The organism is uncultured Oceanisphaera sp., assembly GCF_947495715.1.
Classification (GTDB): Bacteria; Pseudomonadota; Gammaproteobacteria; order Enterobacterales; family Aeromonadaceae; genus Oceanimonas; species Oceanimonas sediminis.
In genome coordinates this window covers 230,687-285,809 of sequence record NZ_CANLZU010000001.1, presented here as the reverse complement: position 1 = coordinate 285,809, position 55,123 = coordinate 230,687, and the positions used below count along the sequence as shown (strand labels likewise).

Annotated in this window: 59 protein-coding genes (2 of these 59 cut by a window edge); 35 read left to right on the top strand and 24 right to left on the bottom strand. The window is 59.2% G+C overall.

The genetic code is table 11. The annotated features are described in order from the left end of the window. Positions 1 to 372, bottom strand: partial view of a hypothetical protein gene (locus Q0753_RS01330; protein WP_298716051.1) — the 5' portion only. It extends 264 nt beyond the left edge of the window; the window shows 372 of its 636 coding nt (coding positions 1–372); the start codon lies at positions 370 to 372; its stop codon lies off the left edge, out of view. Between the two features lie 17 nt (positions 373 to 389). Between Q0753_RS01330 and serB the strand changes: the two genes are divergently transcribed. Further along, a complete protein-coding gene (gene serB / locus Q0753_RS01325; RefSeq protein ID WP_298716073.1) occupies positions 390 to 1,367 on the top strand; it encodes a phosphoserine phosphatase SerB in 978 nt (325 codons plus the stop codon). Here serB and Q0753_RS01320 read toward each other — a convergent pair. Next, positions 1,318 to 3,594: a PilZ domain-containing protein gene (locus Q0753_RS01320; protein WP_298716049.1), complete on the bottom strand. Its 2,277-nt coding sequence runs from the start codon at positions 3,592 to 3,594 to the stop codon at positions 1,318 to 1,320. The two genes, serB and Q0753_RS01320, sit on opposite strands and share 50 nt — an antisense overlap. Positions 3,595 to 3,665: 71 nt before the next feature. On the opposite strand from Q0753_RS01320, the gene radA reads away from it, so the two are divergent. Next, positions 3,666 to 5,039, top strand: a complete 1,374-nt coding sequence (gene radA / locus Q0753_RS01315) for a DNA repair protein RadA (RefSeq protein ID WP_298716047.1) — start codon at positions 3,666 to 3,668, stop codon at positions 5,037 to 5,039. A gap of 7 nt (positions 5,040 to 5,046) precedes the next feature. On the opposite strand, the gene Q0753_RS01310 is transcribed toward radA, so the two are convergent. Continuing rightward, positions 5,047 to 5,418: a PilZ domain-containing protein gene (locus tag Q0753_RS01310; protein WP_298716044.1), complete on the bottom strand. Its 372-nt coding sequence runs from the start codon at positions 5,416 to 5,418 to the stop codon at positions 5,047 to 5,049. A gap of 12 nt (positions 5,419 to 5,430) precedes the next feature. Beyond that, the gene (gene rsd / locus Q0753_RS01305; RefSeq protein ID WP_298716043.1) at positions 5,431 to 5,904 is read right to left on the bottom strand and encodes a sigma D regulator; all 474 of its coding nucleotides are present in this window, start codon (positions 5,902 to 5,904) and stop codon (positions 5,431 to 5,433) included. 200 nt (positions 5,905 to 6,104) lie between these two features. On the opposite strand from rsd, the gene hemE reads away from it, so the two are divergent. Beyond that, the gene (hemE, locus tag Q0753_RS01300) at positions 6,105 to 7,172 is read left to right on the top strand and encodes a uroporphyrinogen decarboxylase (protein WP_298716041.1); all 1,068 of its coding nucleotides are present in this window, start codon (positions 6,105 to 6,107) and stop codon (positions 7,170 to 7,172) included. A 148-nt stretch (positions 7,173 to 7,320) separates the two neighbouring features. Here the strand turns inward: hemE and mepM are convergent, their stop codons facing one another. Together mepM and znuA are read right to left on the bottom strand one after the other, a co-directional pair. After that, entirely contained in the window at positions 7,321 to 8,667 is a 1,347-nt protein-coding gene (gene mepM / locus Q0753_RS01295; RefSeq protein WP_298716039.1) for a murein DD-endopeptidase MepM, read from the bottom strand. A gap of 185 nt (positions 8,668 to 8,852) precedes the next feature. Beyond that, positions 8,853 to 9,857, bottom strand: coding sequence for a zinc ABC transporter substrate-binding protein ZnuA (gene znuA / locus Q0753_RS01290; protein WP_298716037.1), 1,005 nt, complete (start codon positions 9,855 to 9,857; stop codon positions 8,853 to 8,855). An 85-nt stretch (positions 9,858 to 9,942) separates the two neighbouring features. Between znuA and znuC the strand changes: the two genes are divergently transcribed. Then, a complete protein-coding gene (gene znuC / locus Q0753_RS01285; RefSeq protein ID WP_298716034.1) occupies positions 9,943 to 10,680 on the top strand; it encodes a zinc ABC transporter ATP-binding protein ZnuC in 738 nt (245 codons plus the stop codon). After that, the gene (gene znuB / locus Q0753_RS01280; protein ID WP_298716032.1) at positions 10,670 to 11,458 is read left to right on the top strand and encodes a zinc ABC transporter permease subunit ZnuB; all 789 of its coding nucleotides are present in this window, start codon (positions 10,670 to 10,672) and stop codon (positions 11,456 to 11,458) included. The genes znuC and znuB overlap by 11 nt, the downstream gene beginning before the upstream one ends. 338 nt (positions 11,459 to 11,796) lie before the next feature. On the opposite strand, the gene Q0753_RS01275 is transcribed toward znuB, so the two are convergent. Both Q0753_RS01275 and Q0753_RS01270 read right to left on the bottom strand, forming a co-directional pair. Continuing rightward, a complete protein-coding gene (locus Q0753_RS01275; RefSeq protein WP_298716030.1) occupies positions 11,797 to 12,384 on the bottom strand; it encodes a uracil-DNA glycosylase family protein in 588 nt (195 codons plus the stop codon). Beyond that, positions 12,384 to 13,328, bottom strand: coding sequence for a D-2-hydroxyacid dehydrogenase (locus tag Q0753_RS01270; RefSeq protein ID WP_298716028.1), 945 nt, complete (start codon positions 13,326 to 13,328; stop codon positions 12,384 to 12,386). Before Q0753_RS01270 ends, Q0753_RS01275 begins: the two co-directional genes overlap by 1 nt. A gap of 155 nt (positions 13,329 to 13,483) precedes the next feature. On the opposite strand from Q0753_RS01270, the gene Q0753_RS01265 reads away from it, so the two are divergent. Further along, the gene (locus tag Q0753_RS01265; protein ID WP_298716026.1) at positions 13,484 to 14,062 is read left to right on the top strand and encodes a YjaG family protein; all 579 of its coding nucleotides are present in this window, start codon (positions 13,484 to 13,486) and stop codon (positions 14,060 to 14,062) included. Between the two features lie 150 nt (positions 14,063 to 14,212). Here the strand turns inward: Q0753_RS01265 and Q0753_RS01260 are convergent, their stop codons facing one another. Then, the gene (locus tag Q0753_RS01260; RefSeq protein ID WP_298716024.1) at positions 14,213 to 14,686 is read right to left on the bottom strand and encodes a MarR family winged helix-turn-helix transcriptional regulator; all 474 of its coding nucleotides are present in this window, start codon (positions 14,684 to 14,686) and stop codon (positions 14,213 to 14,215) included. 156 nt (positions 14,687 to 14,842) lie between these two features. Between Q0753_RS01260 and hutC the strand changes: the two genes are divergently transcribed. After that, positions 14,843 to 15,550 carry a histidine utilization repressor gene (hutC, locus tag Q0753_RS01255; RefSeq protein WP_298716022.1) on the top strand — a complete coding sequence of 236 codons (708 nt, stop codon included), beginning with the start codon at positions 14,843 to 14,845 and terminating at the stop codon, positions 15,548 to 15,550. Positions 15,551 to 15,657: 107 nt separating this feature from the next. Here hutC and Q0753_RS01250 read toward each other — a convergent pair whose 3' ends face one another. Both Q0753_RS01250 and Q0753_RS01245 read right to left on the bottom strand, forming a co-directional pair. After that, positions 15,658 to 16,194 (bottom strand): YaeQ family protein, encoded by a 537-nt coding sequence (locus Q0753_RS01250; protein WP_298716020.1) that lies wholly within the window; start codon positions 16,192 to 16,194, stop codon positions 15,658 to 15,660. Between the two features lie 294 nt (positions 16,195 to 16,488). After that, a complete protein-coding gene (locus Q0753_RS01245) occupies positions 16,489 to 17,799 on the bottom strand; it encodes a YjiH family protein (protein ID WP_298716018.1) in 1,311 nt (436 codons plus the stop codon). Between the two features lie 201 nt (positions 17,800 to 18,000). Here Q0753_RS01245 and hutI point away from each other — a divergent pair, with 201 nt between their 5' ends. From hutI to Q0753_RS01165, 16 genes are all read left to right on the top strand, one after another. Next, on the top strand, positions 18,001 to 19,209 hold the full coding sequence (gene hutI / locus Q0753_RS01240) for an imidazolonepropionase (protein ID WP_298716016.1): 1,209 nt from the start codon (positions 18,001 to 18,003) through the stop codon (positions 19,207 to 19,209). Next, a complete protein-coding gene (gene hutG / locus Q0753_RS01235) occupies positions 19,206 to 20,147 on the top strand; it encodes a formimidoylglutamase (RefSeq protein ID WP_298716014.1) in 942 nt (313 codons plus the stop codon). Before hutI ends, hutG begins: the two co-directional genes overlap by 4 nt. A gap of 42 nt (positions 20,148 to 20,189) precedes the next feature. Continuing rightward, positions 20,190 to 21,872: a urocanate hydratase gene (hutU, locus tag Q0753_RS01230; RefSeq protein ID WP_298716072.1), complete on the top strand. Its 1,683-nt coding sequence runs from the start codon at positions 20,190 to 20,192 to the stop codon at positions 21,870 to 21,872. A gap of 4 nt (positions 21,873 to 21,876) precedes the next feature. After that, positions 21,877 to 23,409, top strand: coding sequence for a histidine ammonia-lyase (gene hutH / locus Q0753_RS01225; RefSeq protein WP_298716011.1), 1,533 nt, complete (start codon positions 21,877 to 21,879; stop codon positions 23,407 to 23,409). Positions 23,410 to 23,604: 195 nt separating this feature from the next. Continuing rightward, a complete protein-coding gene (atpD, locus tag Q0753_RS01220) occupies positions 23,605 to 25,071 on the top strand; it encodes a F0F1 ATP synthase subunit beta (RefSeq protein WP_367179483.1) in 1,467 nt (488 codons plus the stop codon). After that, complete coding sequence (locus Q0753_RS01215) at positions 25,061 to 25,450, top strand: F0F1 ATP synthase subunit epsilon (protein ID WP_298716007.1); 390 nt, start codon at positions 25,061 to 25,063, stop codon at positions 25,448 to 25,450. Before atpD ends, Q0753_RS01215 begins: the two co-directional genes overlap by 11 nt. Then, complete coding sequence (locus tag Q0753_RS01210) at positions 25,443 to 25,766, top strand: AtpZ/AtpI family protein (protein WP_298716005.1); 324 nt, start codon at positions 25,443 to 25,445, stop codon at positions 25,764 to 25,766. The genes Q0753_RS01215 and Q0753_RS01210 overlap by 8 nt, the downstream gene beginning before the upstream one ends. Next, positions 25,759 to 26,085: an ATP synthase subunit I gene (locus Q0753_RS01205; protein ID WP_298716003.1), complete on the top strand. Its 327-nt coding sequence runs from the start codon at positions 25,759 to 25,761 to the stop codon at positions 26,083 to 26,085. Before Q0753_RS01210 ends, Q0753_RS01205 begins: the two co-directional genes overlap by 8 nt. Continuing rightward, entirely contained in the window at positions 26,075 to 26,776 is a 702-nt protein-coding gene (locus Q0753_RS01200) for a F0F1 ATP synthase subunit A (protein ID WP_298716001.1), read from the top strand. Before Q0753_RS01205 ends, Q0753_RS01200 begins: the two co-directional genes overlap by 11 nt. 28 nt (positions 26,777 to 26,804) lie before the next feature. Beyond that, the gene (locus tag Q0753_RS01195; RefSeq protein WP_298715999.1) at positions 26,805 to 27,086 is read left to right on the top strand and encodes a F0F1 ATP synthase subunit C; all 282 of its coding nucleotides are present in this window, start codon (positions 26,805 to 26,807) and stop codon (positions 27,084 to 27,086) included. A 3-nt stretch (positions 27,087 to 27,089) separates the two neighbouring features. Continuing rightward, positions 27,090 to 27,905: a F0F1 ATP synthase subunit delta gene (locus Q0753_RS01190; RefSeq protein ID WP_298715997.1), complete on the top strand. Its 816-nt coding sequence runs from the start codon at positions 27,090 to 27,092 to the stop codon at positions 27,903 to 27,905. After that, positions 27,902 to 29,458 carry an alternate F1F0 ATPase, F1 subunit alpha gene (locus Q0753_RS01185; protein WP_298715995.1) on the top strand — a complete coding sequence of 519 codons (1,557 nt, stop codon included), beginning with the start codon at positions 27,902 to 27,904 and terminating at the stop codon, positions 29,456 to 29,458. The genes Q0753_RS01190 and Q0753_RS01185 overlap by 4 nt, the downstream gene beginning before the upstream one ends. Then, positions 29,451 to 30,341 carry a F0F1 ATP synthase subunit gamma gene (locus Q0753_RS01180; RefSeq protein WP_298715993.1) on the top strand — a complete coding sequence of 297 codons (891 nt, stop codon included), beginning with the start codon at positions 29,451 to 29,453 and terminating at the stop codon, positions 30,339 to 30,341. The genes Q0753_RS01185 and Q0753_RS01180 overlap by 8 nt, the downstream gene beginning before the upstream one ends. A 160-nt stretch (positions 30,342 to 30,501) precedes the next feature. Continuing rightward, complete coding sequence (locus Q0753_RS01175) at positions 30,502 to 32,604, top strand: TonB-dependent siderophore receptor (RefSeq protein WP_298715990.1); 2,103 nt, start codon at positions 30,502 to 30,504, stop codon at positions 32,602 to 32,604. 104 nt (positions 32,605 to 32,708) lie between these two features. Further along, on the top strand, positions 32,709 to 33,383 hold the full coding sequence (locus Q0753_RS01170; RefSeq protein ID WP_298715988.1) for a metal-dependent hydrolase: 675 nt from the start codon (positions 32,709 to 32,711) through the stop codon (positions 33,381 to 33,383). Between the two features lie 100 nt (positions 33,384 to 33,483). Continuing rightward, positions 33,484 to 34,587 carry a phosphoribosylaminoimidazolesuccinocarboxamide synthase gene (locus Q0753_RS01165; RefSeq protein WP_298715986.1) on the top strand — a complete coding sequence of 368 codons (1,104 nt, stop codon included), beginning with the start codon at positions 33,484 to 33,486 and terminating at the stop codon, positions 34,585 to 34,587. 204 nt (positions 34,588 to 34,791) lie between these two features. On the opposite strand, the gene crp is transcribed toward Q0753_RS01165, so the two are convergent. Then, the gene (gene crp, locus Q0753_RS01160) at positions 34,792 to 35,430 is read right to left on the bottom strand and encodes a cAMP-activated global transcriptional regulator CRP (protein ID WP_298715984.1); all 639 of its coding nucleotides are present in this window, start codon (positions 35,428 to 35,430) and stop codon (positions 34,792 to 34,794) included. A gap of 181 nt (positions 35,431 to 35,611) precedes the next feature. Here crp and Q0753_RS01155 point away from each other — a divergent pair, with 181 nt between their 5' ends. Beyond that, complete coding sequence (locus Q0753_RS01155; protein ID WP_298715983.1) at positions 35,612 to 36,016, top strand: OsmC family protein; 405 nt, start codon at positions 35,612 to 35,614, stop codon at positions 36,014 to 36,016. Between the two features lie 76 nt (positions 36,017 to 36,092). On the opposite strand, the gene Q0753_RS01150 is transcribed toward Q0753_RS01155, so the two are convergent. The 3 genes from Q0753_RS01150 to Q0753_RS01140 are packed head-to-tail and all read right to left on the bottom strand — an operon-like array spanning position 36,093 to position 38,222. Then, complete coding sequence (locus tag Q0753_RS01150; protein ID WP_298715981.1) at positions 36,093 to 36,962, bottom strand: phosphoribulokinase; 870 nt, start codon at positions 36,960 to 36,962, stop codon at positions 36,093 to 36,095. Positions 36,963 to 37,020: 58 nt separating this feature from the next. Continuing rightward, a complete protein-coding gene (locus Q0753_RS01145) occupies positions 37,021 to 37,245 on the bottom strand; it encodes a YheU family protein (RefSeq protein WP_298715979.1) in 225 nt (74 codons plus the stop codon). Beyond that, positions 37,242 to 38,222, bottom strand: a complete 981-nt coding sequence (locus Q0753_RS01140) for a hydrolase (protein WP_298715977.1) — start codon at positions 38,220 to 38,222, stop codon at positions 37,242 to 37,244. Before Q0753_RS01140 ends, Q0753_RS01145 begins: the two co-directional genes overlap by 4 nt. 156 nt (positions 38,223 to 38,378) lie before the next feature. Between Q0753_RS01140 and Q0753_RS01135 the strand changes: the two genes are divergently transcribed. Next, a complete protein-coding gene (locus Q0753_RS01135) occupies positions 38,379 to 38,972 on the top strand; it encodes a LysE family translocator (protein ID WP_298715975.1) in 594 nt (197 codons plus the stop codon). A gap of 85 nt (positions 38,973 to 39,057) precedes the next feature. After that, positions 39,058 to 40,164: a 1-acyl-sn-glycerol-3-phosphate acyltransferase gene (locus Q0753_RS01130; RefSeq protein ID WP_298715973.1), complete on the top strand. Its 1,107-nt coding sequence runs from the start codon at positions 39,058 to 39,060 to the stop codon at positions 40,162 to 40,164. A 307-nt stretch (positions 40,165 to 40,471) separates the two neighbouring features. On the opposite strand, the gene Q0753_RS01125 is transcribed toward Q0753_RS01130, so the two are convergent. Genes Q0753_RS01125 through Q0753_RS01110 form a run of 4 tightly spaced genes read right to left on the bottom strand, consistent with a single transcriptional unit; the run spans position 40,472 to position 44,381 of the window. Next, positions 40,472 to 41,320, bottom strand: coding sequence for a 23S rRNA (adenine(2030)-N(6))-methyltransferase RlmJ (locus Q0753_RS01125; RefSeq protein ID WP_298715971.1), 849 nt, complete (start codon positions 41,318 to 41,320; stop codon positions 40,472 to 40,474). A 14-nt stretch (positions 41,321 to 41,334) separates the two neighbouring features. Next, positions 41,335 to 41,766 (bottom strand): TIGR02444 family protein, encoded by a 432-nt coding sequence (locus tag Q0753_RS01120; protein WP_298715969.1) that lies wholly within the window; start codon positions 41,764 to 41,766, stop codon positions 41,335 to 41,337. Next, positions 41,763 to 43,661, bottom strand: a complete 1,899-nt coding sequence (locus Q0753_RS01115; RefSeq protein ID WP_298715965.1) for an ABC transporter ATP-binding protein — start codon at positions 43,659 to 43,661, stop codon at positions 41,763 to 41,765. The genes Q0753_RS01120 and Q0753_RS01115 overlap by 4 nt, the downstream gene beginning before the upstream one ends. 30 nt (positions 43,662 to 43,691) lie before the next feature. Continuing rightward, complete coding sequence (locus tag Q0753_RS01110) at positions 43,692 to 44,381, bottom strand: hypothetical protein (RefSeq protein WP_298715963.1); 690 nt, start codon at positions 44,379 to 44,381, stop codon at positions 43,692 to 43,694. 62 nt (positions 44,382 to 44,443) lie between these two features. Here Q0753_RS01110 and Q0753_RS01105 point away from each other — a divergent pair, with 62 nt between their 5' ends. Together Q0753_RS01105 and Q0753_RS01100 are read left to right on the top strand one after the other, a co-directional pair. Further along, positions 44,444 to 44,644 carry a YheV family putative zinc ribbon protein gene (locus tag Q0753_RS01105; RefSeq protein WP_298715961.1) on the top strand — a complete coding sequence of 67 codons (201 nt, stop codon included), beginning with the start codon at positions 44,444 to 44,446 and terminating at the stop codon, positions 44,642 to 44,644. 108 nt (positions 44,645 to 44,752) lie between these two features. Next, the gene (locus Q0753_RS01100; RefSeq protein ID WP_298715959.1) at positions 44,753 to 45,274 is read left to right on the top strand and encodes a peptidylprolyl isomerase; all 522 of its coding nucleotides are present in this window, start codon (positions 44,753 to 44,755) and stop codon (positions 45,272 to 45,274) included. A gap of 586 nt (positions 45,275 to 45,860) precedes the next feature. Here the strand turns inward: Q0753_RS01100 and Q0753_RS01095 are convergent. Both Q0753_RS01095 and Q0753_RS01090 read right to left on the bottom strand, forming a co-directional pair. Continuing rightward, positions 45,861 to 46,076 carry a SlyX family protein gene (locus Q0753_RS01095; protein WP_298715957.1) on the bottom strand — a complete coding sequence of 72 codons (216 nt, stop codon included), beginning with the start codon at positions 46,074 to 46,076 and terminating at the stop codon, positions 45,861 to 45,863. Continuing rightward, a complete protein-coding gene (locus Q0753_RS01090; RefSeq protein ID WP_298715955.1) occupies positions 46,069 to 47,034 on the bottom strand; it encodes a hypothetical protein in 966 nt (321 codons plus the stop codon). The genes Q0753_RS01095 and Q0753_RS01090 overlap by 8 nt, the downstream gene beginning before the upstream one ends. Before the next feature lie 149 nt (positions 47,035 to 47,183). On the opposite strand from Q0753_RS01090, the gene fkpA reads away from it, so the two are divergent. Then, a complete protein-coding gene (gene fkpA, locus Q0753_RS01085; protein ID WP_298715953.1) occupies positions 47,184 to 47,969 on the top strand; it encodes an FKBP-type peptidyl-prolyl cis-trans isomerase in 786 nt (261 codons plus the stop codon). A 28-nt stretch (positions 47,970 to 47,997) separates the two neighbouring features. Here the strand turns inward: fkpA and Q0753_RS01080 are convergent, their stop codons facing one another. Together Q0753_RS01080 and Q0753_RS01075 are read right to left on the bottom strand one after the other, a co-directional pair. After that, positions 47,998 to 48,366, bottom strand: coding sequence for a GIY-YIG nuclease family protein (locus Q0753_RS01080; protein WP_298715951.1), 369 nt, complete (start codon positions 48,364 to 48,366; stop codon positions 47,998 to 48,000). Positions 48,367 to 48,388: 22 nt separating this feature from the next. Next, a complete protein-coding gene (locus Q0753_RS01075; protein WP_298715949.1) occupies positions 48,389 to 48,838 on the bottom strand; it encodes a protein-disulfide reductase DsbD domain-containing protein in 450 nt (149 codons plus the stop codon). 168 nt (positions 48,839 to 49,006) lie between these two features. Between Q0753_RS01075 and Q0753_RS01070 the strand changes: the two genes are divergently transcribed. Beyond that, positions 49,007 to 49,507 (top strand): FxsA family protein, encoded by a 501-nt coding sequence (locus Q0753_RS01070; RefSeq protein WP_298715948.1) that lies wholly within the window; start codon positions 49,007 to 49,009, stop codon positions 49,505 to 49,507. A gap of 631 nt (positions 49,508 to 50,138) precedes the next feature. On the opposite strand, the gene Q0753_RS01065 is transcribed toward Q0753_RS01070, so the two are convergent. Then, positions 50,139 to 51,437, bottom strand: coding sequence for an MATE family efflux transporter (locus tag Q0753_RS01065; protein ID WP_298716071.1), 1,299 nt, complete (start codon positions 51,435 to 51,437; stop codon positions 50,139 to 50,141). Positions 51,438 to 51,690: 253 nt separating this feature from the next. Between Q0753_RS01065 and Q0753_RS01060 the strand changes: the two genes are divergently transcribed. The 5 genes from Q0753_RS01060 to Q0753_RS01040 form a co-directional block, all read left to right on the top strand. Next, the gene (locus tag Q0753_RS01060; RefSeq protein ID WP_298715946.1) at positions 51,691 to 51,981 is read left to right on the top strand and encodes a co-chaperone GroES; all 291 of its coding nucleotides are present in this window, start codon (positions 51,691 to 51,693) and stop codon (positions 51,979 to 51,981) included. 42 nt (positions 51,982 to 52,023) lie between these two features. Next, complete coding sequence (groL, locus tag Q0753_RS01055; RefSeq protein WP_298715944.1) at positions 52,024 to 53,670, top strand: chaperonin GroEL; 1,647 nt, start codon at positions 52,024 to 52,026, stop codon at positions 53,668 to 53,670. 231 nt (positions 53,671 to 53,901) lie between these two features. Next, complete coding sequence (locus tag Q0753_RS01050) at positions 53,902 to 54,270, top strand: molybdopterin-binding protein (protein WP_298715942.1); 369 nt, start codon at positions 53,902 to 53,904, stop codon at positions 54,268 to 54,270. Further along, entirely contained in the window at positions 54,267 to 54,401 is a 135-nt protein-coding gene (locus Q0753_RS01045; RefSeq protein WP_298715940.1) for a hypothetical protein, read from the top strand. The genes Q0753_RS01050 and Q0753_RS01045 overlap by 4 nt, the downstream gene beginning before the upstream one ends. Then, on the top strand, positions 54,398 to 55,123 hold the start of the coding sequence (locus Q0753_RS01040) for an EAL domain-containing protein (protein ID WP_298715938.1). It continues 1,209 nt past the right edge of the window; the window shows 726 of its 1,935 coding nt (coding positions 1–726); it begins with the start codon at positions 54,398 to 54,400; its stop codon lies beyond the right edge, outside the window. Before Q0753_RS01045 ends, Q0753_RS01040 begins: the two co-directional genes overlap by 4 nt.

Sequence of the window (55,123 nt, the reverse complement as noted above, 5' to 3'; positions counted from 1 at the left end):
GAGCGTGCCGGCTTCGGCCAGCAGCCGGCCGCCGCCATCGTATAGCTGCGCCGCGACCACCAGTTGGGCGCTGACCAGTTCTTCCACCAGCTGATGTTGGCTCTCGTCATCTTCAGCCAGCAGAGCACGCTCGGCCTGCAGCTCGGCGTAATCGGCCAACGGCCCGGCCAGGGTGCGTTGGGGTAACTGTTGCCAGCGTTGACCGAGTTCGGTGACTTGCAGCCACTGCCAGCCGGTGAACGACACCAGCAGCATGAGCAGCAGCAACAGCAGTTTGTGTTTTACGGGGTGTTTTTTCCACATGGCGGCAATATTGTCTCTTGCCTGGCGAAAAAGCAATACGCTACCCTGAACGCCGGTCTTTGTGAGCATAGGAATAGCGAGTGGCACTGTTAATGGATGTTTTACCCGAAAATATTGCTGGCTGGAATGAGGTGCTGTCTGGCGGCGCTCACTTGTGGCAGCCAGGCCAACTGACACCGGGTCAACTGGCCAAGCCTGCCGGACATCTGATACTGCTGGCAGAGCAGCTGCATAAATCCGCGTTGTACTCGAGTCTGCAGGTACTGGATGAGGCGGGTGTGCAGGTGGAAGTGTCAGGGGTAAAACGCATTGCCGAGCGCGATCTGTTGAGCCTGCGTCTGTCTGCCTGGTCGCCGGCGCTGAAGGCTCGCTTGCAGGCGGTGGCCGACGGCTGGGATCTGGCGTGTGTGCCGGCTTTGCCGGAAGCCGACAAGCCGGGACTGGTGCTGATGGACATGGACTCTACCGCCATTCAGATGGAATGTATCGATGAGATCGCGCTGCTGGCCGGGGTCGGTGAAGAAGTTGCCGCCGTTACCCGGGCGGCGATGGAAGGCGCCTTGCCGTTCTCGGAAAGCCTGCGTCGCCGTGTCAGGGCACTGGAAGGGGCCGACGCCGCCATTATAGAACAGGTGATCGCGCGTATGCCGCTGATGCCGGGCCTGATTGTTCTGGTCGAAGGGCTGAAAGCCATGGGCTGGAAAGTGGCGCTGGCCTCCGGTGGTTTTACCCCCTTTACCGGTCATTTGCGCCAGACTCTGGGGCTGGATGCGGACTTTGCCAACACCCTGGAAATTCACAACGGCCGTTTTACCGGCGAGGTGCTGGGTGACATCGTCGATGCCGAAGCCAAGGCGCGTATTCTGGTCGAGCTGGCCGAGCGCTACCAGATCCCGCTCAGTCAGACCGTGGCCATTGGTGATGGCGCCAATGATCTGCTGATGCTGGCACAAGCCGGGCTCGGCGTGGCCCTGCACGCCAAGCCGCTGGTGCAGGAAAAGGCGCCGGTGTGCCTTAACCTGTTGAGTCTGGAAGGGGTGCTGGCGCTGCTGCAGGCGCGGTAAGCGTCTGCCGCCACCGAACCATATCGGTGATGTCGAAAAGCTGGCTCATGGCGGCCAGCTCTGCCAGTTGCTGTTCCAGCAACTGGGCCTTGTGCAGCGAGGTCTGGGTCAGGCTGTTGCGTTCAGGCACCACATAATCCAGCTGACGCAATTGCAACCGATTAACGATCAGCAGACTGACCCTGAGCTCTTTGGCTTGCTCCGGGTTCAGTAAAAAAGCGCGCTGGCCGGCATCCGGTGCAAGCCGTTGCCATGTTTTTCCGCTGCCATCGGCGGCGGTGGCGGTCCAGATCTCGAGGCTCTGGTGACTTTTTCCCGTTGGACGCAGCAGTTCGGTGATGATCGACTGCAACAGCTGACGGGAAACCAGCCGGCTGAAATGGGCCTGCTGGTATTCATTCGACAAAAAGCTCATCAAGTCGCCTTGCGCCAAACAGGCGATGGCCCCCTGCACATAAAATCCGCCGTCGTTGCGTCCCAGCATGAAGGTGGGCGCCGGGGGCTGTTGCAGGGTCTGACGATTGAGCCAGGTCAGCCAGGTCGGGGTATGGTGACTCTCCGGCCGAGCTCGTAGCTTGTCCTGGTTCTGTTCCAGTAGCGCCGAAAAGAACTGAAAGCCGGGGTGAGTCTCTCTTGGCCCTTCTATCCGCAGATGCAACACCCGGCCATTACCGCTTTGGTTGATGACCCGATAGGGCAGCTTCTTCAGCTTCCACTGACGACTACGGGTGCTGAGTTCGAGCAGGTTGACGTTAACCAGACAGGGAATATCGAGCCGTATCGGCTTTGCCAGCGAAATTTGCAGGCCGCAGTTGGACAAGTCTTCGGTATGTCCGGCATGTACCTGCCCGGCAATGGTCAATTCGACCCCGCTTTGATATTTGAAGCGGGCTTCCTGGCGTTTGGAAGCCTGGCGCCCTGCCGGTGTCACCGTGATGCTGCGTTGGCGTGTCTTGCGAATAAAGGAGGCCAGCTGCTGAATGTTACCCTCGGCGGGAGCCGGTGCTATCTGTACCGGTAACGGCGTCAGCCAGAGCTGCCATTGCAACTGCTGCAACTGGCGCATGCCCTGAAGATCCAGCGTTTCTATGGCCTGATCGGTAAAGTGAACCGAACGAAGGCTCAGGTAATAGCACTGCAGGGTGCCGGCTTTTAATCCTTCACTGATAAAGACGGAGTAGGCCTGATGTTGCTCGAGCTCATGCTGATCGGCCACAAAGTGAAAGCTCTGGCTTTGTCCCTGGTGCCGGAAAACATACAGCAGCAACGACCCTTGCGACTGCCTGCTCATCCGCAGTATTCGCTCGGGAGACAGCAGTGTCGTCAGCAGATCGCCGGGGGTATCCTGCTGCCACAACGACAGCGTCTTGCCGCTCTGGCGGTTGGTCAGAGCGTTCTGTAGTTCGCCCTGCTTATCAAAAAACAGCGACAGACTAAGGCTGGTTTCGAGCAGAGCCTGGCCCCAGCACTGGGCCTGCACCGTGGTGTACAGGTCTTCCGCATCCAGGCCATAACGGGGGCGGCTTTGCTCGATAAACTGGGTCAGCGCCTGCTGCCGCTCCGGGTCTTCGTCCAGAGATTGCATCTTGAGTCGTCCGGGCTCGTCCTGACTCGGGCTCACACGATAAGGCTGTGGTGTGGCCAGACAGCTCAATCCCGGCTGCTTGGCCAGTTCGGGAAAAGACACCATCACTTGTTTCGGCAGCGCCTGTGGTGCGGATAACTGTACCAGCAATCCACCCACCGAAATATCCAGGCTGTTGCCCTGCAATGGCTCGTTGTCCAGATGCAGCCAGACCGGCGTCACGAACCGCAGACGATGTTCTTTGCGACGAACGCCCATTGCCGGCAGGTGCCAGGGGGGGGTATTAAACTGGGCGGGCAGCTTACGCAAGGTAGCAAGCTCGGCGATCAGGGCTTCGTACAGCCCGCGGGTATAATCACCGTTAAAATCGTTGAGCAGGGCCCGAAAGCGTTGTTCCAGCGGCTCGGGCAGCCAGTGATCCAGGCCCTGATGGCGTACCAGCCGGCATTGTTCGGGAAACAGACTGCGCAAGTCCAGCACTCGCAGGCAGGAGCTGGTGAGGCGGCGCACTTCGGCCTGCAGCTTGAAGCGGGTCTCCGTATCGGCCCCCGGCAGCAGGTTATCCAGCAGACCATCGAGTTCATGGTGGTAGCTGAGCGGCACCAGTTTATTGAGCAGAGTCTTGTAAGGGCTGAGATCCATTCTGGCCTGGGGTTGAGTAGGCGAAAAACTTGCGCCAGTATAACAGCTCGTTAATAAATGAGTGAGTATGCATGGCCAAGTCCAAGACGGCGTTTGTTTGCGGCGAATGTGGTGCCGAGTTTCCCCGCTGGCAGGGGCAGTGTTCCGAATGCAAGGAGTGGAATACCGTCACCGAAATTCGACTGGCGCCCGCGTCATCGTCCGCAGCCGGTCGTCACAGCCGTTTTTCGGGCTACGCCGGTGCCCAGGACAACAAGGTGCAGACCCTGGACGAGATCTCGCTGACCGAAATTCCGCGTCTCAACAGCGGTTTCAAGGAGCTGGATCGGGTGCTGGGCGGGGGCATGGTCTCCGGCTCGGCCATTTTGATCGGCGGTAACCCGGGGGCGGGCAAGAGCACCTTATTGTTGCAGGTAATGTGCGGCCTGGGTGGCCGGATGAAAACGCTGTATGTCACCGGCGAAGAATCACTGCAGCAGGTGGCGATGCGGGCTCAGCGCCTGGGCTTGCCCCGGGATCAACTGCGCATGCTGTCGGAAACCAGCGTCGAGCAGATTTGTCATGTGGCCCGGGAAGAGAAACCGGCGGTGATGGTGATCGACTCCATTCAGGTAATGCATGTGGCCGAGGTGCAGTCGGCGCCGGGCTCGGTAAGCCAGGTGCGGGAGGCGGCAGCCCAGCTGACCCGCTTCGCCAAACAGCAGGGCGTGGTGATCCTGATGGTGGGGCACGTGACCAAAGACGGCGCCCTGGCCGGCCCCAAGGTGCTGGAGCACTGTATCGACTGCTCCATTCTGCTGGATGGTGCCAGCGACAGCCGTTTTCGTACCCTGCGCAGCCACAAAAATCGCTTCGGCGCGGTGAACGAGCTGGGGGTCTTTGCCATGACCGAAACCGGTATGAAAGAGGTGAGTAATCCCTCGGCCATTTTTCTGAACCGGGGCGAAGAACAGACTACGGGATCCGTGGTGATGGTGATCTGGGAGGGCACTCGACCCTTGCTGGTGGAATTGCAGGCGCTGGTGGATTATTCCCAGCTGGCCAATCCGCGGCGGGTGACCCTGGGGCTGGAACACAATCGGCTGGCCATGCTGCTGGCGGTATTGCACCGGCACGGCGGCATGCAGATGGCGGATCAGGATGTGTTCGTCAACGTCGTCGGCGGTGTCAGGGTCGAGGATACCAGTGCCGATCTGGCGCTGCTGCTGGCGCTGGTGTCGAGTTTTCGCGACAAGGCACTGCCGCAGGAGCTGGTGGTGTTTGGCGAGGTGGGGCTGTCGGGAGAGATACGCCCGGTGCCGTCGGGGCAGGAACGACTGATGGAAGCGGCCAAACATGGCTTTACCCGCGCCATCGTGCCCTGGGCAAACCGGCCCAAGCAGGCTCCGGCCGGCATGGAAGTCATTGCCGTCAAGAAGCTGGACGAGGCATTGGAAGCGCTATAGACCGGCGCTAACGAGACGCTTCATCCAGCAGTTGCGCCAGCTGGCGTTGCAGCAGTGCTTCATCGGCCAGGTTCAGTTCAACCAGTCGGCGCAGATGTGCGGCGCTGTCGATGTCCAGTTGCCGGCATTCCAGCCCGATGCAGCCCTGATCAAGATGGCGCTGGCGGCCCTGCATGACAATCAGCTGACCATGGCCGTCGAGCGATAGCTGCAGCTCAAACTCGTCGCCGTTCTGTCCGGGCCAGTCGTCGGCCACTTCGGCCAGCACGCCGTGCAGAGACAGATCGCGCACCCGGGTTCGGTATTGATGACCGTCGGCGCCGGTCAACCAGGCCTCGTGATTGAAGTCGATACGGGAAAACAGTCTGCGTTCAGCCATGATGGGCTCCTGTCAGGCCGGCTCACTGGTATCCAGATGATTCAGCAGCGAGATGGCCGACACCAGTCGGTCTTCCAGCTCGAACCGCTCTTCGAGCATTTCACCGAGCTGGCTGAGATCCTGATCCAGCTCCAGTTCCAGCAGGCTGTCTTCGTCAACCTGAGCGTATTTGTCATGAAAGTTCAGTGCCTCGCCGGCACTGTGCTTGAGGCGTGGATAAATGCGTTCGGCCAGGGTGCGCGCGTTGCCCTTGGATGCCTCGTAGGCGGCCATGACATAATCGTAGATCTCGAAATGGCCGGCGCAGACATAGTCGACCAGCTGACCACAGAAGTCGGACAGCTCTTCCGGGGTCGGCTGCGTTTTCTGTTGAGTGGACAAACGGATGTATTCGACCAGAAGATGTTGGCGAGCATTGATAAAGGCGTCCAGTGCCTGATGCTTGCCAGCCAGTTGTTCCTTGGTTTGTTCCATTTTCCTGAGCATGATTCCCTCCTTGGGCGACCTGAGCAGGTGGCTTACCCCATCATTAAGGAAAAGAATAGCTCGGGTCAATAGCATTGCTGATAAGTTGCGCGTTTGGGCATCATTCACGGCATAACGCCGGTAGGGGTGATGCAGTTTTTCCGATTCCGCCATCTGATGTTACAATGCAGGCAATTTGCCACCTGATCTGGAACGACGGGATGAAACCACTCAAGAATGATAGTTACTTACGTGCCCTTTTACGCCAGCCGGTAGACTATACCCCGGTCTGGATGATGCGCCAGGCGGGCCGCTATCTGCCCGAGTACAAGGCGACCCGGGCCGAAGCCGGCGACTTTATGTCCCTGTGCAAGAATGCCGAGCTGGCCTGTGAAGTCACGCTGCAGCCGCTGCGCCGTTTTCCGCTCGATGCGGCTATCCTGTTTTCCGATATTCTGACCATTCCCGATGCCATGGGTCTGGGCCTTTACTTCGAAACCGGCGAGGGTCCCAAGTTCGAACGTCCGCTTACCTGCATGGCCGATGTAAAGAAAATTGCTATTCCCGATCCGGAAGACGAGCTGGGCTATGTGATGAATGCGGTACGGACCATTCGTCGCGAACTGCAGGGTGAAGTGCCGCTGATCGGCTTTTCCGGCAGCCCCTGGACCCTGGCTACCTACATGGTGGAAGGCGGCAGCTCCAAGGCCTTCACCAAGATCAAGAAGATGATGTATGCCGAGCCTCAGGCCCTGCATCTGCTGCTGGAAAAACTGGCCGACAGCGTCACCAGCTACCTTAACGCCCAGGTGGCGGCCGGTGCCCAGTCACTGATGATCTTCGACACCTGGGGTGGTGTGCTGACCCCGCGTGACTACAACGACTTCTCGCTGCAGTACATGGCCAGGATTGTCGATGGCCTGACCCGCGAAAACGAAGGTCGTCGAGTGCCGGTCACCCTGTTCACCAAAAACGGCGGCCAGTGGCTGGAAGCGATTGCTGCCACCGGCTGTGATGCGGTGGGTCTGGACTGGACCATCAATATCGCCGACGCCAAGCGTCGTGTGGGTGACAAGGTAGCCCTGCAGGGCAACATGGATCCGTCCATGCTGTATGCGCCTGTGCCGCGTATCGAGCAGGAAGTGGCGACCATTCTGGAAGGCTTCGGTGAAGGTCCCGGCCATGTGTTCAACCTGGGTCACGGCATTCACCTGGATGTGGATCCGGAGCATGCCGGCGCCTTTATCGAATCGGTACACCGTTTGTCCCGGCCCTATCACGCCAAATAACGGCTCGTGAATACGCCGTAATAAAAAAGCGCCTTAAGGCGCTTTTTTATTGGCGTTATTTACCAGGTAACATGAAGCGTGAGGTGTCAGGTGTTCAATACCCATCAACAGGAATGAGGTGCCTCCTCACTCCTCACGGTAAATTATATTAACCATCCAGCTCCTGCCGGTATTTTTCCACGGTGGCGAGGAAGGTGCGTTTCTCGGTGCCGCCCAGACCATTGGCCATCGGCAACTTGACCTGCATGGCGTCTACCGCTCGGTTGTTGACCAGGAACTCGTAGTGAAGGTGCGGGCCGGTAGAACGGCCGGTGTTGCCGGACAGCGCAATACGCTGGCCACGACGTACCGTGTCACCCTGCTTGACCAGAAACTTGCTGAGGTGCAGGAAGCGAGTGGTGTACTGACGACCATGACGTATTACCAGGTAGTTGCCGGCCAGACGATGGCGCACGGCCCTGACCACTACACCGTCACCCGGAGCCAGCACCGGTGTGCCGACAGGAACGGCAAAGTCGGTGCCCTTGTGTGGCCGAATCCGGCCGGTAATGGGGTGCTTGCGGTTCAGGTTGAAGCTGGAACTGAGACGGGCACGACGCTCCAGCGGGATGCGAATAAAGCCCCGCTCCAGGCTTTCACCGCGGCCGTCGTAAAACTTGCCGTCCTCATGGCGGAAGGCGAAATAGCTGCGGCCCTTGTTGGTGATTTCCACCGCCTGCAGTTCGGATTTGCCGGTGCTCTGGCCTTCAACGAATTCCCGTTGCACCAGCACCTTGAAGCGGTCACCCTGACGAAGGTCCCGGGCAAAATTGAGCTGCCATTGAAACAGGTTGGCGACGCGCTGTATCTGGCCGGCGGAAAGGCCGGCATCCCGGGCGCTGATATAGAAACTGCCGTTGATCACCCCGTTCAGGGCGCGGCTTTCCCAGTTGCTTTCTTCGGTTCTGAGGCGACTTTGATAGCCGTCTCCCTCGCGGGTAAAGATGCGGGTGTGCAGCAAATCCCGTTTGATCTTGAATTCCTGCAGCAGGTTGTCCTGATCGATCAGCAATGACAGGGTTTGCCCCGGTTTGAGACCATCCAGTGCCTTGCCTCTGTCGGCTTCCAGCAACTTGTACATGGTGGCAAGCGGCAGTCCCAGGCCATTGAAAATGGTACTCAGGGTATCGCCGTTCTGTACCTGATATTCCTGCCATTCGGGTTCGCTGGCGGCAATTTCATCGAGGGCATCGACGGGTTCCATGTCGTCGAGCGCATCGTCGTGCAGGGTGTAGAATTCGGTGTTGTCGACCTGCTCTTTGGCGACCTTGGGCAGGTTCATGCTGGCTGGAATGCTGATTTTGACCGGCTGTTTGACAAGGTCGCCGGGCGAGGGCAGCATCACCGCGGTGGTTAGCGTCAGCCCGCCAAGAAGGATGATGCCATACAGGTGTCGCCTGGGTAACTGCGCCGGCATAGCTTGAATTTTTGACTGTATCGGGCGGAGAGGATTCATCCGGATTACCTATGCCTGTTGATGACGGAATAATGAATGCAAAAACCGCTTTATCTATCCAGATATAGAACCAAAGATAATAAAGCGGTTAATATTTATTAGAAAATAGCTCATGTACTGGAATTCATTTGGAGACATGTGCCGATAATAAAGTTCCGTATTGTACCGGATTTTATTTCAAGTTTTTAGGTTTCGTTAAGTAAGCAAACGGCCATGCTGTTCGCTAACTGAAACATAAAAGTAAAATAACTTTGGGCTCCAATTTTAATGTCGGCACCTAAGGGATCCAGTATGCCGATACGAGCCTCGGTACCACGCACCACGGCTTCGACTACGGCGGGCCTGAACTGGGGCTCGGCAAACACGCATTGTGCCTGTGATTGTTGCAGTGACTTATGAATGCGTGACACGGTTCTGGCGCCGGGAGCGCGTTCCGGATTGACGGTAAAGTATCCGAGTGACGCTAACTGGTAATGATCCTCCCAGTAGCCGTAGGCATCGTGGAACACGAAGTAACCGATGCCGGCGGTGGCGGCCAGACGGTCGGCTACCTGTCGATCGGTTTCATCCAAGCCTGCTCGAAACGCGGCCAGATTGCGTTGATACAGATCATGATTATTCGGATCCAACTGAATCAGTCTCTCGGCCAGCAGGCTGGCAATTTTTTCCGCATGATGAGGATCCAGCCAGATATGGGTATCCTGCTCTCCATGCCGGTGGCCGTGGCCATCATCGTCGTTGTCGCCGGCGATGTTATCGGCATCATGTTTGTCGTGGTGGCGATTCGGGTGATCATCATGGTCTGCATGGTCTGCATGGTCTGCATGGTCTGCATGGCCGGCATGATCGTGGTGTTCCTGGCCGGAAGCGGTGTGATGATCGTCGGTGTCAATCTGTGCCAGCAAGGCCAGGCTGTTGGCCTGGTTTTCGAGCAACGGGGTCAAAAAGCCTTCCAGCTCCGGACCGACCCAGACCACCAGATCCGCCTGTTTGATCCGGCGTACGTCCGACGGGCGCAGGGCGTAGTCGTGGGGGGACGTACCCGGAGCAAGCAATAATTCGGGAGCCTTGCTGCCGTCGGTAATGGCGCTGGCAATCAGTTGCAGGGGCTTGATGGTGGTGAGTACTTCCAGCGCGCGGGCCTGGCCGCTCAGCAGCAGGGACAGCGTCAGTAAAAACAGGGCTCTCATGATGGGGTCGTCCGGATTGATGATAGAGTTCGGCAAGCAAGCAATGTTATAATATTACAAATTGAGATGTAAAGGCGTAAAGCAAATGACCAAGCTGGTTGAACTGACCGACGTCGGGCTGGAAATTGATGGTACCGTTATTCTCGAGCGGATCTCTCTCACCCTGAATCGCGGTGAAATTCTGACCATCGTCGGGCCGAACGGTGCCGGTAAAAGCTCGTTGATGAAGCTGGTGCTGCGTCTGAACGAGGGCAACACCGGCAAGCTGTGGCGCAAGCCGGGGCTGCGCATCGGCTATGTGCCGCAAAAATTGCATCTGGATCCGGTGCTGCCGCTGACCGTCGCCCGTTTCATGAGCCTGTCGCATGGTCGGCGGCTGACGGTGGCTCAGGCATTGTCCAGAGTCGGGGCCGAACGGCTGGCAGAGCGGGCCATGCAGGCCTTGTCGGGCGGTGAAATGCAGCGTATTTTGCTGGCGCGGGCTCTGATGATGGAGCCCGAACTGCTGATCCTGGATGAACCGGCCCAGGGGGTGGATGTGCACGGCCAGACCGAGCTTTACACCCTGATCAAGCAGCTCAGTGACGAGCTGAAGTGCGGCGTACTGATGGTGTCGCATGACTTGCACCTGGTGATGGCCAGTACCCACAGGGTGATTTGTCTGAATCAGCATATCTGTTGTCATGGCGAGCCGGAACATGTGGCGCGTCACCCCGAATTTGCCCGTCTGTTCGGCCGGCCCGAACTGGCCCAGCTGGCGGTGTACACCCACCACCATGATTGTGATGATGACCACCACGGAGACGTACGCCATGTGGGATAGTTTTCTGCTTTATGCCCTGCTGGCGGGTCTGGGCATCGCCCTGCTGGCGGGCCCGCTCGGCAGCTTCGTCGTCTGGCGGCGCATGGCCTATTTTGGCGATACCCTGGCCCATTCTTCCCTGTTGGGGGTGGCGCTGGGCCTGCTGCTGCAAATCGATCTGACACTGGCGGTGCTGGTGGCCTGTTTATGCCTCGGTATTCTGCTGGCGGCGTTGCAACGAGCCAGCTGGCTGGCCACCGATACCCTGCTCGGCATTCTGGCCCATACCTCATTGTCGCTGGGGCTGGTGGCGCTGGCTTTTATGGAGAACGTGCGTGTCGATCTGATGGCCTACCTGTTCGGCGATCTGCTGGCGATCCAGCTGGTAGACCTGTACTGGATTTTCGGTGGTGGCGTGGTCTTGCTGCTGATCCTGCGTCACTACTGGAGTCAGTTGCTGTCCATTACCGTCAGTGAAGAGCTGGCGCGGGTGGAGGGAATTCGGGTCGAGCCGCTGAAACTCCTGCTGTTGATGATGATCAGCGTGCTGATCGCGGTGGCGATGAAATTTGTCGGGGCGCTGATCATCACCTCGCTGCTGATCATTCCCGCCGCCACCGCCCGTCGCTTCAGCCGCACTCCGGAACAAATGGCGCTGTATGCCAGCGGTCTGGGCATGCTGGCGGTGGTTGGCGGTCTGCAATTGTCGATCAGTCACGATACCCCCGCCGGCCCTTCGGTGGTGGTGGTGGCCGCCGGTTTGTTCCTGCTGTCGCAACTGGTACCGAAACGGGGTTGACCCCGCTGCCTTGTACTTGATGTCGGAATTGCCGCAGCAGTACAGAGGAAACAGGGTTACCTCTCCCGACACGCTACAAGTACACCCGTGTAAGCTCACACATGCCATCCATGGCATGTGATGGTCGGGGGAGGTAATCCCTGTTGCCTCTTACATGGCACGGAGCTGTCTGTTGTAGGTACCATCAGACGACTCTGGCTTCAAAAGAGGTAACAGAGAGCGTCTCCCGCGACCGTGAAATGCCAGGGACGGCATTTCCGAGCCCCATGGATGGGTTCATGGCGTGTCGTGGGAGATGACTCTGTTACCTCTGAGCTGCGACCCGCATGACATCGCGCTTAATTTCCCCCCAACACCTGATGTACACGCTGGCGTAGCGCCGGCAGTTCTTCCTGTTCGAACCAGGGGTTCTGGCTCAGCCAGCGGCGATTGCGGGGGGAAGGGTGGGGCAGGGGCAGTCGGTCGGGAGCAAAGTCCCGCCAGTGACGAACGGTTTCGGTCAGGGTTTTGTACTGATTACCCAGATAATAACGCTGGGCATACTGGCCTATCAGCAGGGTGAGCCGAATGCGGGGCAGGGCGGCCAGCAGTGGTTCATGCCAGGTGGGGGCGCATTCGGGGCGAGGCGGCAAGTCACCGTTCTTGCCCCGTCCCGGATAACAGAAGCCCATCGGCATGATGGCAATGACATCAGGGTCGTAAAACTGCTCCCGGCTCAGCTGCAGCCAGCGGCGCAGGGTGTCGCCGCTGGGGTCATTCCAGGGAATGCCGGTTTCGTGAACGCGGGTGCCCGGCGCCTGACCGATGATCATGATGCGGGCTTGAGGGGCCATTTGTACCACAGGGCGAGGCCCCAGCGGCAAGTGGGCTTCACATAACCGGCAGGCCCTGACCTGCGGCAGCAGCCGGTCCAACTTGGTATCCATCAGTATCCCAGATTGAAATTCACCAGCCCTTCCATCGGCTTGCCTTCTCTATATTTCAGATAGTTGCGACTGAAGCGGGTGACAATTTGATCCGGAAAGCTGTAGCCGGCGTTGTGAGGGGTGATGACCACGTTGGGCATGTCCCACAAGGGGCTTTCGGTCGGTAGCGGCTCGGTGGCAAACACGTCCAGCACAGCGGCGCCGAGATTGCCGTGGCGCAGGGCCTCGATCAGCGCACTTTCATCCACCACATCGCCCCGGCCCACGTTGAAGAAGATGGCGCCGGGCTTGAAAAAGCCCATGCGGTCGCCGTTGAACAAGCCCCGAGTCAGGGGGGTTGAGGGCAGCACGCTTACCACCACATCGGCTCTGGGCAGCACCTTGTTCAACGCCGGCAACTGATAGACATGCTCGAAGCCGGGGGCTTCCCGTCCGGAGCGGCTGATACCCAGCACGGTCAGTCCGAAGTTGGCCGCGGTCTGGGCCACATGCTGGCCTATGCTGCCGGTGCCGATGATCAGCATGGTCTTGCCGCGAATGCTCTGATAAGGAATCGGTTGCCAGTTGTGCAGCCGCTGCTGTTCCCGGTAGTGGCGCAGATGGCGATTCAGCGACAGCAGATGAGCAAACACATACTCGCTGATCAGCGGGCCGAAGATGCCCCTGATATTGGTGAGTTGATAATCCTGGCGACAGTCGGGGCCGAGCAGTAAATCGACCCCGGCATAAGTGGACTGTGCCCACTTGAGGGCGTGCGCTTCTTTCAATCGGGCGCGAAGTCGGGCCGGCTCGCCCAGCAGTATGTCGGCCCTGGTCAGAGCCGCCTGAATATCCGCTTCCTGCTCGGGCGCCAGAATGGTCAGTCCGGGCAGGTAGGCCTGCTGCAACAGCGCCTGATATTCGGCGTTGTCCTGACTGAGCAATAACAGGGTATGATTGGCCATACCTTCTCTCCTCAACATGCTTTTTGTATCAGCGTTTTATGAGACAATGGCATAAGCATAAACTTATACCAGTGTTTCCCGCATAAAATGTGAGCCTCGGCCGCAAACGGTCAAAACGGCCACAAGGCGGCAGCCCCAACCACAAGGAAATATCCGTGTTCGGTGATAAATTTTATAAAAAAATCAACAAGCTGGCTCCATGGCAGCAGACAGTGTTTGCACTGGCGCTGGCCGAGCGGATGTATCCCAATTACCGGTTGTTCAGCGATACCTCCGGATTCGGTAACGGAGAGCGTCTGCGCTCGACACTGGATACCCTCTGGACCTATCTGACGGTCAAGGGATCCAAGGTAGATCTGACCGCCGAGCTTGAAGCATTTGAAGGTTTTATTCCCGATCCTTCCCGCTTTGAAAGTTACGGCGCCTATCCGGCACTGGATGCCTGTGTTGCGCTGGGCGCGGCTTATAACTCGGTGATTTGTCGCATCGGTGAAGAAGCCATCGAAGCCAGCGGTGCCTCGCTCGGTACCGTGGCCGGTTTTGCCGAATTGCTGGCAGAGCGGGATCTGAGTGAAGAAGAGTTGTACGAAGACGAGCTGATGATGGCGGAGATGGAATTTCAGGTAGAGCTGCTGGAGCGAGTGAGTCAGCCGAGAGAGGCCGAAACCATTCTGGCCATTCGGGACTTTGCCGCCCAGGGCGGGGTGTCCAATATCGGTATCGGGTTGGAATAATGCGGGCAATGATAAGAGCGTGAAGGGTAAGAGGTAAGGGGTAAGGGGTAAGGGGTAAGGGGTAAGAGGTAAGGGGTAAGAGGTAAGGGGTAAGGGGAGGTGATTTACTCATCACTCCTCACACCTCACCCTTTTACCCCTCACATCATCTTATTCGTGCAGCAGGCTGCCTACCTGCAGCAGCGGGGCCACGTCCAGAGCGTCGGCGTTCATCATCGACGAAATTCGCTGTACCGAAGACAACAGCAGATTCTGTTCCCAATCTTCCAGTGACTGAAAACGCTGGATAAAGCTTTCCTGCAACGGTCGTGGTGCCGTCTTGATTTTGGCTTTGCCATCGTCGGTCAGCACGGCATACACCTTGCGTTTGTCGGTCTGACTGCGCTCACGCCGCACCAGCTGCTTTTGTTCCAGCCGGTCGATAATGGTGGTGGCGGTGGCCTGGCTCATGTGCGTGGCCTGGGCCAGATTGCGCATGGTAATGTCGCCATGCTCGCTGATGGCCTGCAGCAGCAGCAGCTGAGGGCCGGTCAGGCCGGAGGCCTTGCTGAGCTGACGGGAGTGAAGGTCGATTGCACGGATGATCTGGCGCAGTGCCACCAGCACTTCTTCATGTTTGTCCAAGGTATTCCTGCCGATGGCGAACTGAATTTGCGCGCACCATAGCGTAAATTGATGGTTGTTTAAAGCCTTGGCGGGATCCGGTTCATGGTTTAACCGGGAGTGGTATGTGACAGCCCGGCAATTGTATGTACAATTGAAATTGTTACAGGAGGCCACGTGACCCAATCCATACCCCTTTATCAGCAGATCAAGCAGCATATTCTGGTTCGAATCGAGTCTGGCGAGTATCCCTTGCATCAGCAGATACCGCCCGAGCAGGAGCTGGCCGGGCAATTCAAGGTCAGCCGAATGACGGCGCACAAGGCCATTCGGGATCTGGTGCAGGAAGGCTATCTGATGCGGCGGGCCGGGCTGGGCACCTTCGTCACCGAACCCAAGGCCGAATCACCGCTGGCGGATATCAGCAATATAGCCGACGAGGTGCAAAGCCGCGGTCACGAATACAGTAACAGCGTTATCGTGCTGGAAGCGATGCGGGCCAACGAAGAAGTCGCGCTGCACATGGGCGTGCGGCTCCACGCCCGGGTGTTTCATTCGGTGATAGTGCACCAGGAGAATGGTGTTCCCATTCAGGTGGAAGAGCGCTTCGTCAACCCGGCGTTGGCGCCCGGCTATCTGCAGTGTGATTTTAGCCAGCAAACGCCCAACGCCTATCTGGTGGCGCATTGCCCGCTGTCGGATCTGGAACATATAGTAGAGGCCCGCATGGCGCCTGCCGAGATCTGCGACTGGCTTCAGATATCGCCGGACTCCCCCTGCCTGCTGGTGACCCGGCGCACCTGGTCGTTGCATCAGCTGGTCAGTTTTGCCCGACTGTGGCATCCGGGCGACAAATACAAGCTGCGCTCAACGCTTAAGCTCTGAGTGGCGGGATTAGGGACTGGGGATTGGGGAGTGGATAATGCTCCCGAATCCCGAATCCCGAATCCCGAATCCCGAATCCCGAATCCCTAATCCCCAGTCCCTAAAATTTACCGCCACTGCTCGAGTATCAGGTCCAGGCTGTGTTCGCCATCGGTGAGCTGAATTTCACTTTCCTGCAGGGTGGCAAACAAATCGATGCTGCGGGCACACAGCTCGGCCAGTTGTGCCGGTTGCGGGTCGGCCAGGTGATAAATCTGCAGCCGGGGCAACTGGCCCAGCTCGGTTTGATGCTTGTTCCACCATTCCTGGGCGCTGCGCCCGCCATAGCTGTACACCACCACCTGCTCGGCCCGGGACAGCGCCTGTTTGATGCGCTTGACGCTGGGCTCACCCAACTCGACCCACAACAGAGTGCGGCCATCCGGCGATTTCTGCCATAGCTCGGGCTCGTCGTCGGTGCTCAGTCCCTTGGTAAAGCCGAGGTCCTCGTCTGCGTGGCGCATAAAGGCCAGCAGGCGCACCATCAGCCGGGTGTCGGTTTCGGACGGATGCTGGGCCACGGTAAGGCTGTGTTCCTGGTAATAGTGTCGGTGCAAGTCGCTGATATTCATGCGGACTTTATGCAGGGTGGCGGTCAGGGCCATGAGGTCGTCTCGTGTAAAAGGCAACATCTTAACGGTAAGCCGCAGCTGGAGCCAGCCCGGAGCGTGGAGGTGGCCGGTGAGAGGAAATTTAATAGTAACCCCGAGAGTTTAAATACCAACCGAGTACCGCACGCAGACACGCCGTAAACCCCTCCCTGGGGGCTCCACCGCGCCTTCTGACCGCCAGGGATGGCGGAAATGCCGGAACAGCAGGAGCACTTTCCGGCCCTGGCGCAGAGGGTCTGCTTAGAGGTACTCGGTCGCTGCCTTCAAGTTCTAAGCTGTTGGTAGGGGTCAGGGAGCGATCAGCATGGCCACGGGAATGGCCAGCAGCAGGCTTAAAAAGGCGCGGATAAACCACACCAGCACCAGGGTGCCCACTTTCAGCGGCAGTCGGGTGGCCAGAATGCAGGGGATGGACGCCGAGAAAAACAGTATCGACGACACGCACACCACACCGGCGGCGAAGCGGGCGACAAAGTCGGCTTCGGCCATCAACAGCGCCGGCAGAAACATTTCTGCCAGTCCCGAGGCGGTGGCCTTGGACAGCAGCATGCCGTCTTCCACTCCCCACAGCCAGGTCACCGGGTAGAACAGGTAGCCCAGCCAGTCGAACATCGGCGTGTACTTGGCCACCAGCAGGCCAATCAGCCCCACCGACATGATGGACGGCAATATGCTGATGGTCATCACCAGGCCGTCCTTGAAGTTGTCAATCACGTTGCGCCCGAGCGACGGCGCCTGCTCGGCAATCTCCAGACCATTCTGCCAGGCAATACCCAGACGGTTGCCGTTCTCGCAGGCCGGCTCCCGGTGCTCGGCCCGGTTATCCAGCCGTGACAGTGGCGGTAGCCGTACCGTGATGGCGGTGACCACAAAGGTGATCAGCAGGGTCAGCCAGAAGTACTGGTTCCAGATCTCCATCAGCCCCAGAGTTTTGGCCACGATAATCATGAAGGTGGCGGACACGGTGGAAAAACCGGTGGCGATAATGGCCGCTTCCCGGGCCGAGTAATGGCCGGACACATAGACCCGGTTGGTAATCAGCAGGCCGATGGAGTAGCTGCCGACGAAAGAAGCGACCGCATCGATGGCGGAGCGGCCCGGCGTGCGCCAGATGGGCTGCATCAGCTTTTGCACCAGAATACCGATGGCTTCCAGCAGGCCATAGCCCACCAGAAAGGCCAGAAACACCGAGCCGATGGGCACGATCAGCCCCACCGAAATCACCAGTTTGTTGAACAGAAACGGCAGCATGTCCGGCGTCTGCAGGGCGGCAGGGCCGGCACCGGTGAGCGCCAGCGCGCCGGCGATAACACCCAGCCACTTCAGCAGCAGAAAAACGCGGTCGGTCAGACTGTGCTTCCAGCGCCCGGTAATCAGCGGGTAAACCGCCCCCGCCAGTATCATCGCCATGGCATACCAGCCGGCGCCGGTTTCACCCAGGGCGGCGCGCAGCCAGCCGACCATATGATCCAGCGGAATACTGGTCTTGCCCTGCAGGCTGATGGGAATAAAGAAGATAAAAATGCCGACGGTACTCAACCCGAGCAGCCGGCCGATGGCCTTGCCGGGGACGTTAGATTGCTCCGTAACCCGATTCATGAGAACTCCTTGTCACTAGCGATGAGTAACCGATGTGGATAATGAATGTACAATGTATATACAAAGACAATAAAAGTTAATGGCTCCTATGCTTGTAGTGTGGGTTGAGTCAAATTTTTTGCTCAATTCACTTCCCGGGGGTTGCCAGATAAAAAAAATAGGATTAAATGTATATACAAATTACTTATCAAGGACATCTTCATGATTCAGTCATCATCACGCCTCTGGTTGAATGCCATTCTGTTTGATGGCCTGAATACGGCCGCCGAGCCGATGGCGGTGGCCGTACAGCAAGGCCGGATTGCCTGGCTCAAGCCGATGAGCGAACTGAATACCGATGATCAATCCGGTTTCGAGTGCATCGATGCCCAGGGTGCCCTGATGACCCCCGGACTGATTGACTGCCATACCCACCTGGTGTTCGGCGGCAACCGCGCCGGCGAATTTGAAGCCCGGCTGGAAGGTAAAAGCTACGAAGAAATCGCCCGTGCCGGCGGCGGTATCATCAGCACGGTGCGGGCCACCCGTGCCGCCACCGAAGACGAGCTGTTCGCAGCCGCCAGACCCCGCCTGCAGGCCCTGATGGCCGACGGCGCCACCACGGTCGAAATCAAGTCCGGTTACGGCCTGGATCTGGACAACGAATTGAAGATGCTGCGGGTGGCGCGCCGCCTTGGCCGCGAGCTGCCGGTTCGGGTGGTCACCACATTGCTCGGCGCCCACGCCCTGCCACCGGAATACAAAGACGATGCCGACGGTTACATCGAGCTGGTGTGCAGCCAAATGATTCCGGCTGCCGCCGCCGAAGGGCTGGCCGATGCGGTGGATGTGTTCTGCGAAAACATCGCCTTCTCGGTCGAGCAGTGCGAGCGGGTCTATGCCGCCGCCAAGGCGCACGGCCTGGCCATCAAGGGCCACACCGAACAATTGTCCAACCTGGGCGGCAGCGCCGCCGCCGCCCGGGCCGGCGCTTTGTCGGTGGATCACATCGAATATCTGGACGAAGCGGGAGTCAGGGCGCTGGCCGAGGCCGGCACCGTCGCCACCCTGTTGCCCGGCGCCTTCTTCATATTGCGCGAAACCAGGGTGCCACCCATCGAAGTGCTGCGCCGTTACGGCGTACCGATGGCGTTGGCCACCGATGCCAACCCGGGCACCTCGCCCATCTTCAGCCTGAAACTGATGCTGAACATGGCCTGCACTCTGCTTCGTATGACTCCCATTGAGGCCCTGCGCGGTGTCACCGCCCACGGTGCCCGGGCGCTGGGCTTGCAGGCAGAGGTGGGTCGCATCGCGCCCGGTCTGCAGGCGGACTTCTGCCTGTGGGACACCACTAACCCGGCGGAGCTGGCCTACAGCGTGGGTCTGCCCCGTCTCGTTCAACGCATTGTGTCTGGAGAGCTTGCATGAATATCGACATGAGCACCTGGACCGGTCGCACCGATCCCGAGGCCAACACCGCCCGCTGGCACCAGCAGGTGCAGCCGTTCGGCACCGCGGCCGAGCCGGGTACCACCCTGATTGGTTTTTGCAGCGACGAAGGCGTGCGCCGCAACAAGGGACGCACCGGTGCCGCCAAGGGCCCGGCCGCCATGCGCAAGACGCTGGCGAGCCTGGCCTGGCATCAGTCGGCCCCGGTTTATGACGCCGGCGATGTGGTCTGTGCAGGCGAAGATCTGGAAGCGGCGCACCGTGCCCTGGCCAACCGGGTCGCCGAGTGCCTGGCACACCGGCAACTGCCCATCGTCATGGGGGGCGGCCACGAGGTGGCCTTCGGCTCCTGGAGTGGTCTGGCGCAACACTTTACGGCACAAGAAGCGACGCAGGAGCAGCCTCCGCGCATCGGCATCATCAATTTCGATGCCCATTTCGACCTGCGCGACCCGGGGTTCGTGGTGTCTTCCGGCACCCCCTTTGCCCAGATAGCCCAGGCCTGTGAGCAGAAGGGCTGGCCCTTCCAGTACGCCTGTCTGGGCGTGAGTCGGGCCTCCAATACCCGGGCCCTGTTCGACAAGGCGGAACAGCTGCAGGTACTGACATGGGAAGACAGAACCATGACCCAGAGCCGGCTGGTCGAGATGCAGCGCGAGCTGAACAGTTTTATCGGTCGCTGCGACCACCTGTACCTGACCATAGATATCGATGTGTTTCCCGCCGCCCAGGCTCCCGGTGTCAGTGCACCGGCCGCCCGGGGGGTAGCACTGGATGTAATTGAACCATTGATTGAACAGATTACCGCCAGCGGCAAGTTACGACTTGCCGATCTGGCCGAGCTTAATCCCGAGTACGACGTCGATGGCCACACGGCCCGGCTGGCGGCTCGGTTAATTCATACTTTGACACTGTAAAAGGGACACACCATGTCACAGCAAAATACGTCACAGCAAAATATGTCACAGCAAGACAAGCGCCACGCGCCAGGCCGCGTTATCGAATCACCGACCGGCGTAAACAAAATCTGCAAGAGCTGGCTGACCGAGGCCGCCTATCGCATGCTGCACAACAACCTGCACCCGGACGTGGCCGAGCGCCCCGAAGATCTGGTGGTGTACGGTGGCATCGGCCGTGCGGCCCGCGACTGGAACTGTTTCGACCGCATTGCCGAAGTGCTGACCCGGCTGGAAGACGACGAGACCCTGCTGGTGCAATCCGGCAAGCCGGTGGGGGTGTTCAAGACCCACGCCGACGCGCCGCGGGTGCTGCTGGCCAACTCCAATCTGGTCCCTCATTGGGCCAACTGGGAACACTTCAACGAGCTGGATAAGAAAGGCCTGATGATGTACGGCCAGATGACCGCCGGCTCCTGGATCTACATCGGCTCCCAGGGCATAGTGCAGGGCACCTACGAAACTTTCGTCGCCGTGGCCAAGCAGCACTTCGACGGTGAAGCCAGGGGGCGCTGGGTACTGACCGGTGGCCTGGGTGGCATGGGTGGCGCTCAGCCGCTGGCCGCCACCATGGCCGGTTTCAACTGTATTACCGTTGAGTGTGACGAAACCCGTATCGATTTCCGTCTGCGCACCCGTTACGTCGACAAGAAGGCCTACAGCCTGGACGAGGCGCTGGCCATGATCGATGAAGCCAAGGCCAAGGGCGACGCGATTTCCGTCGGCCTGCTGGGTAACGCCGCCGACGTATTCCCGGAGCTGGTCGCGCGCAACATCACCCCGGATGTAGTCACCGACCAGACCTCAGCTCACGATCCGCTGAACGGTTACCTGCCCCAGGGCTGGACCATGGAACACGCCGCCGCCATGCGCAAGCAGGACGAGGCCGCCGTGGTCAAGGCCGCCAAGCAGTCGATGGCGGTACAGGTTCAGGCGATGCTGGATCTGCAGGAACGCGGTGCCGCGACCCTGGATTACGGCAACAACATCCGCCAGATGGCACTGGAAGAAGGGGTGAAAAATGCCTTCGACTTCCCCGGTTTCGTCCCCGCCTATGTGCGCCCGCTGTTCTGCGAAGGCATAGGTCCGTTCCGCTGGGTGGCCCTGAGTGGCGATCCGGAAGATATCTACAAGACCGACGCCAAGGTGAAGGAACTGATCCCGGACAACCCGCACCTGCACAACTGGCTGGACATGGCACGCGAGCGCATCGCCTTCCAGGGGTTGCCTGCCCGTATCTGCTGGGTCGGCCTGAAAGACCGCGCCCGCCTGGCGCTGGCCTTCAACGACATGGTCAAGAACGGCGAGCTGAAGGCACCCATCGTAATAGGTCGTGATCACCTGGACTCCGGCTCCGTTGCCAGCCCGAACCGCGAAACCGAAGCCATGCTCGACGGCTCCGATGCGGTATCCGACTGGCCGCTGCTGAATGCGCTGCTCAACACCGCTGGCGGCGCGACCTGGGTGTCGCTGCATCACGGTGGTGGTGTGGGCATGGGCTTCAGCCAACACTCGGGTGTGGTGATCGTGGCCGACGGCACCGATGCCGCCGCCGCCCGCCTGGGTCGGGTACTGCGCAACGACCCGGGCACCGGGGTGATGCGTCACGCCGATGCCGGTTATGATATTGCCATCGACTGTGCTCGTGAGCAGGGTCTGGATCTGCCCATGGTTAACAAGGATTAATGTGATGACGACGCTGACCATCAACCCCGGAAAAATGACCCTGGCCGAGATGCGCCAGGTCTACGAACAGCCGGTCCGGCTCACGCTGGCCCCCGGCTGCCACGACGCGATTCAGGCCTCTGTCGACTGTGTTAACCGCATGGTCGCCGAAGACAGAACCGTGTACGGCATCAACACGGGTTTTGGCCTGCTGGCCAGCACCCGCATCAAGCCGGAAGATCTGGAAACCCTGCAGCGCTCGCTGGTGCTGTCCCACGCCACCGGCCTGGGCGAACTTGTCAGCGACCAGCTGGTACGACTGATTATGGTGCTGAAGATCAACGGCCTGGCCCGTGGCTTTTCCGGCATCCGTCTGCAGGTGCTGGAAGCGCTGATGACCCTGGTTAATCACGAGATCTATCCCTGTATTCCGGGCAAGGGCTCCGTCGGTGCCTCCGGCGACCTGGCGCCGCTGGCTCACATGAGCTGCGTGCTGCTGGGCGAGGGCACCGCCCGTTATAAGGGTGAAGTGATCAGCGCCGGTCAGGCGCTGGAAATTGCCGGCCTCGCGCCGATGGCCCTGGCGCCGAAAGAGGGCCTGGCCCTGCTGAACGGCACCCAGGTGTCTACCGCCTTCGCCCTGCGCGGCCTGTTTGAAGCGGAAGACCTGTTCGCCGGCGCCATCGTGATCGGCGGCCTGACCGTGGAAGCCACCCTGAGCTCGCGTCGTCCGTTCGACCCGCGCATCCATGAAGTGCGTGGCCAGCAGGGGCAGATCGATGCCGCCGCCGGTTACCGCCATGTATTGGGCGAGTCCAGCGCAGTCAGCCAGTCTCACAGCAACTGCGCCAAGGTGCAGGACCCGTACTCCCTGCGCTGCCAGCCCCAGGTGATGGGGGCCTGCCTGACTCAGCTGCGTCAGGTGGCCGAGGTGCTGTTGGTAGAAGGCAACGCCGTGTCCGACAACCCGCTGGTATTTGCCGACGACAACGACGTGATTTCCGGCGGTAACTTTCACGCCGAGCCGGTGGCCATGGCGGCGGATAATCTGGCGCTGGCGATTGCCGAAATCGGCTCCCTGAGCGAACGCCGGGTGTCGCTGATGATGGATACCCATATGTCGGGTCTGCCGCCGTTCCTGGTAGAAAACGGTGGCGTCAACTCCGGCTTCATGATCGCCCAGGTGACCGCCGCGGCACTGGCCTCCGACAACAAGGCACTGGCGCATCCGCACTCGGTCGACTCGCTGCCGACCTCCGCCAACCAGGAAGACCATGTGTCCATGGCCCCCAACGGCGGCCGTCGTCTGTGGCCGATGGCGGAAAACAGCCGCGGTGTACTGGCCATCGAATGGCTGGCCGCCTGTCAGGGTCTGGACTTCCGCGGAGGTCTCAAGACCACAGAAGCGCTGGAGGTAGCGCGTCAGACCCTGCGTGAAAAGGTCGGCTACTACGACAAGGACCGCTTCTTCGCCCCGGACATCGAACAGGCCGATGCCCTGCTCAAGGCCAACAGCCTGAGCCACCTGGTACAGCCGGGTCTGCTGCCCAGCCATTAAGCGAACCGGGTCATGAAGAAATATGTGGGGTTGCATCAGGCAACCCCTTTTTTGTGGCCGGCATTCGGTAAGCAAGCTCCTTTGCCTTTGCTCGGGTACCGATAACCAGTAATGGTTTGCTTCACAGGAATGGATGCAGGAGATGCCACTACACTTTAGCGAATAACGGTGAAGGCGGGGGACGGAGGCTGAGTGATAACAAACCAGGACAACAAGCAGGATTCCAACGCCGGCGTGGTGGCCTCGGTGCGCGGTAGTGTGGTGGATATCCGTTTCGATGAGCGGCTGCCGCCGATCCATTCGCTGCTGCGGGCAGGAGAGCAGCAGCAGATTCAGATTGAAGTGCTGGCGCAGCGGGATGCGCATCATGTACGCGGTATTGCCCTGACGCCAACCCAGGGCTTGGCTCGCGGCATGGTGGTTACCGACACCGGAGGGCCCTTGATGGCCCCGGTGGGCAAAGGGCTCATGTCACGCATGTTCGACGTGTTCGGCAACACCATCGATCGTGAAGGCGAGCTGTTCAATGTTCAATGGCGCTCGGTGCACAGGGCGCCGCCATCGCTGGCGCGGCGATCTACCAACGCCGAAATTTTTGAAACCGGCATCAAGGTTATCGATGTGCTGTTGCCACTGGAGCGGGGCGGCAAGGCGGGCCTGTTTGGCGGTGCCGGAGTCGGCAAAACGGTGCTGCTGACCGAGATGATCCACAACATGATTGGGCATCAGCAAGGCGTCAGTATCTTTTGCGGCATCGGCGAACGCTGTCGTGAAGGCGAAGAGCTGTATCGCGAGATGAAACAGGCCGGGGTACTGCCGAACATGGTGATGATCTTCGGCCAGATGAACGAGCCACCGGGCAGCCGTTTTCGAGTGGGCCATGCGGCACTGACCATGGCCGAATATTTTCGTGACGACGAGCACAGGGACGTGCTGCTATTGGTCGATAATATTTTCCGTTTCATTCAGGCCGGCATGGAAGTGTCTGGCCTGATGGGGCAGATGCCGTCACGGCTGGGGTATCAGCCGACCATAGGCACCGAACTGTCTCAGCTGGAAGAGCGCATTGCCAATACCGATACCGGCGCCATTACCTCGATTCAGGCGGTGTATGTACCGGCCGATGACTTTACCGATCCGGCTGCGGTGCATACCTTCTCGCACCTTTCCGCCTCCATCGTACTGTCGCGCAAGCGAGCGAGTGAAGGGCTGTTTCCGGCCATCGATCCGTTACAGTCCAGCTCCAAGATGGCCACCCCGGGCATTGTCGGCGAACGGCATTACCGGCTGGCGCAGGAGATCCGGCGTACTCTGGCGCAATATGCCGAGCTCAAGGACATTATTGCCATGCTGGGGTTGGAGCAACTGTCGGCGGAAGATCGCAGGGTGGTCGGCAGAGCCCGGCGGCTGGAGCGTTTTTTGACGCAACCGTTTTTTACCACCGAACAGTTCACCGGGCTGACCGGCAAGCTGGTCAGTCTGGAGCAATCGCTGAACGGCTGTGATCGCATTCTGAAGGATGAGTTCGAGCACTATCCCGAGAGTGCGTTGTACATGATAGGCGCGGTGGATGAAGCGAAGCAGACCGCCTCCGACGATTCGCCCCCCGACATTGCAGCGGTTGCGGAGGCGAAGCATGTCACCGATAACGATGAAACTTAAGATCCTGTTGCCTTATGGCGTCTTCGCGGAACGAAGCGGGGTGCTGCGTATGGTGGCCGAAACAACGAGCGGAGCCGTAGGGATCTGGCCTCGTCGCCTGGACTGCGTGGCGGTGTTGGCGCCGGGCATTTTCACCTACGAAACCGAGGCCGAGGGAGAAGTCTTTGTGGCGGTGGATGAAGGTGTGCTGGTCAAGGCCGGTAGCGAGGTGCGGCTGTCGGTGCGACAGGCGCTGGGCGGGGCAGAGCTGACGCAGTTGCGCCGGCGGGTAGAGCAGGAATTTTTGTCACGAGACGAGCAGGAGCAAAACCTGCGCTCGGTCATGAGCAAACTGGAAAGCGGTATTCTGCGTCGTCTGGTAAGGGTAAAGCATGGCTGACGAACCCGAAAAAAAAACGGACTTCGCCAGGCAGGTTGGTGCCAAGGCGACACGCAAGCTCAAGGCTCGTCGGCATCGCACGCCCGGCTTGTGGTTTGGCCTGGGCATGATGGGATTGATTGGCTGGTCGGTGGTGGTGCCAACGCTGTTGGGGGCCGCCATTGGCTACTGGCTGGATGAGCATGAGCCGGGCCAGTATTCCTGGACATTGGCACTGTTGATGGCCGGGTTGATTATCGGCTGTTTCAATGCCTGGTACTGGGTGGCCAGGGAAGAGCAGGCCATGCGTGATGAACAGGAGGACAAGCATGAGTAATACGCTGATGTGGGCCGGGTCTGGCGGTGCCGGGCTGGCGCTGGGACTGTTTTTTTTCGGCGGCCTCTGGTGGACGGTGAGACGGGGCCTGTCGTCGTCGCATCCCGCCTCGCTGTTTCTTGCCAGCCTGCTGTTGCGCACGGGGATTGTTCTGACGGGATTTTATCTGGTTGCCGACGGCCATTGGCAACGATGGCTGGCGTGTCTGCTCGGGTTTGTCATCGGGCGCTTATTGCTGATGCGGCTGCTTGGCCCGGCGCTTGTTCGGCCTCCTGTCGACGCATCGGGAACGGAAGAGGAGAAGGGCCATGCACCTTAGTCCCGACGAAGTCCTGTACTGGCAATACGGTGTTTTTCAGCTCAATGCCACCATACTGTTTACTTGGGGGGTGATGTTGGTGCTGGCGCTGGGAGCAAAACTGATCACCCGCAACCTGTCCACCGGGCTTTCGCGCTCTCGCTGGCAAAACCTGCTGGAAATCATCGTCACCACCCTCGTCAGTCAGATGAAAGAGGTGGGGTTGCGTCACCCTCATACCTATCTCGGTTTTCTGGGCACCCTGTTCCTGTTTGTCGCCACCTCCAGCCTGCTGACCATGATACCCGGCTTCGAGCCGCCGACCGGCTCTTTATCTACCACGGTGGCGCTGGCGCTGTGTGTGCTGGTGGCGGTGCCGCTGTTCGGCATCGAAGAGCAGGGGCTACGTGGCTACCTTGCCTCCTATGTGCAGCCGACCGTCGTGATGTTGCCGTTCAATCTGATCAGCGAACTGTCGCGTACCCTGGCCCTGGCCGTTCGTTTGTTCGGCAACATGATGAGCGGGGCCATGATCATCGCGATTCTGTTGAGTATCACGCCCTTTGTTTTTCCCGTGGTGATGACGGTGCTCGGCCTGCTGACCGGCATGGTGCAGGCTTATATTTTCACTATTCTGGCGGCGGTTTACATTGCGGCCGCCACCCGGGTTCGCAAAGAAGCTGCGGGTCAGGAAACAGAGCCCGGTTCGTGACACCGGGCCCACAAGCCAAGGAGACAGTATGGACAGCATGACCCTGATTGCGGTGACTTCCATTTTCATTGCCGGCCTGACCACCGGTTTTGGCACCATGGGGCCGGCGCTGGCTGAAGGTCGGGCGGTGGCCACGGCGATGACCTCGCTGGCACAACAACCCGACGCCTCGGCCACTATAACCCGCACCCTGTTTGTTGGCCTGGCGATGATTGAGTCGACTGCTATCTACTGCTTTGTGGTGTCGATGATCGTGATTTTCGCCAATCCGTTCTGGAATTATGCGGTCGCCCAGGCGGCAGGGCAGTAAGCCATGCTGATCAATTGGTTTACCGTTGGCGCCCAGGTACTCAATTTTTTGATTCTGGTATGGCTGATGAAGCGCTTTCTGTATCAGCCCATTCTGAATGCCATCGATGCGCGGGAAAAACGGATTGCCGCCGAGCTGGCCGATGCTGCAAAACAACAGGCCGGTGCCCGGCGGGAGCGCGACGAATTTCGCCACAAGAACCGCGAATTCGAGCAGCAGCGTGCCGACAGGATGGAACGGGTCGTTGCCGACGCCACGGCCGAGCGGCGGCGACTGTTTGAAGAAGCCAGGCAGGCGGCCGACGCCCAGAGCGCGCAACGACAGCAGGCGCTGCAGCGTGAACAGCATAGCCTGAATGCGACGCTGATTCGCCACACCCGGGAAGAGGTGTTTGCCATTGCGCGCAAGGCACTGACAGAGCTGGCCGGCATCAGCCTGGAACAACGCATGGCCGAAGTACTGGTGCAGCGGTTGCAGGCGCTGGGCCCGCAAGAACGAGCACAACTTGGCCAGGCGCTTGCCTCCGTGAGCGTGCCGGTGCGAGTATGCAGCGCCTTTACGTTACCGCAGGCGCAGCAGCGCGAGATTCAGGCGGCGCTGTCCGAGGTGTTTTCGGCCGATATTCAGCCGACGTTCGAGACAGACCCGCAGCTTGTCAGCGGCATCGAGCTCTGTGCCGATGGCTGCAAGGTAGCCTGGAGCATTGATGAATACCTGACGGCGATGAAGCAGCACATCGATCAGCGGGTGGCGGAGCCTGACTCGGCCAGGACTGATGCGGATCCAGCGGTGTCGTTACAATCGGAGTCACGCGAATGAGTGAGACCGGAAATGCGCTGAAGCGGGTGTTTGAGCGCGCCTTTACCGATTTGCGGCGCGGGCGGGAAAGCTTCACGCCGACGTTGCGATCTCGCGAAGTCGGCGTGATTGTCAGCCTGTCTACCGGCATTGCCCGGGTAAGCGGGTTGCCCGGGGTGGGAGCCGATGAACTGCTGATTTTTCCGGGCGAGGTGTTCGGCATCGCCTTCAATGTGGACGAACAGGACATAGGTGTGGTGCTGCTCGGCGAATACTGGCGCCTGCAGGTGGGCGACGAGGTCGAACGTACCGGCCGGGTGATGGATGTGGCGGTGGGCGAGGGCCTGCTGGGTCGGGTCATCGATCCGCTGGGCCGGCCACTGGACGGCAAGGGGCCGGTGAACAGCCATGCACGCCGGCCTATCGAACAGCCGGCGGCACCGATCATGGACAGGGCGCCGGTCACGGTACCGCTGCAGACCGGCCTGAAAGTGGTGGATGCGCTCATTCCCATCGGCCGCGGCCAGCGTGAATTGATCCTCGGTGATCGGCAAACCGGTAAAACCGCCCTGGCCATCGACACCATTCTCAATCAGCGGGGAAAGCAGGTACTCTGCGTTTACTGTGCCATTGGCCAGCGCGCCTCTGCGGTGGCCAAGGTGGTGGCGACCCTGCGAGAAAAAGGAGCCATGGAATACAGCGTGGTGGTGCTGACCGAAGGTAATGATCCGCCGGGGCTCGCCTATATCGCACCTTACGCCGCCACCAGTATCGCGGAGTATTTCATGGCCCAGGGGCGGGATCTGCTGATCGTGTATGACGATCTGACCCACCACGCCCGAGCCTATCGCGAATTGTCCTTGCTGCTACGCCGCCCGCCGGGACGAGAAGCCTTTCCCGGTGATATCTTCTATATACATGCGCGACTGCTTGAGCGGGCCACGCGCCTGCGGGCGGAGTGCGGCGGCGGCTCCTTGACCGCGCTGCCGATAATAGAAACCGAGGCGCAGAATATTTCCGCCTACATTCCCACCAACCTGATCTCCATTACCGATGGACAGATCTATCTGTCGCCGTCGCTGTTTGAACTGGGCATGTTGCCGGCGGTCGATGTGGGCAAGTCGGTGTCTCGAGTAGGCGGCAAGGCTCAGCGGGCGGCTTACCGGGCCGTGGCGGGAGATCTCAAGCTGGCTTATGCCCAGTTCGAGGAACTTGAAACCTTTGCCCGCTTCGGCGCCCGGCTGGATGAACATACCCGCAAGATCATCGAGCACGGGCAGCGGATCCGCGCCTGCCTCAAGCAACTCGAGTCGACACCGGTGGCCATGCACGCCCAAATTACCGTTCTGCTGGCACTGAGCTCGGGCTTGTTCGATTCGGTACCCCCGGCAAACATGGGCGCGGCCGAGGCGGCGGTACGCCAGGCCGCGACCCGGCTTCCGGATACGCTGTGCGAGCGGTTGAATGGTACTGAGCCGTTAACGGATCAGGATCGCGAGACCATTATCGGTACCGCCCGCGAGGCACTCTCTTCCTTCTGTGTTTCGGCCTGCCCGGAGCGCCGTCGTGAGTAATACCACCACCAGCCTGGTCCGCCAAATCGACAGCGCCACCGAGCTGCAATCGGTGGTGCGCACCATGAAGGCGTTGGCGGCGTCACGCATCGGTCAATACGAGCAGGCGGTAGGTGCGCTGGCCGATTATGCCGACAGTATAGAATTGGGACTCAGCGTCTGTATGCGTCATGCCGCCTCCGAGCACCGGATCACCGCCGACTCGGCAACATCGATGGCCGGTGTTACGGGTGCTCTGGTGTTCGGCTCGGATCAGGGACTGGTGGGTCAGTTCAATGACGTGGTGGCCGATCATGCGGGTGAAACGCTGGCCGATTTGTCGACCCCGCCGATGATCTGGGCGGTGGGCGAACGGGTTCAGGCTCGTCTGGCCGATAGGGGGCTGCAATTGACGGGAAGCTTTACGGTGCCTCATTCCGTTAGCGGGATCACGGCACTGGTGGCGAACATGCTTATCGCGAGCGAAGCCCGTATCAGTGCGGGCGATATCGGCGGACTCTATCTGTTTTACAATCGGAGCCGTCCGGGAGGAGGGTACGGGCCGGTCAGTCAGCGATTGCTGCCGCTGGATGGCCACTGGCGTCGGCAATTGGTGGAGCGAGACTGGCCCACCACCAGGTTGCCGGAGGTGATCGGTACCAGCACCGCCACCTTGCAGGCCCTGATCCGGGAATATCTGTTTGTTTCCCTGTTTCGGGCCTGTGCCGAATCGCTGGCCTGCGAGAACGCCAGCCGACTGGCGGCCATGCAGCGTGCCGACAACAATATCGACCAGTTACTGGCAGAGTTCAGCGTGACTTTTCACCGTGTGCGTCAGGCCGAAATCGACGAAGAGCTGTTCGACGTTATCGCGGGCTTTGAGGCGCTGGCCAGAGAGTTTTAATATCGAAATTTATCAGACCGAGCTCAGGAGTCGATAAACATAGCCCCTTGATGGCAGGCGCCGTCAACGAGGCGGATAAAAAGTTCAATTTTTCATTGAATTAATAAACCCAATAAAAAATAATAACTAAATATTAATCATTATCATTTGGGTTTTTCTTATGAGTTTTACAGGGGAAGTGAATCGCTCCGCCGGGTTGCATCGTCGCCCGTTAAGTGTTCTGGTCAGCCTGGCGTTACTGCCAGCCATGCCGCTGGCCGCCGCCGAGGCCGTTGCCATCAGCCAGTTGGAGCAGGTGGTGGTGGAGGGCGACTGGCTCGGTACTCCGACCAAAGAAAGCGCCAAAACCTACACCGGGGCCCGTAACGTGGTGGAAAGCGAAGAGCTGCACGAACGCGGCGCCCTCAACCTGGAAGATGCCCTGCGCCAGGTGCCCGGCATTCAGGTGCTGGATGAAACCGGCACCGGCATTTTGCCCAATATCGGGGTACGTGGCCTGAACCCGCTGCGCAGCGAGCGGGTACAGTTGCTGGTAGACGGCTATCCGATTGCCATCGGTCCCTATACCAATGTGGGCGTGTCGCTGTTTCCGGTAACCCTGCCCAGCCTGGAAGCGGTGGATATGGTTCGTGGCGGCGCCGCCGTGCATTATGGCCCCAACAACGTGGGCGGGGTGATGAATCTGGTCACCAAACCGATTCCCAATCAGATGGAGCAGACCCTGCGCGAGCGGCTGTTGATCGCCGAGGATACCGGCCATGTCATGACCGATACTTACTACCGGGTGGGCGGCTTCGTCACCGACAATCTGGGCCTGCAGTTTCAGGCCAACCTGCAGCAGGGCAACGGCTTTCGCGATCATGCCGCCACCGACGTACAGAACTACATTCTCGATGTGGACTATTTCGCGGACGACATCAACGAGTTCAAGGCCCAGCTGCAGTATTACGACGTGACCGCCGATCTGCCCGGCGCCCTGAGCCCCACCGCCTATGAGGCGAACCGCAACCAGTCGCAACGGCCTCATGATGGCTACGACGCCGACATGTGGCGCGCCAACCTGACCTGGATCCATACCCCCAGCGACGATCTGGAAGTCCAGTGGCGCAACTTCGCCCATCGGGCGGACCGAACCTTCTTCTTTGGTCAGGACTCCACCGACTGGGATAACTGGAGCGATCCAGCCAATCCATCCACCGTCGTGGCCGATTCACCCCGCATATTCAACGTTTACGGCACCGAGCCGCGGGTGACCAAACAGCTGGGCAACCACACCCTGATGCTGGGCGGCCGTTATGTTCGGGAAGAGGTGGAATTCGACGTCAACCGCCTGACCCTGACCGACGGCAGTTACAACGATCAGGTGCGGGATTGGGAATTCGTCACCAACGCCTATGCCGCCTATGTCAGCGACACCATCAGTTTGCTGAATGATCGTCTGGCCATCACCCCCGGTATCCGTTACGAAGAAGTGCGCACCGATTACCGGGACGATAATTCCGGCGCCATCAGCGATAACCATACCTCCGAATGGTTGCCCGGCCTGACCGTGGGCCTGCAGGCCAGCGACCAGGTGTTCCTGTTTGCCAATGCCCTGCGCTCCCTGGTACCGGTACAGACCGCTCAGGTGATCCGTGAGGGCGCGGTGGCCAACGAAACCGCCTGGAATTACGAACTGGGCGCGCGCTGGCAGCCGACCGACAGCCTGCAGACTTCAGCCACTTTGTTCCGTATCGATTACCAGGATCAAATCCAGTACAACAAGGCGCAGAGTGTGTATGAAAACCTGGGCGAGACCCGCCAACAGGGCATCGAGCTGGAAGGCCGCTGGCAGGCCACCGACCAGCTGGCGCTGGGACTGGGCTATACCCTGCTGGACAGTGAACAACGAACCGGTACCAACCGGGGCAAGGAACTGCCCAACGCACCGCGACACCATGTGAGCACCAACGCCACTTACCAGACCGGCCTGTGGACCGCCAGCGCCAGTGCCTTGTATGCGTCCGCGAGCTTCAGCGATGCGGATAATACCGTTACCGAAACTGCCAATGGCAGCAAGGGCGAGCTGCCGTCCTATACCCTGGTCAATACTCGTTTGGGCCGAGACATTCCGCTCGGCAACGACATGACCCTGAATGTGGGTCTGGGCGTCAACAACCTGCTGGACGACGACGCCTACTTCCGTGGCGCCGATGTCAGCCCCATCGGTCGCGTGCCCATGCCCGGCCGCACCTATATGCTGGAAGGTCAGCTGAGCTTCTAAGCTCCGACGTTGTCTGCTTACCATCACAGGGCCATTCAGGCCCTGTTTTTTTATCCAGTATTCACATGCTACACTCGGCGCCTTTTCAGCCGGGAAGGTAGTCGATGGCGGATTTCAGAACGCATATTCAGGTGGCCTCGGTGGCCAGCGGCCTGCTGGCGGGGTCGCTGGCCTGGGCGCAGCTGGTGACCCTGCCCGAGGCGGGCCTGTTGTGGCTGGCGGGTACACTGGGAGGGATACTGCCGGATATCGATGCCGATACGTCCCGCTCCATTCGTATCATCTTCCGCCTGTTCGGCATTCTCGGCACCATGCTGGCGCTGCTGTATGGCCGACAATATCTGCCGCTGGTCGACACCCTGGTATTGGGGGCGGTCGCCTATGTGCTGGTGCGTTATCCCCTGTGCTGGGCCTTCGCCCGCTTTACCGTGCACAGAGGTACCCTGCATTCGCTGCTGGCCAACCTGGTGTTTGCCGGCGGTGGTGTGGTGATTAGCTCTCGTTTATTTCAGTTGCCGGCCGAGCTGGCCTGGCAGCTGGGTATCTTCGTGTTTATCGGTGCCATGATCCACTTGCTGCTGGACGAGCTGTACAGCATCGATCTGGAAGGGCGGCGGCTGAAGAAATCGTTCGGCACCGCGCTCAAAATCACCGAATGGCGCTCTCCGCTGGCCAACCTGTTGCTGCTCTCTCTGCTGGCGGCATGCTGGTGGCTGGCGCCCACCGCGCCGTCGCTGCTGCTGGTGCTGCAGCGGCTATTGCCGCTTTCTCACATCTGATAAGATAGCGCCGCCGGCAGCCTCGCCCTTCGATATAAATACAATAACCCGGCGGCGGTGTTTGGCAGCGTTTCAACACTCCACACACAGGACACACGCGATGAGTCTCGCAGACAAGGTATTGGCCGTTAACAACGACCTTCCGATCCGTACCCACCAGCCGGTGCACAGTGGCAAGGTACGCTCTGTATACTGGCTGACCGAAGAAGACAGCCGCCGGCTGATCCAGGAAAAAGGCTATGACGTGGCCGCCGATGCGCCGCTGGCCATCATGGTGATCAGCGATCGCATCTCGGCGTTCGACTGCATCTGGCACGGCGAGGGGGGCATGCAGGGCGTGCCCGGCAAGGGCGCGGCGCTCAACGCCATTTCCAACCACTGGTTCAAGCTGTTCCGCGAGCAGGGCCTGGCCGACAGCCATATTCTGGATATCCCGCATCCCTTCGTGTGGATAGTGCAGAAGGCGACCCCGGTGAAGATAGAGGCCATCTGCCGTCAGTACATCACCGGCTCCATGTGGCGCAGCTACGCCAAGGGTGAGCGCGAATTCTGCGGCATTCGTCTGCCGGATGGTCTGCAAAAAGACCAGAAGCTGCCGGAGTTGCTGATGACCCCCTCGACCAAGGGCATTCTCACCGGTATTCCCGGCGTGCCGGAGGCGGACGACGTCAACATTACTCGTCAGAATATCGAAGACAACTTCGCCGCCCTTAACTTCCGTAGTCAGGATGATATTGCTCACTACGAGCGGCTGCTGAAAGAAGGTTTTGAGGTGATAAGCCAGGAGCTGGCCAAAATCGATCAGGTGTTTGTCGATACCAAGTTCGAGTTCGGCTATGTCACCGATGCCGCAGGCAACGAGAAACTGATTTACATGGACGAGGTGGGCACCCCCGACTCGTCCCGAATCTGGGACGGCCCGGCCTATCGCGACGGTCGTATCGTGGAGAACTCGAAAGAGGACTTCCGCCAGCTGTTGCTCAAGCATTTCCCGGATCCCGATATTCTGCTCAATAAAGAGCGGATGCCCGAGCGAGAGGCGCTGGCGCGTGACAATGCGCTGCCGGTTGAGGTGCTGATGGATATTTCCCGCACCTATGTCGGTATTGCCGAGAAAATTACCGGCCAGAAGCTGACATTGTCCGATAATCCCAAGGCGGATATCATCGCCATATTGCGTGACCGGTACGGCCTGATTGATTAAATAAAAAATCCGGGGCTTTCCCGGATTTTTTATTCGTGTCCATGTCCGGGAACGAGCAATAAATTGACTAAATGGTCAGTTCCTTCGAATAGGCGGAGCCGTTTCACCAGCCGCTAGATTCGATACTGATAGCTTGCCCTTGTTAACAAACTAAAAAACCCGGGAAATCCCGGGTTTTTCGGTTATCTGTGGTGAAAGGGCGGTTTAACGGGTGCCGAATACCACTATGGTCTTGCCGTGGGCGGAGATCAGGTTCTGCTCTTCCAGCATTTTAAGAATACGGCCCACGGTTTCCCGCGAGCAACCGACGATCTGGCCGATTTCCTGACGGGTAATCTTGATCTGCATGCCGTCCGGATGGGTCATGGCATCGGGCTGACGGGCCAGGCTGAGCAGGGTTTCCGCGATGCGACCGGTCACGTCGAGGAAGGCCAGATCACCCACTTTCTGGCTGGTGGTTTGCAGTCGTTCGGCCATCTGAGCCGACAGCCGCATCAGAATCTCCGGGTTCACCTGGATCAGCTGACGAAACTTCTTGTAGGAAATCTCGGCCACTTCACAGGGAGATTTGGCACGAACCCAGGCGGTACGCAGTGGATTATCCGTTTCTTCAAACAGCCCCAGCTCACCGATAAAGTCGCCCTGATTCAGATAAGACAGGATCATTTCCTTGCCGTCTTCGTCTTTTATCAGCACGGAAACCGAACCCTTGACGATGTAATAGAGCGTTTCGGCTTTTTCTCCCGCGTGGATCAGGGAGCTTTTTGCCGGATATTTATGAATATGGCAATGTGACAAAAACCATTCCAGGGTAGGGTCACTTTGGGGCTTGCCAATAACCATGGGTTTTCCTCTTGATTGACTCGGGCTGAACGCCTTGCAAGCAGGCTGCCTGTCTTGTGGTGTAAATAATTCGGTTAGCATAAAAGGCTTGTGGCCTACCATCAAGAGGCTTGGAGTTTTTATCCTGCTCGTTGTCTTTTCGGTGATAGGTTAATATGCGGTTTTTTAGCGAGGAAATGTTATGAAAGCCAAGGTTACCTGGTTGGAAGGAATGTGTTTTGAGGGATTATCCGAGTCTGGACACAAGATAGTGCTGGATGGTACCAACCCGGGCGAGGGCGCCAGCCCGATGGAAGCGGTGTTGCTGGGCGCCGGTGGCTGCAGCGCCATCGATGTGGTGTCCATCCTGGAAAAGGGACGCCAGCAGGTGACCGGCTGTTACGTGGAGCTGGACGCCGACCGGGCCGATAATCCGCCGCGGGTGTTTACCGCCATTCGGCTGCACTTTGTGGTTAGCGGTCAGGAGCTGGCCGAGAAGCAGGTGGCCCGGGCCGTCGAGCTGTCGATGGACAAGTACTGCTCGGTGATGAAGATGCTGGAAAAGGCGGTCACCGTCGAGTCTTCCTATGAGATCCGTAACGCCTGATTTAATCGTGAGGGGGTGAAGAGTAAGGGGTAAGGTGGAAAACACCTCACCTCTCACCCCTCACCCCTCTCGTCTGTTAACGGATCTTGCCGGTTTCCAGTAATCGCTCGAGCATGGGGCGCAGGATCAGCTCCATGGCAAAGCCCATCTTGCCGCCGGGCACTACTATGGTGTTGCGTCGGGACATGAAGGAGCCGTCGATCATCGCCAGCAGATAGGGGAAGTCGACGTTCTTGATGCCACGAAAACGGATCACCATCATGCTTTCGTCGGCGCTGGGGATCACCTTGGCGCTGAACGGGTTGGAGGTATCGACCGTCGGTACCCGCTGAAAATTGATATGGGTGCGGGAAAACTGGGGGGTGATGAAATTGATGTAGTCCTCCATCGAACGCACGATGGAGTCGGTGACCGCCTCCCGCGAATGACCGCGCTCGGCGGTGTCGCGGATCAGCTTCTGGATCCACTCCAGGTTGACGATCGGCACCATGCCGATCAGCAGATCCACATGCTGCGCCACATTCTGCTCCTCGGTGACCACACCGCCGTGCAGACCCTCGTAAAACAGCAGGTTGGTGTCTTCCGGCAGCTGTTGCCAGGGAGTAAAGGTACCCGGCATCTGATTGAAGGGCACCGCTTCGTCGAAGGTATGCAGATAGCGGCGAAACTGACCGACGCCGGTATTGCCATATTCCTTGAAAAAGTGCTCTAACAGCTCGAAATCGTTGGCTTCTGGTCCGAAATAGCTGATATGTCTGCCTTGCTCCCGGGCGCGGCGAATCGCCACATCCATCTCCGGACGGGTATAGCGGTGAAAGCTGTCCCCTTCGAGCATGGCGGCCTTGACCCCGAGCTGGGCGAACATGGAGCGAAAGACTTCGGTAGAAGTCGAGGTGCCGGCACCCGAGGAGCCGGTAACCGCAATAATGGGGTGCTTGGCAGACATAAGGAACCCTGAAATTGATTAAACTGTGAATGTTTATACGCAGTGGGCCGGGGGCAGGTCAAGGTTTGTGATTGAACCGGTCCGCCGGCACTATGTTGACGCTTTCGTGTAACTCGCTGTAGACAATGACCGCATCGCCAGATTTAAGTTGTTGTTTAACCTGTATAAGTTTTTCATTCAGCGAGATGTCCCGGTCGCCGTATTCGGTGCCTTCCTGCAGTACGAATTGTTCGATCAGATTATTGAGCGTGTCTTCGCTCAATTCGGTAAATGGAATAATCATGCTTTTTCCTGATAGGGGGGCCATTGTTTGGCGAGCCACTCGGGCACCCGCTGTTCCAGCCAGTAGCGGGGGCGCCAGGGCTGGCCATGCATAAAGCCGACATGGCCGCCGGTGCGGCTCAGTTCATAGGTGATCGCCGGCGGCAGCTCGCTGGCGTCGGGGATCACCGTATCGTTCATGAAGGGATCGTCGGCGGCGTGGATCATCAGCGTCGGCGTACTGATTCTCGACAGCTTGTAAAGACCGGAACAACGGCGGTAATAATCTTCGGCATCGTTAAAGCCATGCATCGGCGCCGTGACCTTGTCGTCGAACTCGCGCAGGCTGTGTATTCGGTCGAGATTGCCCTGCCAGCGATGATGGGGATGACGGCGCAGCCGCTGCTGCCAGTTGAATTTCATTCGGCCCAGCAGATAGCGCTGATAGAAGCGGGAAAAACCCGAGTTGATGCGATCGGCACAGGCCGACAGCTGCAGCGGGGCCGAAATGACCACGGCGGCGCACAAGGGATGACGCTTGTGCTCGGCCAGATAGTTGATCAGCATGTTGCCGCCGAGCGAATAGCCGATGGCCGCTATCGGCCGTTCCGGATAGCGCTGGCGCAGCAGCTCCAGCACATAATGCGGATCTTCAATGGCGCCGGAATGATAGGCCTGCAGGTAGCGATTGGGTTCGCCGCTGCAACCGCGAAAATGCATCAGCACCGGCTGCCAGCCCTGTTGGTGCAGGGCTGCCATCATGCCTCGAGCATAATGAGACTCGACACAGCCTTCCAGACCATGAAACAGCAGCACCAGCGGCCGGTGTTCGTTCAGCATCGGCAGTGCCCAGGCCAGATCGACAAAGTCCCCGTCCGGCAGCTCCAGCCGCTCGCGGCGGGTGTCGATACGCGAGCGATGCAGGTACTTGGCCATAATGGTCTGCACATGCGGATTACGGGCCCACCAGGGGGAATGAAAGCGGCTGGGGTGAATCATAGTGTCCTGTTATTACACTGGGGTGGCACGCCACCGGGACGGTATTAATGTTGATAAAACCATAAGTCGATAAAACCATGAGCGGATAAAATACTGGGCGCCGAGCAGAAAATCGAGTAAAACAAGGCTCTTCAACCGTTATTTGACCAGTACCTCATGGATCTCGCCCTGCTCGGCTCCGCCGCCGGCTTTGCCCTGGCTGCCTGTGGCACGCCGGGGCCCAATAATATGTTGCTTACCAGCTCCGGTACTCGCTTCGGTTATGGCCCCACCCTCAAGCTGTTATTGGGCATTATGCTCGGCCTGCAGCTGCTGATGCTGCTCACCGCCCTGGGGCTGGGGCAGCTGTTTCTGTTGTGGCCGGCCCTGCAGTGGGCGCTCAAGGTGGCCGGCAGCGGCTACCTGTTATGGCTGGCCTGGAAGATTGGCCGCGCCAGCCCGCCCGTGGCCGGCGAAAGCGCGTCGGGCATGGACTGGCGACAGGGGGCCCTGTTTCAGTTTCTCAATCCCAAATCCTGGTTGATGGCGGTGTCGGCCATCAGCGGTTTTACCCTGGCCGGCGAGCAGTACTGGGCTTCTGCTATCGGGGTGCTGGCGATATTTCTGTTGTTCGGCATTATCACCGGTCATGTCTGGGCCTTGTTCGGCATGCACCTGCGCCGCTGGCTGCATACGCCGCAGGATTGGCGGCGTTTTAATCTGGTGATGGCGATATTGACTGCGGCCAGTGTGCTGATGATCTGGCGTTAAGGCGGTTTTTACGCATTATCCTTAGAGTTTACCGCCAAAGGGTGTAAAATCTGGGCGTTTTTTGCCCCAGGACCCCAAGATTGTCATGGTTTCAGACACAGATTTGTTTAAAGATATTCGTCCCTACCGGGACGACGAAGTTGCCGGTGCCATTCAACGGCTGATCCGCGACGACGAATTTATCGGCGCCATCGCCAAATATCGTTTTTCCACCCTGTCCGGCATCGGTGGCCCCCTCGTCAAGGCGCTGATCCGCCTGTATTTGAGCTGGCGCTGGCGCAAGCTCGACAGCATTCGCCAGATCCAGCTGGAAGTGGCGACCTACATGGAAAAGATGATCAAGAGCACCACCTCGGGCGTCACTTATTCCGGTCTGGATAAGCTCAAGCCGGGCGAGGGTTATCTGTTTATTTCCAATCATCGTGATATTGCGCTGGATCCGGCGTTCGTCAACTGGGGCCTGCACACCAACGGCCTGGACACGGTACGCATCGCCATCGGCGATAACCTGTTGCGCAAGCCCTGTGCCGCCGAGCTGATGAAGCTGAACAAGAGTTTTATCGTCAAGCGTTCGGCCAAGGGCCCGCGGGAAATGATGAAGGCGTTCAGCGAACTGTCGGCCTACCTGCGCCACTCCCTCGACGACGGTCATTCCATCTGGATTGCCCAGAAAGAAGGGCGCGCCAAAGACGGTAACGATAAAACCGATCCGGCCATCCTCAAGATGTTCTACATGGAAGGCAAGCGGCAGAAAATTCCCTTCGACGACTACATCAAGAGCCTGAATCTGGTGCCGGTTTCCATCTCATACGAATACGATCCCGGTGATGTGGCCAAGGCCCGCGAGCTGTACGCCAAGGCGACCCATGGCGCCTATGAGAAAAGCGAGTTCGAAGACGTGCAGAGCATAGTGCAGGGCATCGTCGGCCAGAAGGGACGGGTACACGTGAGCTTTGGCGAGCCGGTGCGTGGCGAGTTCGACAATGCGGATCAACTGGCGACGGCCATCGATCGGCAGATCCATGCCAACTATCACCTTTTTCCGAATAATCTGCTGGCCGCCGGCCAGACTGCTCAGGTGGATCCCGCTGCCGCCGAGGCATTCGAGCTGCATATGGCTCGAATTCCGGCCGAATTACGCGATCTGGTATTGTCGATGTACGCCCGCCCGGTACTGAACAAGAACCAGTAACCCTGTCTCAGTAAACCGCGGAATTTCAAAAGCCGGCAAGGTTGTCATGTTGACGACCTTACCGGCTTTTTTGTTGGGGCCATGCGACATAAAGATGCGGCTGTGTTGCCTCTTCAGGAGCACCGAGTTGTCTGTAGACGACGCCAACAGGCGACGCCGGAGCATCAGGGAGGGCAAAGGGATCTGCTCAGCCGACCATTCGCGCCAAGGATGGCGCGGCTGAGCCTACACGGATGTATTTACGGCGAGTCGGCGGAGCGGGCCCTTTGCTCTCCTTTCTGAAGCTTGTTTCAGCCGGGAGAGTTTCTTAGCTATCGCTTTTCTTCAGCCACTGCAGATGCCACGCGGCTGCCTTGTCCTGGGCCAGGGTGTCTTTCAGTCGCGGCAGCAGCTCGGCCAGTTGCTCATCCAGCTTCCAGGGCGGGTTCAGCACTATCATGCCGGAGCCGTACATGCCGAAGTCGTCGGCCTGGGCGCTGACACAGAGCTCGGCGCACAATACCTGCTCGAAGCCACAGTTGGCCAACGCCTCCTTGAGGGCGCCACTGCGGTCCACGTTTTTGGCCAGCAGCGGATACCAGATGGCATAGATGCCGATGGGCCAGCGCTTGTAGGCCTTGGCCAGGGTGGTGGCCACGGTCTGGTAATCATCCTTCAGCTCGTAAGGGGGGTCAATCAGCACCAGGCCACGCTTGGGCGTGGGCGGCAGCAGTGCCGGCAGCCCTTCGAAGCCATTGCGGTGATGAATGGCCGCCTTGGGGCCCATGTTCTGACGCAACAGGTCTACCTCGTTATGATGCAGCTCCATCAGCGTCAGGCTGTCTTGCGGGCGTTGAAAATGCTCGGCCACCTTGGGCGAGCCGGGATAGAAGTCGAGCGCATCACTCGAGTTCATGGCCTCGATGGCGGCGAAGTAACCGGCCAGCTGCGGCCACTTGCGGCGTTGTTGCCACAGGGGCGCTATTCCACCCAGGTATTCCGCCTTTTTCTGGGTCCACTCGTGATCCAGGGCATAACCACCGGCGCCCGAGTGGGTGTCGATGTAGCTGTAACCCTTGTCCTTGACGCACAGCGCATCGAGGATCAGGGCCTGAACCGCGTGTTTGAGTACATCGGCGTGATTGCCGGCATGAAAGGCATGACGATAGCTAAGCATGAAAGGTGTCCGTATTAACCGGCGAGTTTAAGCTGCCACAGCGGCGCATCGGCCACCTGCAACAGGGTAAGGTAGGTCAGCAGGCAGCCGCTGCCGGGCTGGGGCGGATGCTGTTCCAGCACTCGCAACAGCTCCTGTTGCTGCCAGCGTTCCAGCTCCAGCTCGTGTTGCAGCAGCTGCACATACTCTTCGTTGTCGAGCCGGGATTTGAGCCGGCGGCGCAGCCCGCGCCACTGGCTGAATAGTCCCTGGCGCTGCTGCAACAACGGCAGAAAATGGGTGGGATCGACCCCTAACCCGCGTTCTTCCAGCATCAACAGCAACAGCAGCAGATTGACGTTGGCGCCGTGTTCGTCCTGCAGTTGCAGGCAGGCCTGAGCCACGCCGGGGCGAGCGTAATGCTGTTCGCTGAACTGCCAGAGCTGGTCGGCGTCGGGCAGGCTCATGCCTGCTCCAGCTCTTCCAGCTGCTCCTGCAGTTCCAGCCACTCGGCTTCCACCTCGGCCAGTTTTTGCTGCAACGGGATTTGCGCCTTCAGCAGTTGCTGCAAATTGGCTTTTTGCTCGGCGGCGTAAATGTCCGGGTCGGCCAGGCTCTGCTCGATATCGGACAGTTGTTGTTGGCACTGCTCCATCTGCTGCTCGAGCTTGCTGATGGCCTTGCGCAGCGGCTGGGTCTGCTGGCGCAGCTCGGCCTGACGGCGTTTTTCCGCCTTGCGATTCTGGGCCGAATTGTCGCCGGCGGTGCTGACCGATTCGGGCTGGGCGGCCTTGTCCTGCGCCACCAGCCACTGATGGTAATCTTCGATATCGCCGTCGAAGGGCTGGACCCGGCCGCCGTCCACCAGATAGAACTCGTCGGTGGTGGCGCGCAGCAGGTGGCGATCGTGCGACACGATAACCATGGCGCCTTCGAACACCTGCAACGCCAGGGTGAGCGCTTCGCGCATGTCCAGATCCAGGTGGTTGGTGGGTTCATCCAGCAACAACAGGTTGGGGCGCTGGTAGACGATCAGCGCCAGTACCAGCCGGGCCTTTTCGCCGCCGGAGAAGGGACCGACCGGATCCTTGACCTGATCGCCTCGGAAGTCGAAACCGCCCAGATAATCGCGCAGGCTCTGCTCGGTGGCCTTGGGGTCGAGTCGGGCCAGGTGAGTCAGCGGCGACTCTTCCAGATGCAGGCTTTCCAGCTGGTGCTGGGCAAAATAACCGAGGGAGATGCCGTTGCTGGCTTCCAGCTTGCCCGACATCGGCGTCAGCTCGCCGGACAGCAGCTTGATAAAAGTCGACTTGCCGGCGCCGTTACGGCCGAGCAGGCCGATGCGCGAGCCGGGCACCAGGTTGAGCTTGATGTCGGACAATATGGCCTTGCCGTCGTAGCCGGCAGACAGCTTCTCCATGGCGATCAAGGGAATCGGCAGGCTGGCCGGGGCGCGAAAACTGAAGCTGAACGGCGAGTCTACGTGCGCCGGCAGGATACGCTCCATTTTTTCCATGGCCTTGAGCCGGCTCTGGGCCTGTTTGGCCTTGCTCGCCTTGTAGCGAAAACGATCCACGTAGTCCTGCATGTGGCTGAGCGCACGCTGTTGTTTCTCGAACATGGACTGTTGCAAAGCCAGCTGTTCGGCCCGCATGCGCTCGAAGTCGGAATAATTGCCGGTGTATTCGTTGAGCTGGTTGTTTTCGATGTGAATGATCCGGTTGACCACGGCGTCGAGAAAGTCCCGATCGTGGGAAATCAGGATCAGGGTGCCTTCATAGCTGTTCAGCCAGCGTTCCAGCCAGATCACCGCGTCCAGATCCAGGTGGTTGGTGGGCTCATCGAGCAGCAGCAGATCGGAACGACAAATCAGTGCCTGGGCCAGGTTGAGACGCATGCGCCAACCGCCGGAAAAGGCGCTGACCGGGCGGCCCTGGGCCTCGTTGGAAAAGCCCAGACCGTGCAGTAGTTCGGCGGCGCGGGCATGTACATGGTAGCCGCCGTGCATGTCGAGCCGACCGTGCAGCTCGGCGATGGCGATGCCGTCGTGACGGTCTTCTGCCTGCACCAGCTCTTTGCACAGACGACGATATTCCCGGTCGCCGTCAATAACGTAATCCAGCGCCGAGCAGCTCAGTGCCGGGGTTTCCTGGGCCACGCTGGCCAGTTGCCAGTCTGCGGGCAGATTGAACTGGCCGCTGTCGATGCCGAGCTCGCCTTTGAACAGGGCGAACAGGGTGGATTTGCCACAGCCGTTTTTCCCCACCAGACCCACCTTCTGGCCGCCGTGAATGGTGGCGTTGGCATCTTTTAACAGGGGGCGGCCGCCCCGAAGTAGTTCAATCTGGTTGAGGGTGATCATAGGATCCTGACTTGTGACAAAAACGGCATTTTACCCGGTTTTACCGCTCCGATGACAGGGGGGTGCCAGCCAGTGACGACAATCCTGTTCAAATTGCGGCACCGAGGTAAAGCCATAACCCTGCACCAATTGCTCGAGGTTCGGGCTTTTGGCCAGATCGCGCAGCACCAGCAAGAGCGCGCACTGGCGGCGAAAGCTGTCTGCATCGCAGCCAAAATGGCGGCGAAACTCGGCCTGTTGCGTTGATGCCAGGGTAAAGCCGGTGGGATTGTGGGTGACCAACTGCTGCAACGGCGGTTGCGATGCCACGGGAAGTATCGTCTGCAGTTGCAGCTCGTCGTGCAATATTCGACACAGGCGGCCATGGGCGCCTTGCCAGTCTTGCTCGCCCGGCCAGTCGGCCAGGCGGCCGGCAATGGCGTTCAGCAGGGGCGAGGGGGTCAGCCTGCCGGCTTGGGTAGGCTGTTCCAGCCGGGGCGACAGCTCGACCCGGCTGAGTCGGCTGTGGGCAAAGCCATGCCAGGCAAACAGGGTATCGGCGGGCAGAAAGGCGGCTTCGCCGCTGGTCAGCGGATAATAGTGGCGGCCCAGCTGCAGCAGCCCGGCACCCTGGTGCATCAGCAGCAGCACACCCTTGATGTGACGCTGGCGTTTGCCGGGTATCAGGTGAGGTAGATCAAGAAGCTGATGATGAATGCTGTAATGGGCGGTTGAGGTCATTGTAGTAGGTTCGTTTTTGGCGGAGAATTCGGGGTCAGGCTTGTCGTTCAGGATGTAAAACCATGGAAACCCGTCGTAAAAAGCGCTTTATTGCCGGGGCCGTTTGCCCCCGCTGTAAGGCCATGGACACCATGATGCTGTATATGGAGCACGGTGTCGAGAAAGTCGAATGTGTCGGCTGCGGCCACACCCAGAGCCAGACCGACGACCAGGTCAGGCAAGCCGGTGGTGGCGATGTGATCGGCGTATTCAAGCCGGAATAAACGACGACGCACGGCGGTCACAACGAGGGGCACTTGTGTGGCCGTTGCATTTCATCCCGACTTGCCATCCTGTATGCTATGGCAAAATTCACCTGCAGGGTTATTCCCATGAAAGTATCCGAAAACAGCGTGGTTACGCTGGACTTTACCGTCACCAACATCAACGGTGACATCCTCGACTCCACCGAAGGCAAGCAGCCGCTGGAATACCTGCACGGTACCGGCTACCTGGTGGCCGGTCTGGAAGCGGTGCTGAACGACAAGGTCGTTGGCGAAGACTTCGACGTGACCCTGAGCCCCGAGCAGGCGTACGGCGAGCGCGACGATGGCCTGGTACAGTCGGTACCCGGCGAGCTGTTCGACGGCATGGAAGTGGCCGAAGGCGACACCTTCGTGGCCGAGACCGATGACGGCCACCGCCCGGTGACCATCGTCGAAGTGGCGGAAGAATACGTCAAGGTGGACGGTAACCATCCGCTGGCCGGCATGACCCTGACCTTCAAGGGCGTGGTACGCGAAGTGCGTGAAGCGACCGAAGAAGAGCTGGCGCACGGTCACGTACATGGCGAGCATGGTCATGATGACCACGAGCACGACCATGAAGGCGGTTGCTGCGGTCACAAGCACTAAGCGTCGGCTTGGCAGTAAAAAAGGCGCCTCGGCGCCTTTTTTGTTGTCTGAATTCTCCCGCCTCACACTTCATCATTCATCTCTCATACCAATCTAAATAAAAATATGATCTGTTTTAGAGCTGGAAACGAGAGGAAACAGAGTCATCTCCCGCGATACGCCACTGGGCTAGCCATCTTTGCTGGGTAACGACTGCGAATATTCACTGGATATTTGGTCCATTACCCAACAAAGATATACGGCAGCAAGCTGCCCCATGGGGGCTCGGAAATGCTGTCTGACCGCCAGGGACGGCGGGAATGCCGGAACGGCAGGAGCATTTTACGGCCTTGGCATTTCACGGTCGCGGGAGCCGCTCTCTGTTACCTCCCCCTGGCTCCGAGTTGTCTGCAGGTCGCTCCACAGGCGACTCCGCAGCATTGGGGCGGATGAAGGGGTTTACTTCAGCGACCATCACATGACAGGACGTCATGTGCTGAGCGTCGCAGGGATGCGGTTTAGCGTGTCGGGGGAGTGAACCCTTCGTTCGACCTTTACCGAGCGGCCAAGTAGATCAGTTAGTTTTCCGGATTGGTATCACATTTTCTTAATAATGCGGCGGTGGGGTTTCTTCTTCCTGGCTGGCGACTTCTCCGGGCTGCAGTTCTTTCAGCTTTTTCACCATCAGGCTGAGCTGGGCCTTGAGGCGGGCGGTTTCGGTGCCCTGAGCGGTAATCTCCCGATTCAGTTGCTCTATGGTGTCGTCCTGAAAGGCCAGCCGGGTTTCCAGCTGCTCCAGGCGGTGCAGTATGTCTTCATTCATGATTCTGTTCTCTCTGAACTATGTCCCAGGTTTCACCCAGGCCGGCGGAGCTGACGCTGTAAACATGTTGTTGATCGATAAAGGCCACATCATAAACCATGGCACTGGCAGGGCGCAGTTTGGTGTGCAGGCCGACTTCCCACTGTTGCAGGTGTTGGCCATCGTCCAGTTGCCACAGCTCCAGTCGACGGGCGGTGCTGCCGGTCAACAGTCGATTGTTGCTCGAGTCCAGCCGGGCGCTGATAAAGGTCTGGCCGCGATAGGGCACCTGCAAACGAGAATAGAGTTCGCCCGACGGCAAGCGGTGCAGCTCACCCTGGCCCTGGGCATCGGCGCTGAAGGCCAGGCGGCCTTCGGCGTCCAGCCGCACCAGGCTGACGCTGTTTTCATGTTGCCAGCGACCGAGAATGGCGGCGTCGCCGGTTTGCCATAACATGACTCGGCCGTTATGGCTGGCGCTGAGGGCGTAACGGCCGTTGGCGGACAAGTCCACCGAGTTGATGCGGCTGTTTTCGCCCTCGAGCCGGTGGCCCATGAACAGGAGCCGGCGGCCGCTCTGCAGATCGACATATTCGACCTCGCCGTTGTGATAGCCGAGCAGCAGGCTGCGGCCATCATTGGCCAATGCCAGGGCGCGCAGGGAATGATTCAGTTGATAGAAGCCGAGATTGCGGCCGTTCTGCAGCGACCAGACGGCCACCGTATCCAGGCTGGCGGTGGCCGCACTGTGACTGTCGGGAGAAATGGCCAGCAGCAGAATATCGTCGGTGGTCTCACCCTGGTACCAGCGGTAAAGCGGTTGCTCCTGGCCGCGTTGCCACACCTGTACCGGGCTGGGGCCGGAAGCGACCAGGGTAAAGCGCCCATCGGCACTGGTTTGTGCCGCCAGTACGGTGCCCTTGGCATAACGGCTCTGGCTCACCGCCTTATCGCTCGTATCGCAGCCGGAGAGCAGCATAAATGTGACACACATTGTCATCAACAACAGGCTGGCGGGCATTTTTATGAGCTTGGGCTTTCGCATCGGCAACTTGAAACGGTAGTATAGGTTCGGATTGATAAGCATCTCATTTTCCATGGGGTTTTTCCCCTGTTCTGGAGTGAATAATGAAAAAACTGTTACAAGTCAGTTTGCTGGCCTCTGCGGTATTGGTGGGTCTGAGTGGTTGTAAAGAAGAGCAGGCGTCTGCCCCGGCGGCAGTAGAAACGGCTCCGGAGCTGACCAGCTTTGAAGCCAAGTCTGCCTATGCCATCGGCCTGTCCATGGGACGCTACATCGGCTCCACCCTGGAAAAACAGCAGGAGCTGGGTGTCGAGCTGGACAACGAGACCATACTCCGGGGCGTAAAAGACGGCTTTACCGACAAGGGGCAGATGAGCGATGAAGAAATTCAGACCGCGCTGACCGCTTATGACGAGCATATCAACGGCTTGATCGAAACCCAGGCTCAGGAGCAGGCGGCGACCACCCTGGCAGAGGGCAAGACCTTCCTGGAAGAAAATGCCAAGCGTGACGGCGTCAAGGTGACCGAGTCCGGCCTGCAGTACGAAGTGCTGACCGAAGGCGAAGGCGCCAAGCCGGCGGCCGAAGACGTGGTGACCGTGCACTACACCGGTACTCTGGTGGATGGCACCACCTTCGACAGTTCGGTCGAGCGTGGCGAGCCGGCCAGCTTCCCGCTGAATCAGGTGATTCCGGGCTGGACCGAAGGCGTACAGCTGATGTCCGTTGGCTCCAAGTACAAGCTGTTTATCCCGGCCGAGCTGGGTTACGGCGAGTCGGGTGCCGGCAGCATTCCCGGTAATGCGGTGCTGGTATTTGAAGTCGAGTTGCTGGATATCAAGGCGGCCGAACAGCCGGAAGCCGTAGCCGAAGCTCCGACAGCGGAGTAAGGCGGTAGAGCAAGCAAGTCACGGCGCCTCAGGGCGCCGTTTTTATGTTGGCCTGTAGCGCCAGCCAGCCGTGCTCGTCCTGCAACAATCTCTCTTTCGCCACCTTGCTCAGTTTCTTCAGGCGGTATTCCAGTTGCAGCGCCACCGACTGGCTGGCCACGGCACGTTGCCACACCAGCTCCGCCGGGCGGCGGGACCAGACATAACGGGAAGCGCGGGAAACCTGCTGGTTGTGTTCTTTGCAGCGGCGTACCGGATCCAGGCTGATACCCGCATACAGGCTGCCATCACGGCAGCGCAGCAGATAAAGGTGCCAGGGCGACGCCGGATTATCGGCGGCGTGGTCACTCACATTGTGCTTATCGTTCATCTTGTGACTGTCGAAGGTCATGCTCATCGGTTAATCCAGCGGCGCCTCATTAACGTAATGGCGCCAGCGGAATACTGACCTGCTGGGGGGGATAACAAAGCCCGGTGGTGCAGCCCTGATAACGGATTTCGGCTTCGCCGTTTGGCATCACCTGCTGCAGCGGTACGGTCAGCGCAAGACTCTGGTAATACACCCGAGTCTTGCCGAAATATTCGTCTTCGTGGGCGGTGCCGTCGGGCAGCGCCCAGTCACCGAAGCGGGCATTTATCGGTGAGACCGACAGCCGATGGCGATAAAGGTAATAGCCGGGGGCCATGGCGAACTCCAGCTGCAACCCCGCGGGCGTTTGTTTGCTGGTGAGTACAAAGGCCTGCTCGACCGGCAGAAACGCCGAACTGGTTACCGGCTTCGGGCGCAGGCCCAGCCAGTCCAGCACCCCGGCCTGACTCGGGAGCGCGATCAAGGCGGTGGTCAGCAATAACAGCGGCATACGCAACATGAATCACCTTGTGAGTTGAATGGCGGCAGAGATCAACGGGTGACGGCTACTATAGCCTTGCTCCGGACTAAAATCATCGCGCTGCATGATTTGAAAATAACGCGCTTCGCCCCCATGTTGATGGTTTCTCCCCAATACATCGCCAATGCAGGCGAAGATGAGGTTTTAGTGGGTAAGATTTTTTGGATGTTTGTCGCCGCCACCCTGCTGGAAATTTTTGTATTCATCGAGGTGGGCTCGGCCATCGGCGCCTGGAGCACTATCGCGCTGATCATGCTGACTGCCGTGGTCGGCATCAGCCTGGTGCGTATTCAGGGCCTGCAGACCCTGATGGAAGCCCAGCGCAAGGTGAACCAGGGCGAAACCCCGGCGCGGGAGATGCTGGCCGGTATCATGCTGGCCCTGAGTGGTGTCCTGCTGCTGTTGCCGGGCTTCGTGTCGGATCTGGGGGGCGTGCTGCTGCTGCTGCCGCCGGTACGTGCCGCGTTGATCGAGCGCTTCATGAGCAGGGCGCATGTGCGCGGCAACCAGGGCCGCACCTTTACCGCCGAATATCATGAATACAGCGAAACCCGCACGACTCGGGAGCGGCTGGGCCGACATCCGGAACGAGGCGATGAAGGCACCACCTTCGAGGGGGACTTTCAGCGCAAGGACGATGATAAATAACCCGGTGACAAGGTGCCTGAAGACAGCGTTAAGCCTGGTTTTCAGCCACAAAGCCGCCAGGTAATACCAGTTCCATTAACTATCTAGTCATATTGAGGCCTCAGGCCAGAGGCAACACAGCCGCCTCCCTCGACACGCCACTGGGCTAGCCATCTTTGCTGGGTAACCGGCTGCGAATATTCACTGGATATTCGGTCCATTACCCAACAAAGATATACGGCAGCAAGCTGCCCCATGGGGGCTCGGAAATGCCGTTCCTGGCATTTCACGGTCGTGGGAGCCGTTCTCTGTTGCCTCTTCTGGAACACCGAGTTGTCTGCAGGGGCTCCCACAGGCGACGCCACAGCAGAGGGGCGGATGAAGGGTTCTGCTCCAGCGACCATCACATGACAGGACGTCATGTGATGAGCGCCACATGGAGGTGCTTGCAGCGTGTCGGTGGAGTAGACCCTTCGTTCGACCTTTACAGGGAAGCTAAACAGATCAGTTATTTAGGCAGATTGGTATAAGCCGTCAGCGGTAAGTCATCAGCTAAAGAAAGATACCGGGGCAAGCCCGGTAAGACGGCTCAGGGACAGCGTTAGTGCCTGTTTTAGTTTGGCTCACTTCTGACAGCAGATGGCTTACCGCTTTAGTTTGCCGGGTGATTGATTTTCCAGGGGAAACGCCGCCAGGCGAAACCACCGGCGATAATGCCCGCCAGCATGTTGGCCACCAGAATGCCGGTAAAGACACCGACTTCCCCGTGCCATCGGTTGCCCAGCCAGGCCAGCGGCAACAGCAGACCGAACAGCCGGATGGCGTTGAACAGCAGTGATATACTCGATACCCGCAGCCCGTTCAGCGCCGATGCCAACAGCATGAAGCAGCCCTGCAAACCATACCCCAAGGGCACCAGCCGCAGATAAAACGTCAGGTGCCGGCTTACCTCGGCGCTGTCGGTAAACTGGCGCGCCAGCCAGGGGGCCAGCCACCACAACAAGCCGAACACCAGCAGCTGAAAGCCGAGTGCAAAGCGCATCGACAGCAGCAAGGCCTGCCGGCTGCGCTCATGCAGACCGGCACCGGTATTCTGGGAAATAAAGGGCGCCAGCACCGAGCTGAGCGCCATCATGGCAATCAGCATCAGCGCCTCGATGCGTGAGGCGGCACCATAAGCGGCGACCACCTCCTTGCCCAGCCCGGCCAGTATCATCATCAGCACGGCGGTGGTGAGCGGATTGAGCAGGTTGGTAAAGGAGGCGGGAATGGCCACCTGCAACAGCTGGCGCCAGTGCGGTACTACCCTGTCCAGCCGCAGCCAGGGCCAGAGCAGCAATTGCTCCCGGCGCCACAACAGCCAGAGCCCGACGATAGTGGCCATCAGCCAGGAGCTGGCCGAGGCGATGGCGGCGCCCCTGATGCCCAGCTCGGGAAAGGGGCCAATGCCGAAGATAAGCAGCGGATCGAGCAGGCCGTTGACCAGGCCGGCCACCAGCATCACCAGACTGGGGGTGCGGGTATCGCCGGTGGCGCGAATGGCCGCATTGCCCACCATCGGCAGCACCAGCAGCGGCATGGTCAGATACCAGATCAGCATATAGTCGTGGATCGGCACCAGTAGTGCATCGGTGGCGCCAAGCAGCCGGAACAGCGGGTCTATGGTGCCGGCCCCCAAACCGGCCAGCAGGCACACCAGCAGCAGCGCCAGCAGCAGGCTGTGACTGGTGAACTGGGCGGCCTCTTGCCGGTTGCCGGCGCCCAGCGCCTGGCCCAGGCAGGCGGACAAGCCCGCACCCAGCCCCATGGCCAGCGAGATCACCACAAAGGTGACCGGAAAGGTAAAGCTGATGGCCGCCAGGGCATCGGTGCCGAGCAGGCCGATGAAAAAGATATCGACCAGATTAAAGGCCTGAATGGCGACAATGCCGAGCGCCATGGGCCCGGCCATTCTGGCCAGTTGCGGGCCTATGGGGGAGGTCAGCAGCGAGTTGTGTTGTAGCACGAAAAATCTCTTGAAATGAATGAGCCTGCTTGGCAGAGGCGATGCCCATGATACCGTCGCCGGTCGCGCTTTTAAAAAAATTTATACCCTGAACCCTTGAAGGGGGGGAATGCGCTCCCATATAGAGAGACAGCATAACAGTTTGCGGCCGCCGGCCGTTTATATCACTAGGTAACAACACTCATCAGGAGAGTTATCGATGAACATTCGTCCATTGCACGATCGCGTTATTATCAAGCGTATTGAAGCCGAGTCAAAATCTGCCGGAGGCATTGTTTTGACCGGGTCTGCCGCCGAAAAGTCCACCCGTGGTGAGGTGCTGGCGGTAGGTAATGGCCGCACGCTGGACAGCGGCGAAGTGAAAGCCATGTCCGTCAAGGTGGGTGACAAGGTCATTTTCAACGAAGGCTATGGCGTGAAAACCGAGAAGCTGGACGGCCAGGAAGTACTGATCCTGTCCGAAAACGACATTCTGGCTATCGTCGAATAATCATCCGGTTTATCTACTTTCAAGTTTCAAGGAATATGAACAATGGCTGCTAAAGAAGTTAAATTTGGTAATGACGCTCGCGTAAAAATGCTCAAGGGTGTCAACATCCTGGCCGACGCCGTTCGCGTTACCCTGGGCCCGAAAGGCCGTAACGTGGTACTGGACAAGTCTTTCGGTGCTCCCGTTATCACCAAGGACGGCGTGTCCGTTGCCAAGGAAATCGAGCTGGAAGACAAGTTCGAAAACATGGGCGCCCAGATGGTGAAGGAAGTCGCTTCCAAGGCCAACGACGAAGCGGGTGACGGCACCACTACCGCCACCGTACTGGCTCAGTCCATCGTTAACGAAGGCCTGAAAGCGGTTGCCGCCGGCATGAACCCGATGGACCTGAAGCGCGGCATCGACAAGGCCGTGATCCAGGCCGTTGCCGAGCTGAAGAATCTGTCTGTTCCCTGTAAAGACACCAAGGCCATTGCTCAGGTAGGTACCATCTCTGCCAACTCCGACGAAACCGTGGGCGAGCTGATTGCCGAAGCCATGGAAAAAGTGGGCACCGACGGTGTGATCACCGTAGAAGAAGGTCAGGGCCTGCAGGACGAGCTGGACGTGGTAGAAGGCATGCAGTTCGACCGTGGCTACCTGTCTCCCTACTTCATCAACAAGCAGGAAACCGGTACCGTCGAGCTGGAAGACCCCTTCATCCTGCTGGTTGACAAGAAAGTCTCCAACATCCGCGAACTGCTGCCGGTACTGGAAGGCGTCGCCAAGCAATCCAAGCCGCTGCTGCTGGTTGCCGAAGACATCGAAGGCGAAGCGCTGGCCACTCTGGTGGTGAACAACATGCGCGGCATCGTAAAAGTAGCCGGCGTCAAGGCCCCGGGCTTTGGCGACCGTCGCAAGGCCATGCTGCAGGATATCGCTATTCTGACCGGTGGTACCGTGATCTCCGAAGAAGTGGGTCTGGAGCTGGAAAAAGCGACCCTGGAAGATCTGGGCCGTGCCAAGCGCGTGGTGATCACCAAAGACAACACCACCATCATCGATGGCGTGGGTGAAGTGGCGTCCATCGAAGCGCGCGTGGCGCAGATTCGCCAGCAGATCGAAGACTCTTCTTCCGATTACGACAAAGAGAAGCTGCAAGAGCGCGTGGCCAAGCTGGCCGGCGGTGTTGCCGTGATCAAGGTCGGTGCCGCTACCGAAATGGAAATGAAAGAGAAGAAGGCCCGCGTCGACGATGCCCTGCACGCCACCCGTGCCGCGGTAGAGGAAGGCGTGGTACCGGGCGGCGGTGTGGCCCTGGTTCGCGTTGCCAGCACGCTGGCCGAGCTGCGTGGCGACAACGAAGACCAGAACGTGGGTATCAAGGTTGCCCTGCGCGCCATGGAATCTCCGCTGCGTCAGATCGTGACCAACGCCGGCGAAGAAGCCTCGGTTGTGGTATCCAAAATCAAGGACGGTGAAGGTAACTTCGGTTACAACGCCGGTAACGACACCTACGGCGACATGCTGGCCATGGGTATTCTGGATCCGACCAAGGTGACCCGTTCTGCGCTGCAGTTCGCCGCCTCCGTGGCCGGCCTGATGATCACCACCGAAGCCATGGTGACCGAACTGCCCAAGCAAGACGCGCCGGCAATGCCGGACATGGGCGGCATGGGTGGTATGGGCGGCATGGGCGGTATGATGTGATTTGAATCACATCTATGCTTCCTGGTCGCTGAACCGACCATGATCCAAAAACCGGGCCTCTGTGCCCGGTTTTTTAATTTTATATGCTTAAAATATCGCAATTCACAGTGTTATTAATCAATTACACTTCGGTCAGACTGAATGATTTAGGTATGATGGTCTTCGCTTGAGGCATGATGTCATTCTTATCAAAGATGATGTCCGGCCTGTCGGTGTTAAGGAGAAGCGGTAATGAAGCTGATGGGCAGAATACTGATGTTGCTGCTGTGGTCATGGCAGGCCCAGGCGTCGGAGCCGGTGGTGCTGACCCTGCTCGGAGATATTCGGCTCGATGAGCGGCAATATGAGCGACTGGATTTTACCCTGAGCGAGCTGCAGGTTATGCCTCAGGCCGAGATCACCACGACCCATCCCTGGGTGAGCAGGCCTCATCACTACCGGGGGGTGGATCTGAACCGGCTGGTGGCTCGACTGTTCGGTCATCGCCGCGTGGTTACTCTGCACCTGGAGGCCCTGAACGGCTTCAGCGTGGCCGTCGACTGGCCACAAGTCAGCCCCTTGAATCCCTTCTCGCCTGGCAGGACGATGGCAAGAAGATGAGCCGCCGTAACAAGGGTCCGCTATGGTTGATGCTGCCCTTCGATCGGGTGCCCAAGGTGCAGCAGGCCGATCTTCTGCACTTCATGGCCTGGCAGCTCAGCAGCATCAGCGTGCATTCGGAGCCTGAATGAGACCGTTTTTTTCTTCATTTCTGCGTGCGGATAACCAATATGGCCACCTTCATTCCTTCAAGCTGATTATTGGTGGCCTGCTGTTACTGGGCATGCTCATTCTTGGCAGTGGCGCCACCCATACCCTGATGGATATTCGCCAGCACAACACGGTGCTGGAGCAACGTACCTACGAGGTTCCCTGGTCGCTGATGCAACTGCAGCTGGAGATGGACCGCTTTCTGGATGCGGTGCGGCTGCTGCGGGCGAATGCCATCGCTAAAGACGAACTGGCGCTGCGTTACGATATTCTCTGGAGTCGAATCCCGATACTGCTGAGCAGCCAGTTCAAGGATACTCTCGGCGATCGACCCGACCTGTGGCTCTTGATTCGCCAGATCGATACTCGGGTGCGGGGGCTGGAACGGGCGGTGGCAGAGCTGCAACCCGGCTCGCCGGATTATCGCTTCATTCTGACCGAGCTGACGCCCTATCTGGAGCCGCTGTCTCGTACCGTGACCGCGACCATGCATGGCAATGTGCGATTTTATGCGGAGTATGACCAGGCTTATCGCAAACTGGGCAAGCAGCTTCATATCCAGATAGTGAGCTTGTTTATTACTCTGGCCCTGCTGTTGCTGTTGTTGTTTCGGGAGCTGCGGCATTACTGGATTCAGCGACTGCGGGATCCGCTGACCGGGTTGCCCAATCGTTTTGCCCTGCAACGACGCATGGCACCGATG

Coding starts and splice junctions, on each gene's coding strand:
- znuB (WP_298716032.1), top strand. CDS start 10,670: ATGTGGGATAGTTTTCTGCTTTATGCCCTGCTGGCGGGTCTGGGCATC.
- Q0753_RS01110 (WP_298715963.1), bottom strand. CDS start 44,381: ATGACCTCAACCGCCCATTACAGCATTCATCATCAGCTTCTTGATCTA.
- Q0753_RS01205 (WP_298716003.1), top strand. CDS start 25,759: ATGAGTAATACGCTGATGTGGGCCGGGTCTGGCGGTGCCGGGCTGGCG.
- Q0753_RS01275 (WP_298716030.1), bottom strand. CDS start 12,384: ATGGATACCAAGTTGGACCGGCTGCTGCCGCAGGTCAGGGCCTGCCGG.
- hutH (WP_298716011.1), top strand. CDS start 21,877: ATGACGACGCTGACCATCAACCCCGGAAAAATGACCCTGGCCGAGATG.
- Q0753_RS01060 (WP_298715946.1), top strand. CDS start 51,691: ATGAACATTCGTCCATTGCACGATCGCGTTATTATCAAGCGTATTGAA.
- hutG (WP_298716014.1), top strand. CDS start 19,206: ATGAATATCGACATGAGCACCTGGACCGGTCGCACCGATCCCGAGGCC.
- hutI (WP_298716016.1), top strand. CDS start 18,001: ATGATTCAGTCATCATCACGCCTCTGGTTGAATGCCATTCTGTTTGAT.
- Q0753_RS01310 (WP_298716044.1), bottom strand. CDS start 5,418: ATGGCTGAACGCAGACTGTTTTCCCGTATCGACTTCAATCACGAGGCC.
- Q0753_RS01165 (WP_298715986.1), top strand. CDS start 33,484: ATGAGTCTCGCAGACAAGGTATTGGCCGTTAACAACGACCTTCCGATC.
- Q0753_RS01210 (WP_298716005.1), top strand. CDS start 25,443: ATGGCTGACGAACCCGAAAAAAAAACGGACTTCGCCAGGCAGGTTGGT.
- Q0753_RS01250 (WP_298716020.1), bottom strand. CDS start 16,194: ATGGCCCTGACCGCCACCCTGCATAAAGTCCGCATGAATATCAGCGAC.
- rsd (WP_298716043.1), bottom strand. CDS start 5,904: ATGCTCAGGAAAATGGAACAAACCAAGGAACAACTGGCTGGCAAGCAT.
- Q0753_RS01135 (WP_298715975.1), top strand. CDS start 38,379: ATGGATCTCGCCCTGCTCGGCTCCGCCGCCGGCTTTGCCCTGGCTGCC.
- Q0753_RS01320 (WP_298716049.1), bottom strand. CDS start 3,594: ATGGATCTCAGCCCTTACAAGACTCTGCTCAATAAACTGGTGCCGCTC.
- radA (WP_298716047.1), top strand. CDS start 3,666: ATGGCCAAGTCCAAGACGGCGTTTGTTTGCGGCGAATGTGGTGCCGAG.
- Q0753_RS01200 (WP_298716001.1), top strand. CDS start 26,075: ATGCACCTTAGTCCCGACGAAGTCCTGTACTGGCAATACGGTGTTTTT.
- Q0753_RS01170 (WP_298715988.1), top strand. CDS start 32,709: ATGGCGGATTTCAGAACGCATATTCAGGTGGCCTCGGTGGCCAGCGGC.
- Q0753_RS01195 (WP_298715999.1), top strand. CDS start 26,805: ATGGACAGCATGACCCTGATTGCGGTGACTTCCATTTTCATTGCCGGC.
- Q0753_RS01130 (WP_298715973.1), top strand. CDS start 39,058: ATGGTTTCAGACACAGATTTGTTTAAAGATATTCGTCCCTACCGGGAC.
- znuC (WP_298716034.1), top strand. CDS start 9,943: ATGACCAAGCTGGTTGAACTGACCGACGTCGGGCTGGAAATTGATGGT.
- Q0753_RS01190 (WP_298715997.1), top strand. CDS start 27,090: ATGCTGATCAATTGGTTTACCGTTGGCGCCCAGGTACTCAATTTTTTG.
- Q0753_RS01065 (WP_298716071.1), bottom strand. CDS start 51,437: ATGGCCGGGCCCATGGCGCTCGGCATTGTCGCCATTCAGGCCTTTAAT.
- Q0753_RS01155 (WP_298715983.1), top strand. CDS start 35,612: ATGAAAGCCAAGGTTACCTGGTTGGAAGGAATGTGTTTTGAGGGATTA.
- Q0753_RS01215 (WP_298716007.1), top strand. CDS start 25,061: ATGAAACTTAAGATCCTGTTGCCTTATGGCGTCTTCGCGGAACGAAGC.
- Q0753_RS01100 (WP_298715959.1), top strand. CDS start 44,753: ATGAAAGTATCCGAAAACAGCGTGGTTACGCTGGACTTTACCGTCACC.
- Q0753_RS01245 (WP_298716018.1), bottom strand. CDS start 17,799: ATGAATCGGGTTACGGAGCAATCTAACGTCCCCGGCAAGGCCATCGGC.
- Q0753_RS01115 (WP_298715965.1), bottom strand. CDS start 43,661: ATGATCACCCTCAACCAGATTGAACTACTTCGGGGCGGCCGCCCCCTG.
- fkpA (WP_298715953.1), top strand. CDS start 47,184: ATGAAAAAACTGTTACAAGTCAGTTTGCTGGCCTCTGCGGTATTGGTG.
- Q0753_RS01095 (WP_298715957.1), bottom strand. CDS start 46,076: ATGAATGAAGACATACTGCACCGCCTGGAGCAGCTGGAAACCCGGCTG.
- Q0753_RS01080 (WP_298715951.1), bottom strand. CDS start 48,366: ATGAGCATGACCTTCGACAGTCACAAGATGAACGATAAGCACAATGTG.
- Q0753_RS01090 (WP_298715955.1), bottom strand. CDS start 47,034: ATGCTGCTCTCCGGCTGCGATACGAGCGATAAGGCGGTGAGCCAGAGC.
- Q0753_RS01120 (WP_298715969.1), bottom strand. CDS start 41,766: ATGAGCCTGCCCGACGCCGACCAGCTCTGGCAGTTCAGCGAACAGCAT.
- Q0753_RS01045 (WP_298715940.1), top strand. CDS start 54,267: ATGAGCCGCCGTAACAAGGGTCCGCTATGGTTGATGCTGCCCTTCGAT.
- groL (WP_298715944.1), top strand. CDS start 52,024: ATGGCTGCTAAAGAAGTTAAATTTGGTAATGACGCTCGCGTAAAAATG.
- Q0753_RS01140 (WP_298715977.1), bottom strand. CDS start 38,222: ATGATTCACCCCAGCCGCTTTCATTCCCCCTGGTGGGCCCGTAATCCG.
- Q0753_RS01050 (WP_298715942.1), top strand. CDS start 53,902: ATGAAGCTGATGGGCAGAATACTGATGTTGCTGCTGTGGTCATGGCAG.
- hemE (WP_298716041.1), top strand. CDS start 6,105: ATGAAACCACTCAAGAATGATAGTTACTTACGTGCCCTTTTACGCCAG.
- Q0753_RS01125 (WP_298715971.1), bottom strand. CDS start 41,320: ATGCTTAGCTATCGTCATGCCTTTCATGCCGGCAATCACGCCGATGTA.
- znuA (WP_298716037.1), bottom strand. CDS start 9,857: ATGAGAGCCCTGTTTTTACTGACGCTGTCCCTGCTGCTGAGCGGCCAG.
- Q0753_RS01075 (WP_298715949.1), bottom strand. CDS start 48,838: ATGTTGCGTATGCCGCTGTTATTGCTGACCACCGCCTTGATCGCGCTC.
- Q0753_RS01185 (WP_298715995.1), top strand. CDS start 27,902: ATGAGTGAGACCGGAAATGCGCTGAAGCGGGTGTTTGAGCGCGCCTTT.
- hutU (WP_298716072.1), top strand. CDS start 20,190: ATGTCACAGCAAGACAAGCGCCACGCGCCAGGCCGCGTTATCGAATCA.
- Q0753_RS01175 (WP_298715990.1), top strand. CDS start 30,502: ATGAGTTTTACAGGGGAAGTGAATCGCTCCGCCGGGTTGCATCGTCGC.
- crp (WP_298715984.1), bottom strand. CDS start 35,430: ATGGTTATTGGCAAGCCCCAAAGTGACCCTACCCTGGAATGGTTTTTG.
- Q0753_RS01145 (WP_298715979.1), bottom strand. CDS start 37,245: ATGATTATTCCATTTACCGAATTGAGCGAAGACACGCTCAATAATCTG.
- Q0753_RS01270 (WP_298716028.1), bottom strand. CDS start 13,328: ATGGCCAATCATACCCTGTTATTGCTCAGTCAGGACAACGCCGAATAT.
- Q0753_RS01150 (WP_298715981.1), bottom strand. CDS start 36,962: ATGTCTGCCAAGCACCCCATTATTGCGGTTACCGGCTCCTCGGGTGCC.
- mepM (WP_298716039.1), bottom strand. CDS start 8,667: ATGAATCCTCTCCGCCCGATACAGTCAAAAATTCAAGCTATGCCGGCG.
- Q0753_RS01105 (WP_298715961.1), top strand. CDS start 44,444: ATGGAAACCCGTCGTAAAAAGCGCTTTATTGCCGGGGCCGTTTGCCCC.